Origin of the sequence: Micrococcus sp. M4NT (genome assembly GCF_033790745.1) — a bacterium.
In the GTDB taxonomy this organism is placed as follows: Bacteria; Actinomycetota; Actinomycetes; order Actinomycetales; family Micrococcaceae; genus Micrococcus.
Window position 1 is genome coordinate 1 of the sequence record NZ_JAMYEH010000001.1, and the last position, 54,784, is coordinate 54,784.

The following is a 54,784-nucleotide window of genomic DNA, read 5'->3' on the forward strand; positions in this document are numbered from 1 at the left end:
GTGCGGGAGGCCGCGGACGACGTCGACTCGTCGGCCGGGGGGGGGGGGCGGTCAGGCGACCTGCACGAACACCGGGTTGGCGTAGAACCAGGTGTCGATCCAGGGGTTGCCGTCGCCGACCTCGTCGCCATGGCGGATCGGGCCGTGCGGGTCGACGTCGGCGCCGAAGTAGCCCGCACCATTGCGCTTGCCGTCCGAGCCGCGGAAGCGCACGTAGAACGACTCCTGCACGTCCCGGAACGTGTGCGTCAGCGTGAACGTGCCGCGGCGGCCGGTGGTGTCGAAGGCCTTCAGCACGCGGGTGCCCGGTGCGCGGCAGGAGTCGCGGTCGGCCACGGGGCCGGTGATCGGCCCGCCGATGATGTCCACATGCGCCGGCTGGGGCAGGATGCCCGCCGAGTTCGGCGTGTCCGTCGTCGTGACCGTGACGGTGACGGTGACGTCCTGGCCGCGCTGGGCCGTGAGGGTCCCGCCGAGGGTGACCGCCTGGCCGGAGGCGTTGCCCCAGCCGTGGCCGTGACCGCGCCCGCGGCCCAGGCCACGGCCCGGCTGGGACGCCGAGACGTGCACGTCCAGGCCGGCGAGCAGGTGACCGTGGTCCACCCACATCCGGCCGGCGCGCATGGCCTCCATGACGGCGCCGTAGCTGCGTTCCGTGACGCCCGTGTGGATCCGGGAGAACTGGCCCGGCCAGTAGTCGGAGCCGCCCTGGGGCACACCGGTGTCCACCGGGTCCGGGCGCTTTCCCTCCACCGACCAGCGGTCGAACTCCTGCGGCAGGGACGTGTACGGCTCGCGGTTCGGGTAGTCGCCGATCCGCCAGGTGTCCCACGCCGTGAGGTGGTTGTCCGAGTTGGCGGTGATGAAGAAGGGGAGGCCCTCGGCCAGCATGGAGTCCCACAGGCCGCCGACGGAGGCGGTCATCCAGTCGAAGCCGCCGTAGGGGCGGTACATGTCCAGCGTGTATCCGGGCCAGGAGTCCGGCCGGGGCTTGTTCACGTACTCGCCGCGCTGGTCACCCGGGCCCACGTTCTTGCCAGCCGGGTAGCCCTGGGCGCCGGGGGAGCCCTCCATGCCGATCATGATGGTCCGGTCGGCGTCACGCCACCGTCGCATCTCGGCGGGGGAGTCGATGCCCAGGCGCATCGGGTGGTTGGCGAGGACGAGGGCGTCGGCCACCGTGCCCTGACGGACCTGATCGCCGAGCCAGGCGATTGCGGCGGCGGCCTTCTGCTGCTGCTCGGCCTCGGCCGCGCTGCCGACGGCGGGCTTCTCCCAGCCGTTGAGCTTGCCGTCCCACGCCAGCTCGAAGGCGCGCAGGAGGCGGGCCTCGTTCTCACCGGGATGGACGAAGACCGTGCCGTGCTCCGCAGCCGGGATGTACCACTCGATGCCCTGGAAGATCAGCAGGTCACGGCGGCGGCGCTCGCGGCGGATCTCCTCGAGGTGCGCGAAGACGCCGCGGTCCGCGTGGGCGACGTTGGAGTGCTCGGTGAAGGCGAGCCAGTCGACGCCGAACCGCTCGGCCGCGTCCAGCTGCATGGGGATCGTGTACTTCGCATCGTGCGAGTACTGAGTGTGGACGTGGTGGTCGCCCACCAGCCACGTCAGCTTCTGGGGGGCGCCGCCGCGGGCCTTGGCGGGGGCGGCATGGGCGTCCGCGGCGCCGAGGGCGCTCAGGCCGGCGGCGGCCGCCAGGGCGGCGCCGGCGGAGAGGATCTGCCGGCGGTCGTAGCCGAGACGGGCGAGCTCCTGGTCGCCGCGCTCGCGGACGTCGGCGAGCTGGCCGGGGGTGAGGGACGGGGAGGAGGTGTTGCACGAGGTGCACACGGCGGTGGCCTTTCGTGGGGACGGGTGGGGACAGTCGAGGCTGGCGCGGGGGAGGGAACCGGCCCGTAACAACGGCCGGACCACGGGTTGACCTCGGGTGACGCCCACATGAACAGCGTCCGGACGACGGTGGGGCGGGAGCGCGCCGCCCGCGGAGGGCTGAACGGGGCGCGGGCGGGGGCGTGGCCTCCCGCCCGGGCCCCCGCGGGTGAGTGCCCGACGTCGGGGTGGTGTTGTACCCTTGACTGCACGAACCATTTATTGACCAGTGAGAACCCGGCCGGCCTCTGAGCGCCGTCAGACCCGGGCACGAGAGATGCGAAGGGGGTCACGCTCATGGGGCGCGGCCGTCAGAAGGCGAAAGCCACCAAGCAGGCACGTGAGATGAAGTACTACACGCCTGGCACAGACCTCTCGGCACTGGAGCGGGAGCTCGCGGGCGGACGTACGCACGTCACTCCCGTCGCGCAGCCCGAGCCGGAGACGGAGGGCGACGACCTCTACGAGGATCCCTACGCCGACCTCTACGCCGACGAGGACGAGGACGACGCATCGCGCGTGCGATGACGTCACGATGACACCGGTGAGGCATCCCGCGCTCGACGGGCATCAGGCCGCGCTGCGGTCGATCGCCCGCGCCGTGGAGGACACCGCGCCACCGCAGGACCCCGAGACCGCGTCTCGGGGTCTTCTGCGCCTGCTGCAGACCACGACCCCGCTCGTCATCACGGGCGCGGGCGTCTCCACGGACTCGGGGATCCCCGACTACCGCGGGCCGAACGGCTCGCTCCACCGGCACCGCCCGATGACCTTCCAGGAGTTCCGGGACGACCCCGCCGCGCGCCACCGCTACTGGGCGCGCTCCTTCGTGGGCTGGCGCCGGATGGATCAGGCGCAGCCCAACGAGGCCCACCGGATCCTGGCGCGCTGGGCGCAGCAGGGGCGGATCGCGGGCATCCTCACGCAGAACGTGGACGGGCTGCATGCCGCCGCCGGCCGCGAGGCGGGCGTATCGGGGGAGCGGCTGATCGAGCTGCACGGCGACCTCGCGCGGGTGGCGTGCCTGACCTGCGGCGCCACCGAGTCCCGCCGCGCGCTGGATGTGCGGCTCGAGGCCGCGAATCCCGGCTACCTGGAGCGGGTGGCGATCGACCCGGCCGCGGTGAACCCGGACGGCGACGTGACGCTGGACGCCCGGTGGGTGGACGAGTTCGTGATGGTCGGCTGCCGGGCGTGCGGCTCCGTGGAGCTCAAGCCGGACGTCGTCTACTTCGGGGAGAACGTGCCCGTGGCCCGCAGGCGAGCGGCCGAGGAGATGGCCGACGCCGGCGGCGCGGTGCTCGCCGTCGGGACGTCCCTGGCGGTGATGAGCGGGTTCCGGTTCGTGCTGCGCGCCGAGCGTGCGGGGCACGAGGTGGGGCTGATCAACCGCGGGCCGACCCGCGCGGACGCCAAGGCGCAGTGGCGCTGGCGTGAGGGCGTGGCCGAGGCGCTGGCCTGGCTCGACGCCCGCCTCTGACCCGTCCGCCGGAGACGACACCCCTGAGACGAGCCCTGCGAGTAGCCTGACGGGCATGGACACCCGCGCCGCCGCCCCCCGCACCTCCCGGACCCTCTCGCCATCCGTGGGCGGGCCCGTCTGGGCACGGGCGCTGATCTTCGCGATCCCGGCGATCTGGCTCGGATTGCTCACCGGCATCTCGCTGATCGAGGCGCCGTTGAAGTTCACCGCCCCGGGCATCACCATCCCGCTGGGCCTCGGCATCGGGCGCCGCGTGTTCTTCGCGATGAACATGGTGGAGATCGCGCTCGCGGCCGTGCTCGTGCTCTCCCTCGTCAAGGCCCTCGGGCGGCCGCGCGGCATCACGGCCGGGCCGGGCCGGCTGTGGCTCGCTGGCCTCGCGGCCACGGCGCTGCTCGCGATCAAGGTGATCGCCATCCGCCCGTTCCTCAACCGCCGCACGGACATGGTCCTCGCCGGCATCGACGACGGCGGATCGCTCTGGCACTATGCCTACGTCGCCGTGGACGGGATGCTCATCCTCACCGTCATCGCGATGATCGTGCTGGCGGCGCGCCACCTCCTGGCCCGGACGGACTGAGCCCCACACACGGACGAGCCCTGCGTGGTCGCTGCTGTCTCACCGGGACAGCGGCACCGACGCAGGGCTCGTTGCGTGGGGCTGGGGGAATCAGCCCGCGTAGGCGCCGCGCATCAGGACCGCGCCGCCGTCGACGCCCTTGGCGCCCTGCACGTAGTCCTCGCCGGCGGCCTGCGCCTCGTCCGTGATGCGGCCGATCCGGCCCATCTCCCACGCGTCGATCCCGGCGTCCAGCAGGGCGGAGATCGCCTTGCCGGCCACCTCCTCGTCCACCACGGCCACCATGCCCACACCGAGGTTGAGCGTGCGCTCGAGGTCCGCCTGGGGCACCCGGCCCAGCTCGCCCACGAGGCGGAACACGGGGGGCAGCGCCCACGTGTCGCGCTCCACGGTGGCCATGAGGCCCTGGGGGAGCACCCGCGCGAGGTTGGCCGCGAGGCCGCCGCCGGTCACGTGGCTGAAGGCGCGCACGGGGAGGTCGGCGCCGCCGTCGTGCCCGTTGAGGCGGGTCACGAGGTCCAGGCACGCCCGGGTGTAGATGCGGGTGGGCTCGAGGAGCTCCTCGCCGAGGGTGCGGCCGAGCTCGGAGACCTCGCGGTCCAGCTGCCAGCCGGCCGCGTTCACCACGCGCCGCACCAGGGAGTAGCCGTTGGAGTGGATGCCGGAGGAGGCCATGGCGATCACCACGTCCCCGGACTGCACGCGCTCGGGGCCGAGCACCATGTCGGCCTCGACCACGCCGGTGGCCGCGCCGGCCACGTCGTACTCGTCCACGCCCAGCAGGCCGGGGTGCTCGGCGGTCTCGCCGCCCACGAGGGCGGTGCCGGCCAGGCGGCAGCCCTCGGCGATGCCGCGCACGATGGCGGCGATGCGCTCCGGGACGACCTTGCCACACGCGATGTAGTCGGTCATGAACAGGGGGGTCGCGCCGACCACCACGATGTCGTCCACCACCATGCCCACGAGGTCCTGGCCGATGGTGTCGTGCTTGTCCAGCGCCTGCGCGATGGCCACCTTGGTGCCCACGCCGTCGGTGGAGGTCGCCAGCAGCGGCCTCCGGTACGAGGTGAGCGCGGAGGCGTCCCACATGCCCGCGAAGCCGCCTACCCCGCCGAGCACCTCGCGGGTGTGGGTCGCCTTCACGGCGTCCTTCATGAGCTCGACGGCGCGGTCGCCCGCCTCCACGTCGACGCCGGCGGCGGCGTAGGTGAGGGGGGCGTCGTCCTGTGCGGGGGTGGCGGGGTTCTGGGCGTCGGTCACAGCGGGGTCCTGTCCGTCTCGGTGAGGAGGGCTTCGTCGTCGGAGTCGGGGCCGGGCTCGCACCCGGTGGAGGCCACGGTGGTGGTGCCGGAGCCGTCCGCGTCCACCACCTCGGTGGCCTCGGCGGTGATCGGGCTGGACTCGAGCACGGCCTTGCCGCGCTCCTTCTCGTCCGCCAGGTCGATGGGGTAGACGCCGGTGAAGCACGCCGTGCACAGGCGCTCCCGCGGCTGTTCGGTGGCGGCGATCATGCCGTCCTCGCTGATGTAGGAGAGCGAGTCCGCGCCGATCGACGAGGCGATCTCCGCGACGCCGGCGCCGTTGGCGATCAGCTCCGCGCGCGTCGCGAAGTCGATGCCGTAGAAGCAGGGCCACTTCACGGGCGGCGAGGAGATCTTCACGTGCACCTCGGCGGCGCCGGCCTCCTTGAGCATCCGGACGACGGCGCGCTGCGTGTTGCCGCGCACGATCGAGTCGTCCACCACCACCACCCGCTTGCCGGCCACCACGGAGGGCTGCACGTTGAGCTTGAGCCGGATGCCGAGCTGGCGCAGGGTCTGCGAGGGCTGGATGAACGTGCGGCCCACGTAGGCGTTCTTCACGAAGCCCTGGCGGAACGGGATGCCGGAGGCCTCCGCGTAGCCCACGGCGGCGGGGGTGCCGGACTCGGGCACGGGGATCACGACGTCGGCCTCCACCGGGTGCTCCTGGGCGAGGCAGCGGCCCATCTCCACGCGGGACTCGTACACCGAGCGGCCGGCGATCACGGCGTCCGGGCGGGCGAGGTACACGTACTCGAACACGCAGCCGGCCGGGGTGGGCTCGGCGAAGCGGGTGGAGCGGATGCCCTCGTCGTCGATGGCGATCATCTCGCCCGGCTCCACCTCGCGGATGAAGGAGGCGCCGACGGTGGCCAGGGCGGACTGCTCGGAGGCCACCACCCAGCCGCGCTCGAGGCGGCCCAGCACGAGGGGGCGCACGCCGTGCGGGTCGCGGGCGGCGTAGAGGGTGTGCTCGTCCATGAACACGAAGCAGTAGGCGCCGCGCACCTGGGGCAGCAGGTCCAGGGCGGTCTGCTCGAGGCCGCGGCCGTTCTCGCCGTGCAGGAGGGCGGTCACGAGGGCGGTGTCCGTCGTGTTGCCCTGCTTCATCTCCCCGTGGGTGTGCCCGCCCTCGGTGGCCTGCACCCGGCGCAGCAGCTCGGCGGAGTTCACGAGGTTGCCGTTGTGCGCGAGGGCGACCGTGCCGCCGTCGTCCGTGGCGCCGAGCGTGGGCTGGGCGTTGGCCCACTTGTTCACGCCGGTGGTGGAGTAGCGGCAGTGGCCCACCGCGATGTGGCCCGTGAGGGTGTTCAGCGTGGACTCGTCGAACACCTGGGAGACCAGGCCGATGTCCTTGTAGACGCCGATGCGGGCGCCGTCGGAGACGGCGATGCCGGCCGACTCCTGGCCACGGTGCTGGAGGGCGTAGAGGCCGTAGTAGGTCAGCTTCGCGACCTCCTCGCCGGGCGCCCAGACGCCGAAGACGCCGCATTCGTCCTGCGGCCCCTGATCCTGGGGGTCGAGGGCGGCGGTCAGGCGGCCGTCGCCGCGTCGGGTGCGGGCGGAGATCACTGCTGGTGGGTCCTTTCGGAGGGGGCGTCCGCGGGGGCGGTGCCCGCGGCGGTGCCGGACGCGCGGCGCCGCAGGGCGTCCGCCTCGCTCCGGTCCAGGGTGACGTCCGCGCTCGCGGGGTCCTCGGTGGGCTCGAGGACCACCGTGCGCTCCGTGGCGCGCGAGCGCCGGTCCAGCAGGAGCCACACCAGCAGGCCGAGCATCCCGGCGGCCAGGAGGCACGCGAGCGCCATGACGCCGAAGGTGCTCCCGAAGGTGACGGGCGCCCCCGAGTAGGGGTCCACCACGGGCTCGGGGCCCGCGTGCGTGGCGATGCTTATCGCGAGGGCGGTGAGCAGCCCGAGCACGGCGGCCAGCGTGAGCACGGGGGCCAGGCGCGGGGCGCGGCGCATCGTGAACTCGTGGCGGTCGCGCGGCGGGAGGGGGGATGGCTCGGAGCCGGAGGTCATGCGCGCCAGTCTATCGAGTGGGGCGGACGTCGGAGGCCGGGTCTCGCCCGCCCTCACGGCCGAGCCCCGCCCGCCCTCATGGCAGAGCGAGAGCGGCCGGGGCGGGGGCGTCCGCCACTCACCCGCGCAGGGCGTCCGCGGGGCGCTGGCGGCTCGCCACCCACGCCGGGTAGAGCGCGCTCACGACGCCCGCCGCGAGCCCCAGCGCGAGGGAGAGCGGGACGGCGGCCGACGGCAGCACGGCGGCCCAGCCGCGCGACTGGGCGACCGCGAGGATCACCGCCGAGCCGAGCGCCGCCCCCACGGCCCCGCCCGCGAGGCCGATCAGGGCCCCCTCGAGCAGGAAGAGCCGGGCGATGAGCGCCCGGCCGGAGCCGATGGCCCGCCGCAGGGCGATCTCCGCGGTCCGGGACTGGACGGAGAGGTACATGGCGGTGGACGCGCTGATCACCGCGAGGGCGAGCAGCACCGCCGAGAGCACGCCTACGAACGCGCCGAGGTCGTCCGAGACGCCGGCGCGCAGGTTCCGCAGGTCGGCCACCGTGCGGGTGGTGACACTTCCGGGGTTCTCCGGGGCGATCACCAGCGGCGCGGCCTGCGCCACGGGGTAGGGGAAGCCGGTCTCGGTGCGGACGGTGAGGGTGAGCTCGGGCCGCCGCATCCCGGCCATCAGGGGGCGGGTGACGAAGACGGCCGCGCCCAGCTGCGGGGTCCGGTCGGACACCTGCACCAGCCCCACCACGGGCACGGACTGCCCCGCCACCCAGATCCGGTAGCCGGGGGAGAGGATCCCGGACTCCGGCACGGGCAGCTGGAGGGCCCGGGCGGCGTCGGGCGTCACCCAGGCGAGGCGCTCGGTGGAGGAGTCGAGGAGGGCCTCGGCCCCGGCGGGGAAGCGCAGGTCGGTGGCGGCCGCCGCGGAGGAGGACGCGGAGGCCAGCGTCAGCGCCGCCGAGGGCTCCGGCTCGTCCGGGGTCGAGCGGGTGATCCGAACGTCGGCCGGGCTGATCTGGGCGAGGTGGCCGGCCGCCCGCACGTGGGGGAGCGCGGCCAGGCCGGCGCCCCACCGGGTGAGGCGGTCGTCGTCGGGGTCCAGGAGGCCGTCGTCGGCGGGGAGGTTGACCACCACCTCGTCCAGGGCGGCCGCGGTGAGGCGGGCGCTGACCTGCGCCGTGGCCGTCTGGGTGAGCCCGACCGCGGCGACCAGCCCGCCGATGCCGACGGCGAAGGCCGCCATGAGCAGGACCGTCCGCAGGAAGCGGGAGGAGAGGGACGAGAGCGCATCCACCGTGTCGTCCAGCAGGGGGGAGGCGCGGCGTCCGGAGGGGGAGGCCGACGACGCGGCCGTCGCCCCGGGCACGACCGTCGCCCCGGTGGCGTCCGCGGCGAGCGCTCGGGGAGCCGAGGGACGGGGCTCGGTGAGCATGCCGTCGTCGATGACCACCTGCCGGTCGGCCTGCGCGGCGATCTCGGGGTCGTGGGTGATGAGCAGGACGGTGGTGCCGCGCGCGTGGAGCTCGCGGAGGTGGTCGATCACGATCCGGCTGTTGGCCGAGTCCAGGTTGCCCGTGGGCTCGTCCGCCAGGATGACGCGCGGGCGGGTCGCCACGGCACGGGCGATGGCGAGGCGCTGCCGCTCGCCGCCGGAGAGCAGCTTGGCGCGCGTGTCCAGGCGGTGGCCCAGGCCCAGGAGGTCGAGGGCCTCGCCGGCGCGCTCGTCGCGCTCGTCCCACGGGACGTGCTGGATGCGCAGGCCCAGGGCGGCGTTCGTCCCGACGGCCTCGTCCCCGAGCACGTGGCTGGACTGGAAGACGAACCCGAACATGCGGGAGCGCAGCCGGTCCCGCTCTCCCTCGCCCATGGCCGTGGTGTCCTTCCCGTCCACGAGGTAGGAGCCCGTGTCCGGACGGTCCAGGAGGCCGAGGACGTTGAGGAGGGTGGACTTGCCGGAGCCGGAGGGCCCGACGATGGCGATGAAGTCACCCTCCCGCACCGTGAGGTCCGCCCCGTCCAGGGCGGGCCGGTCGGCCCCGGCGAAGTGCTTGCCCACGCCGCGCAGCTCCAGCAGGGCGGCGGTGGGCGTCGGTGCCGGCTCCGGGTCTCGATCCGTCGCGGCCACGGGCCCGGAGGCGGCGGTCACGAGACCTTCACCTTGTCTCCGGCCTGGAGCTCACCGGTGACGGCGGCGTAGCCGCCGCCGGTGATGCCCACGGTCACCGGGACGCGGCGCTCCCCGGGCTGCGTGGCGGCGCTGCCCCCGGCGTCCTTCCCGGTGCTCGCCCCGTCCTGGACGATCACGTGGGAGTCGGCCCCGGAACCGCGGACCGCGGTGAGGGGCACGGCGAGGCCGGCCTCCGCGCCGGTGTCCGCGGCGGTGCTGACGGAGACCGACCGGCCCACGGGCGGCAGCTCGGCGCCCGTGCCGAGGGCGACCGTCACGGTGTGACCCGCGCGGCCCTCGCCCTGCGCCGCCTGGAAGTCTCCGATCTTCGCGACCGTGCCCTCCAGAACTGTGGTCTCGGAGGCGACCTGGACCTTCTGCCCCTTGCCGAGGGCGGCGGCCTGGGTGACGTCGGCGATGAACTGCACGCTCGGGGGACTGGTCTGCAGGCGCAGCAGCGGCTTCTCCTCCGAGAGGGTGGAGCCGTAGCCGGCCACGGTCGTGACCTGCGCGCCGTCCTTGCCCAGCGGGATGAACTGGCGCCAGCCCACGGAGACCGGGGTGTCCTTTGGCAGCGGGTCCCCGGCCTCGGCGAAGAGCCCGCGCAGGGCCTTGGCGGTGCCGGCGTCGAAGACGCCGTCCGTGTCGGTCGCGTGGCCCGCCTTCTGGAGCGCGCGCTGGAGGGATGCGACGTCCTCGCCCTCGTCGCCCTCGGTGAGGTCGCGGTAGAGCGCGAGGGGCTCGGCCAGGAACACGTACGTGATTCCGGAAACCTCACCGGCGACGTCCCCGGGGCGCACGGTCTGGCCCGGCTCGGCGGTCTGGCGCAGCACGACAGCGGGCCCGTCGGAGGCGACGACCACGTCCCGGGTCCTGCCGGCGGCGACCGTGCCGGCGAACGAGGCGCTGGTGTCCACGGTGCGCTTCTCCACGGCGGCCCACACGTCGATCGGTCGGGCCACCGCGGCGGGGTCCGCCGTGGTGGGCGGCTGGAAGAAGCGTCCGGCGACGAAGGAGGCCGCCAGGAGCGCGAGGACGAGGACGCCGATCGCGGCGAGACGGCCGGGGTGGGCGATGCGGCGCCCGGCCCGCTGGGGTGCGGCCGTGCTCACTGGTGGCTCGCGAGATAGGCGCGGGCCGCGTCGAGGTGTGCGGCATGCGTCTTGCTCTCCTCGGTCAGGGCTGCCTCGTTCTGCCGGATGAGGGTCGCCTGGTACCCGGCCTCGATATCGCCGAGCTTCTGCGTGAGCTGTGTCTGCTCGTTGCAGGTGGCCTCGATGACAGCGATTCGGACGCCCTCCTGAGCCGTGTTGGCCGACTCGCTGGTCTCAAGGAGGGCCCGCGCTTCTTCACTGCTCCAGCCATCGTTCTGTTCGGGCGGCGTCAACCCATTGGCCCGGAGACACTGTTGCCATTCGTGGTGCGCTGCCTTCCAGGGCTCTGCCTCGGAGGCCAGCGAACGCGCCTGCATCCGGATGGTCGTACTGGCGCTTCCCTGACCGGATGTTGTCGGCGAAGAGACTTGGAGCATCTGCTCCTTGACCTCGGCCGCACAAATGTCATATGCCTGGTTGAACGCGGGATCCAACTCGTCGCTCCACCCGCCTGGCGGCGGTGTCCGGTCATCGGTCCGTGACGGGGGTTGCATGTCAAAGCCGTGAGTCTTGGCCCGGTCGACCAGCCATAGGCCGTATGGACGGTCCTCCGCGACGTCCTGGGCGGACTGCTCCGGCGGCTCGACGCCGTTGAAGCCCTTCGGCTGCAGGCAGCTCCGCAGGATGGCGAGGCGCGCGTGCGTCATCACGACCTCGTCCTCCGGCGCCGGGGCGTACTCGTCGATCGGCAGCACCACCTGGCCACTGTCGCGATCGAGGCGGGCCGTCGCCGTGTGGTCCGGGGAGATGTCATCTTGCGCGCAGCCCGTCGCCGATATCACCAACAAGCAGGCGGCGCTAGCGGAACGGAGCGCGGTCAGCCTCACCGGGTGTACCAGCTGCTGATTTTGTCGTTCCAGGTGAGGGTGGGTGCCATGGGGAAGCGGTAATCTCGAAGGTTGGAGTGATCAACCGAGGTACTAAGGCCCATGCCGCTACCGTAGGCGTGCTCGAAGAAGTTGACGGTACGGCCGTAGGTTTTAAGCGAGGAAGCACGATCATTCATCGCCCCCAATTTGCCGACGTTGTCGACCCCGTGCGTGGCTCCGCCGTACCCACTATGCTCGAAAGCGACGGCAGCACCTGCCGGTGCGGCCAGGGAGGCCGCCAGAGCGACCCCGACCAGGGTGGCAGAAGTAATCCTCAGAACAGTGCGCATGGGGCACTCCTACGTGCGTCGCCCACAAGGGCGAAACGAGTGGGGGTACGAATGCTCTCAGGCCCCCCCCGCCTGAACTGCGAGACAGCTGTGCTCAATCTAGCCGAGAGTGCTGTAGAGCACAAAAAAACCTCCGGCACGAACCATCTGGCGTGGAACCGCCAAATTCGCATGCCCCAAGTGCCGCCCACCCGCCCTCACGGCCGGATCAGCGGCAGGTGCGCGTCGAGGTCGGCGCGCACCCCCGACGCCCGGACCTGACCGGCCGCGACGGCGTCGGCCCACGTGGTCAGGCCCGCGGCCAGCGCGAGCCACGTGGCGGCGTCCATCTCCACCACGTTGGGCGGCGTGCCGCGCGTGTGGCGCGGGCCGGGGATGCACTGCGCGACGCCGAAGGGCGGCACCCGCACCTCCACCGAGTTGCCCGGGGCGCGGGTGGCCAGCTCCTCGAGGGCGAAGCGCACCGCCGTCGCCCGGGTGGTGCGGGGCAGCGCGGCGGCGGCGGCCGGGTCCTCGCGGTGCGTGCGCGCCCAGGCGGTCAGGGCCGCGTGGCCCTCCGGCACGGGCACGCGGCGGCGCGGGACGGAGCCGGTGGTCATCAGTCGAGCAGCTCGAGCACGGGCCGGGCCAGGCGCAGCGAGCCGACGGGGCGCCCGCCGCCCTCGATCACGGGCACCACGCGACGCAGGACCTCGGGGAGGCGCTCACGGTCGACGTGGTCGGGGGCGAACTCGGCCATCAGCGTGAGCGCCACGAGGTTGCCCGCGCGGGAGCCGCCGTCGAGCGCCTTGACCGCCACGGCCGTGCCGTCCGGGGCGCCCATCACCATCACGCCGTCCGCGCCGAGCTTGGCGATCAGGCCGAGCTCGCGCAGCACCACGGAGTTGGAGCTGGACTCGCCGTGCACGGCCCACGGGTGCTCGAGCATCGCGTTGGCCACGGAGGAGGCGTGCATCTCGGCGTCGCGGCGCCCGGGCGCGGAGGACACCCGGCCGATGCCGCGCGCAAGCCCCGCGAGGGAGACGACGGCGGCCGGGGCACCGCAGCCGTCGATGCCCGTGTGGGCCACGGGCTCGGCGCAGTACTCCGCGATGACCTTCTCCACCTCGACCTGGAGGGGGTGCTCCGGGTCCAGGTAGGTGCCGACGTCGTGCCCCGCGGCGACGCACGCCGAGAGGAAGCCGGCGTGCTTGCCGGAGCAGTTGTAGGCGAGCGGGGTCTGCTCGGCGCTGTGCGCGAGGTCGGCGACGTAGCGGGCCACCTCGTCGGCGTCGCCGGGCCAGGCCGGCGGGCACTGCAGCGCGTCCACGCCGAGTCCGGCGGCGTGGAGCACGCCCTCCGCGACCGCGCGATGGCGGGCTGTGCCGCGGTGGGATCCGCAGGCTAGGGAGAGCTGCTCCCCCTCGATCGTGGCGCCGTGCCGCAGGGAGGCGATGGCCTGGAAGGGCTTGAGCGTGGACCGCGGGTAGATCAGCGCGTCCACGGGGCCGAGCGAGGCCAGCACGTCGCCGTCCGGGCCGGTGACGACGGCGGCTCCGCCCGTGCGCGACTCGACGAAGCCGTTGCGGACCAGGTGGACGAGCTCGACGGCGTCGGCGAGGGCGAACGTGGCGGAGGGGGAGGGGCTCATGGAAGGCCATCCTAGGAGAGGGTCGCCCCGCAGCGACTTGCCTCCCACCCCGACTGTCGTTCGAGTTGTAGCCGCTACACCTCGAACGAAGGTCCGGGAAACGGCCCGGACTCGAACGAAAGTGCGGGGGTGCCGGGTCAGGCGTCGACGAGCCGGCCGTCCACCATCGTGAGGGTCCGGTCGGTGGCGCCGAGGAACTCGTGGTCGTGGGTGACCATGAGGGTGGCGGCGCCCTCGTCGCGGGTCAGCTCGCCGAGGAGTCCGATGACGGCGGCCGAGCGCTCGCGGTCCAGCGCGGAGGTGGGCTCGTCCACGAGGAGCAGCGCGGGGGAGGCCATGAGCGCGCGCACGATGTTCACGCGCTGCCGCTGACCGCCCGAGAGCTGGTGGGGGCGCTTGTCGGCATGGGCGGCGAGGTCCACACGCTCCAGCAGCTCCAGGGCGCGGTCCCGCGCTGCCGTCTTGTCGGCGCGGGTGGCGCTGCGGTCCAGGTGCACGGTGAGCTCGAGCTGCTCCCGCGCCGTCAGCGATGCCAGCAGGTTGGGCTGCTGGAACACGACGCCGATCTCGCGGCCGCGCAGCGCCGTCCGCTCGCCGCGGGAGAGCGCGGTGACCTCCCGGCCGGCCACGCGCACGCTGCCGGAGGTCGGCTCGATCAGGCCCGCGGCCACGGCCAGCAGGGAGGACTTGCCCGAGCCGGACGGGCCGACGAGGGCCGTGAACGTGCCGCGCAGCAGGTCCATGCTCACCCCGTCGAGCGCGCGCAGGACGCCGCGTTCGCCGTCGGGGTACTCGAGGACGGCGTCCCGCACCGACAGGGCGGGGGTGGTCTCGGCCGACGCGCCGCTCGGCTCGGCGCCGGGGACGGTGGTCCGCGCCTCCGACGAGGGGATGCGGGTGCCGGAGCCGGCGTCGAGGGTGCGCCCCGCGGCCCGGTGGGCGGCCGCCGCGGCGGGGGTGCGCAGGGCGTCGAGGGGGCTGGAGACGAGGCTGGTGGTGCTCACGGGGAGGGTCCTTCCGGGACGTGCGGGGGCGGGATGGAACGAAGACGGGGGTGGGGGCGGGCCGGGATGCAGGCGCAGGCACCGGCGGAGAGTGCCCGCCGTCGTCGGGGCTCAGCTGCCGCCGAGGGCGACGAGCGGGTCCACGCGGGTGACGCGGGCGACCGCCAGCCCCGCGCCGAGCATGCCGAGGGCGAGGACGCCGAGGGCGGGGAGCACGGTGGTGCCCGCGCTGCTCAGGAACGGGACGGCGGCGGCGGCGAGCCGCCCCAGGCCGAACGCGGCCAGCGTGCCCACGGCGACGCCGAGGGCGAGCACGATCCCGGCCTGGACGAGCGCGTCGCGCAGCACCCAGCCGGTGGAGCCGCCGAGCGCCTTGAGGACGGCGATCTCGCGGGTGCGCTGCACGGTCCAGATGGAGAGGAAGGCGATCACCACGAGCGCGCTGATCCCGTAGAGGAAGCCCTGCATCATCACCAGCGAGCCGTGCTCGGAGGAGTAGGCCGGCAGGGCGGCGTACGCGCCGGACACGGTGGTCGAGACGGTCCCGGCGGCGGAGTCCGCGGCGGAGGCGGTCGCGTCGGCGTCCGCGCCGTCGTCGAAGGAGGCCAGGCCCACGGTGCCGAGCACGTCGGCGGAGTCGGCGTGGGCCAGGGCGGCCCAGTCGTCGGTGCCCACCCACGCCACGGGGGTGTGGGAGTAGAAGGAGTCGGGCACGACGGCGGCCACGCTCAGCTGCACGCCCGAGGAGGCGACCGTGCCGCCGACGCCCTGGCCCAGCTCCTCGGAGAGGGACGCGGAGAGCACGATCTGGCCGGCGTCCAGGGCGGCGGGCAGGTGGGCGGAGCCCTCCTGAAGGCCGAGCAGCGCCGCGGCGGCCACGCCGGTGGTGGGCACGCCGTCGGTGTTGACGCGGGCGGGACCGGCGGGGGCGTCCGCGGGCAGGGCGACGGCGTGCTCCAGGCCGACGAGGCGGCCCTGGCTGACGCCGAGGGGCTCGACGGCGGACACGCCGTCGGCTGCGGCCCACGCGTCCCGCTGGGCGAGGGTGAACTCGGACTGCGTGAAGCCGGCCTCCGCCGCCTGGCCGGCGGCGCCGCCGAACACGATGCGCTGCGTGCCCTGCTCGCCGAGGTCGTCGAGCGCGGCGGTGCTCTGCGCGCCGAGCCCGCCGGTGAGGCCCGAGAGCATCACGAGCAGGAGGGTGATCAGGGCGACGACGGAGCCCATGAGGGCGAAGCGTCCGGTGGCGAAGCGCAGGTCTCGCAGGGCGAGGAACATGATGCGCGTCCTTTCTCAGGTGGGCGGGGCGGTGCTGTGCTGGTGATGCGGTGCTGTGCTGGTGATGCGGTGCTGTGCGGGGTCCGGCCGGGCGGGGTGGACGGTCGGTCCGGGTGGGGTGGACGGTGTGCCGGGCTGGAACGTCTGTTCCAGCCTCCCGCGGTTGGCCGGCGCGCACATCGGACGCGGAGGTGGATCCTGGATCAACCGTTCAGTTGATGTCCGAGCGCGGGCGGACGGCGTCGGCTCGTCGGCCGTGGGCGGACCGTAGGGTGGGCCACATGGACCGTCCCGCTGCCGCCCCGCCGACCGCGGCGACGTCGGCCTCCGTCCCGCCGTCCGTGCCCAGCTCCGCCACGCCGTCGGCGCCCGAACCCGCGTCCGTCTCCGGTCCCGGCGCCGCCCCGGAGCCCGGTTCCGCCCGGGTCCTCGCGGGGCTGCGCGTGGCCCTGCATGTCTCGTTCGCCGGGCTGCTCGCCGTCGGGCTGGCCCGGGCGCTCGGGGGGATGCGCGCCGCGGCCGGCGAGGGTGCCGCCCCGGGCCCGTTCACCGCGGCGGTGCTGGTCGGCCTCACCGGTGCCCTGGCCGCGGTCTACCTGGCCGGAACGGTGGCCGAGCGGCGGCGCTGGGTGCGGGGTGACGGCGTCGGCCTGGGCGCCGCGACCGGCTGGCTGGCCCTCGTGCTCGCCCTGTGGGGACTGCTCGTGGCCCACCACGGCGACTTCGCGTGGGTCGCGTTCCCCCTGTTCTTCGTGGTCCTGCACGTCGTGGCCCTGGTCGCGGGCCCGCGCGCCCTGCTGCGCCGCGTCGCCGGCCCGGTGCTCGTCGCGGCGATCGCCGGCGTCGTGGTCCTGGGCATGGCCGGCTCCGGCGACGGCGTGCGGCCCGCCGCCGTGATCGGGCCGCTCGTGGGGGCGGGTGTCGCCGTCGTGCTCTCGGGCGCCTATCGCGCGCTCCACGAGGAGTCGGAGCGTCAGCGCGCCGTCGCCGCCGAGCTGCGCGCCGCCCGCGCCACGCTTGCCGCCACCCAGCACCGCGCCGGCGCGCTCGCGGAGCGCGAGCGCCTCGCCCGCGACATCCACGACACCCTCACCCAGGGCCTCGCCTCGATCGTGCTGGTCTCCCGCGCCGCGCAGGACGCGCTGCGCGCCGGCGACGCCGACCTCGCCGCGAGCCGGCTCGAGACCGTGCGCGCCACCGCCGCGGAGAGCCTCGCCGACTCCCGCGCCTTCGTCCGTGAGCTGCGCAGCGGCAGCACCGGGGCCGGCCTCGCGGAGTCCCTGGAGGCGGTGGTGCGCGCCTTCGCCGCCCAGCAGTCCGCAGTCGGCTCCCCGGTCGCCGTCGACCTGGATGTCGCCGGGACCCCCGTGCCCGTTCCCGCCGCCGTGGAGACGGCGCTCGTGCGCGCCACCCGCGCGTCGCTGGCCAACGTGGGCCAGCACGCGCGCGCCTCTCGCGCCCGCGTCTCCCTCGCGTTCCTGCCAGGGGAGCTCACGCTGGACGTCGCGGACGACGGCGTCGGGCTCACGCCGAGGGGCGGGGGCGGGGGTGCTGCGGTCGGTGCGGCCGGCCGGTCGACCGGTGTCGGCCTGCTGAGCGTCCGCGAGCGCCTCGCCCTGCTCGGCGGGGAGGCCACGGTGGAGTCCGCGCCGGGGGAGGGCACGGTGGTCGCGCTGCGCGTGCCGCTCGCCGCTGACGCGTCCGGGACGACGACGATGACGACGACGCAGGAGGACGCATGATCCGCGTGATGCTGGTGGACGACCACCCCGTGGTCCGGGCGGGGGTGCGGGCCGTGCTCGAGGCGCACCCGGACATCGACGTCGTCGCCGAGGCGGGCGACGGTGAGACCGCCCTGCGGGTCCTGGAGGTCGGGGCGGCGACCGGGGCGGAGGCCGGGCCCGGCGTCGACGTCGTGCTGATGGACCTGCAGATGGGCGACGGGATGGACGGCGTGGCGGCCACGCGGGCGGTGCGGGCGATGGTTCCGGGTCTGCCCGTGCTGATCCTGACGACGTTCGACGCCGACGCCGACGTGCTCTCCGCCCTGGCCGCGGGGGCGTCCGGCTACCTGCTCAAGGACGCGACCAGCGAGGAGATCGCCGCCGCGGTGCGGACGGCGGCCGCGGGGGGACGGGCGGTCACGCCGGAGATCGCGGCGCGGCTGGTGGGCCGGGTGGCCGGGGATCCCGAGGCGCTGAGTCCCCGTGAGATCGAGCTGCTCACCCTCATCGGCGAGGGGGCGAGCAACCGCACCGCCGCGAAGGCGCTGTTCATCTCCGAGGCGACGGTGAAGACCCACCTCGTGCACGTGTTCCAGAAGCTCGGCGTGGACAACCGCACGGCGGCGGTGGCCGAGGCTCGACGGCGGCGGGTCATCCGCGGCTGACCCCCACCGCCACGGCGACTTTCGTTCGAGTTGTAGCCGCTACACCTCGAACGAAAGTCCTCATTCCGGCGCGACCTCGAACGAAAGTGCAGGGGGCAGGTCAGCGCCGCCGGACCGCCCGCGTGATCAGCGCCGCGGCCGCCGCGGCCGCCGCCAGGATTCCGAGGACCACGGGGAGGCCGACCTCGCCACGGCCGTAGCCGAACAGCCGCAGGGTCCAGAACCCGATCAGCGCGCACGTGAAGAGCACGCCCATGAAGGTCCACGCGGTGCGCAGGCGCGGACCGGGTCCGCCCGGACCGCTGAGCCCGCGGCCGAATCCGCCGAGCCCGCCGCGGCCGGGGGTGCCGTCGTCGTCGGGGCGGCCATGGTGGAGGGGAGGCATCGTCATGGGCTCCACGGTAGGCCGCGTGCCCCCGGCCCGGCCAGGCCCCAGGCCGTAGGCTGAGCGCGTGAAGATCCTCGTGCTCGGCAACGGCGGCCGCGAACACGCGCTGCTGCGCGCCCTCTCCCGTGACCCCCAGGCCACCGCGCTCCACGTCGCCCCCGGCAACGCCGGCATGGCGGACTCCGCCACGCTCCACGCCGTGGATCCCGCCGACGTCGACGCCGTCGTCGCCCTCGCCCGCTCGCTCGAGGCCGACCTCGTGGTCGTGGGCCCCGAGGCGCCGCTCGCCGCGGGCGCCGCGGACGCCCTGCGCGCGGCCGACGTCGCCGTGTTCGGCCCGTCCCGGGCCGCGGCGCAGCTCGAGGCGTCCAAGGCGTTCGCCAAGGAGGTCATGGCCGCGGCGGGCGTGCCCACCGCCGGCGCGCGGGTGTGCACCACCGACGCCGAGGCGGAGGCGGCACTGGAGGAGTTCGGCGCCCCGCACGTCGTGAAGGACGACGGCCTCGCCGCGGGCAAGGGCGTGGTGGTGACCGACGACCGCGCCGAGGCGCTGGCCCATGCGCGGGCGTGCTTCGCGGCGGGCGGGACCGTGGTGATCGAGGAGTTCCTCGACGGCCCGGAGGTCTCGCTCTTCGTGCTCTGCGACGGCACCGACGCCGTCCCCTTGAGCCCCGCGCAGGACTTCAAGCGCATCTTCAACGCCGACGCCGGCCCCAACACCGGCGGCATGGGCGCCTACACGCCGCTGCCCTGGCTGCCGGAGGGCTTCGCCGACGAGGTCATGGACCGCGTCGCCCGCCCGGTGCTGGCCGAGATGGCCCGTCGCGGCACCCCGTTCACCGGCGTGCTGTTCATCGGCCTCGCGGTCACCTCCCGCGGCCCTGAGGTCATCGAGTTCAACGTCCGCTTCGGCGACCCCGAGACGCAGGCCGTGCTCGCCCGCCTCGAGACGCCACTGGCCGGGCTCCTCGCCGACGCCGCCGCGGGCCGCCTCGGCGCGGACCGCGAGCTGGAGTGGAGCGAGGACGTCGTGGTCGACGTCGTCGTGGCCTCGGCCGGGTACCCCGCGACCTCCTCGAAGGGCGACGTGATCCTCGGGCTGGCGGACGCGCTCGCCCTCGAGGGCGTGGACGTGCTGCACGCCGGGACCGCCGGCGACGCCGAGGGCCGCACGGTGACGAACGGCGGGCGGGTGCTCGCCGTCGTCGGGCGTGGGACGGATCTCGAGCAGGCGCGCGAGCGGGCGTACGCGGGCGTGGAGCGCATCCGGTTCGCGGGGGCGCAGTGGCGCACGGACATCGCCGAGAAGGCCGAGCGCGGCGAGATCGCGGTGCCGGGTGCCGGCGCGGATCGCACGGCGGCGGGTGACGAGCGCGCGGCGGTGGGCGACGACGTCGTGGGCGCGGGGGAGCGCCGCGGCTTCGACGGCGCCGAGGCCCTCGAGCTGGAGGGCTGGCGCCACGTGTACTCCGGCAAGGTGCGTGACCTCTACGAGCCGGCCGACGCCGAGCCGGGACGCAGTGAGACGCTCCTGGTGGTGGCCTCGGACCGCATCAGCGCGTACGACCACGTGCTGGCGCCGCCGATCCCCGACAAGGGCGCGATCCTCACGCAGCTGACGCTGTGGTGGTTCGAGAGGCTCGCGGAGGGCTGCAACGGCGCGGCGGCGTCGCCGTTCGAGCACCACGTGGTCAGCACGGACGTCCCCGAGGCCGTGGCCGGCCGGGCGATGGTGGTCAAGCGGCTGGACATGTTCCCCGTGGAGTGCATCGCGCGCGGCTACCTCACCGGCTCGGGCCTGGCCGAGTACCGCGAGTCCGGGGCCGTGACGGGACTGCCGCTGCCGTCCGGGCTCGTGGACGGCTCGCGGCTGGACCCCGCGATCTTCACGCCCTCCGCGAAGGCCGAGGTGGGCGAGCACGACGAGAACATCACGTTCGAGCAGATGGCGGAGCGGGTGGGCGACGAGGCCGCGGCGCGGCTGCGCCACCTCACGCTCGACCTCTACACGCGGGCCGAGGCGATCGCGCGGGAGGCCGGGATCATCCTCGCGGACACGAAGGTGGAGTTCGGCGTGGACCCGACGACCGGGCAGATCGTGCTGGGCGACGAGGTGCTGACCCCGGACTCCTCCCGCTTCTGGGACGCCGACGACGTCGAGCCCGGGCGCGCGCCGACCAGCTTCGACAAGCAGTTCGTGCGCGACTGGCTGACGAGCGAGGCATCCGGGTGGGACCGTGCCTCGGGCGAGGAGCCGCCGGCGCTGCCGGCCGACGTCGTGGCCAAGACCCGCGCGCGCTACGTGGAGGCGTACGAGAAGCTGACGGGCCGGACCTTCACCCCCTGACCCGTCCCACCCCCCGGCACTTTCGCCAGGGACATCGTCGTCTCCGTCCCAACTTCGTGGGATGGAGACGACGATGTCCCTAGCGAAAACAAGGAAGGGGCGCTGACGGCCGCGGCCCGCCGCTCCTGCACAGGGGCGGTCGTCGGGCGCGTCGTCCACGGATCGCGGCGCCGGCGCGCGGGGGAGACGTGGGCGCGGCCAGCATGCGGGGCATGGCACCCGTCGAGCCCGCGCCCTTCCCCGCTCCGCTTGCGCATTCCACGTTCCGGCTCACGGACCTGACCGCCGCGGGGTTCAGCGCCGAGCGAGCACGCCGCGCGGACCTCCGGTCGGTGACGCACGGTGTGCACCGCGCCACGGGCGCCGCCGTCGAGGACTGGCGGGCGCTCGGGCACGATGAGGACCCCGTGCCGTGGCCTCCGGAGGAGGCGGCCGACGACGTCGTGGAGATCCACGGCATCCGCACCACCTCGGTGGAGCGGGCATGGCTCGACCTGGCCGCACTGAGGCCGCGCGGGCCCCGGGACCCCCTCGTGATCGCCGGAGACGCGCGGGTGAACCGGCCGTGGGCGGACGGCCAGCGCAGTGACCCCGTCACGACTCCCGAGCGACTCCGAGAGGCCCTCCGCCGGACGGGCCGGTTCAAGGGAGTGCGCCTGGCGCGGGAGGCTCTGCACCTGGTTCGGGTCGGGGCCGACCCTCCACCGGAAACCGAGCTCCGCCTCGCACTGATCGAGGCTGGGCTGCCGGAGCCGGAGCTTCAGGTGCCCGGTGATCCGCAGGATCGGTTCGCCCGCATCGTCGACCTCGGCTATCGGGCGTGGCGGCTGGCACTCCAGTACGACGGCGAGCACCATCGGTCTCGCGAGCAGCAGGCACGCGACGCGCGGCGCGACGGATGGCTCCAGGACCACGGGTGGCGCTCGCTGCGCCTCACCGCCGACGACCGGCTGACCGGCTTCGCACGGGCGATCGAAAGTGTCCGCCTCCGGAGGGGAGAGGATCGGTCAGGTGAGCGAGTCCTCCCACGCCCCGTGGAGTGCCGCGAACCGGCCGCCCTGCGCCACGAGCTCCGCCGGGCTGCCGTCCTCGACGACGCGGCCGTCGTGCACCACGAGCACGCGGTCGGCGATCTCCACGGTGCTCAGCCGATGCGCGATGATCAGCGCCGTGCGGTTGCCCAGCAGCCGCTCGAGGCCGTCCTGCACGAGGCGCTCGCTCGGCAGGTCCAGCGAGGACGTCGCCTCGTCGAGGATCAGCACGGCCGGGTCCGCGAGGAACGCCCGCGCGAAGGACACCAGCTGCCGCTGCCCTGCGCTCAGTCGACCCCCGCGCTTGGACACGTCGGTGTCGTACCCCTCGGGCAGCGCGAGGATGAACTCGTGCGCGCCCACGGCTCGCGCCGCCGCCTGGATCTCCGCCTCGGACGCCCCCGGCCGGCCCAGCGCGATGTTCTCCGCCACGGACCCGGAGAACAGGAACGCCTCCTGCGTCACCATCACCACGTTGCGCCGCAGGTCCCGGCTCGCCAGGTCCTTCAGCTCCACGCCGTCCAGGGTGAGCGAGCCGGACGTCAGGTCGTAGAACCGCGCGATCAGCTTCACCAGGGTGGACTTGCCCGCGCCGGTCTGCCCCACCACGGCCACGGTCTGCCCGGCCGGGATCGTCAGGTCGAACTCGGGAAGGATCACCTTCTCCGGCCCGTAGCCGAACACGGCGTCGCGGAACTCGATGCGCCCGGAGGCCACGCCCTCGCCGGGGCGCGTCGCCCCCGGCAGCAGCGCCGGCTGGGCGGCCTCGACGACGGCGGGCTCCTCCTCGAGCAGGCCCGAGACCTTCTCCAGCGCGGCGCCCGCGGACTGGAACGAGGAGTAGAACATGGCCACCATCTCCATGGGCTGGAACACGCGGCGCCCGGCGAGCAGCAGCGCCACGAGCACGCCCACCTCGAGGTCGCCGGCCAGCACGCGGAGGCCGCCGAACACCAGCAGCGCCACCACCGTGAGGTTGCCGGTCACCACGAGCACGGGCTGCAGCACGCCGAAGAGGTTCAGCGTCTCCACCATGTCGTCCCGGTAGGCGGTGGCCAGTCGGGTGTACTTCGCGTCGTTGGCCCGCTCGCGGCGGAACGCCTGCACAGCCCGGATGCCCGTCATGGTCTCCACGAAGTGCACGATGGACCGCGCGGAGGACACGCGGGAGCGGCGATAGGCCTCCTCGGAGCGCACCTGGTACCAGCGCACCGCGATCGCCACGGGCACGAACGCGATCAGCAGGACCAGGAACGACGGCGCGTCCAGCAGCACGATCGACGCGGACGTGAACACCATGAACAGCACGCCCGAGACGAGCGAGGACACGCCCTGGTCCAGCAGCTCCCGGAGCGCCTCGAGGTCCGAGGTCTGCCGCGAGATCACACGGCCGGAGGTGTAGGTCTCGTGGAAGCCGAGCGAGAGACGCTGCGTGTGCTGGAACACCCGCACGCGCAGCGCCAGCAGCATGCGTTGGCTCGCCTTGGCCGTGAGCCACTGGTAGACGCCCAGCAGGACGCCCGCGGTCAGGCCCGTCAGGGCGTACACCCCGCCCACCAGGACGACGACGGGCCACGGGTCCGCGCCCGTGCGCACGGCCTCGACCACCTGGGGCAGGCCCCGGTCGATGGCCCACGCGATGATCAGCGGCACGGCCGCCCGCGCCGCGTTGGAGACGAGCACGAGCAGGGCGGTGAGCAGGAGCGTGCCCCGCACGGGCGCCGCGAGCTGGCGCAGCAGCGCCCACGAGCGGCGGCGGACGTGCCGACGCTCCTCGGGCGTGTACTCGAGGGACTCCTCCCCGCCCACGCCGACGACGCGCAGGGAGGCCGCCTGCGCCGGGTCCACCACGGTGAGCGTTGAGGTGTCGGGGCCCGTCACGCCGCGGTCGGCCGGGCGATCCGGTGCCGTGCCGGGCGCCTGCGCTCGGGGATCCTGCGGGTTCATCGGGCGTCCTCCGTGGTCGGGGCGGCGTGGGAACCGGCGGCGTCGGCATGGGAAGCGGCGTCGCCGGCGTCGGCGAGCCGCTCGAGGGTGCGGTCGGCCTGCGCGCCCGTGGTGATGATGTCGCGGTACGCGGCGGAGCGGGCGAGCAGCTCGGCGTGCGTGCCGACGTCGATGATCACCCCGTCCTCCAGCACCGCCACGCGGTCGGCGAGGGCGACCGTGGAGGGCCGGTGCGCCACGATCAGGGTCGTGGTCCCGGCGAGCACCTGCCGCAGCCGGGCGGTGACCGCCTCCTCGGTGCGCACGTCGAGCGCGGAGAGCGGGTCGTCGAGCACGAGGATGGCCGGCCGGGCTGCGATCGCGCGGGCCAGCGCGATGCGCTGGCGCTGGCCGCCCGAGAGGCTGAGCCCCTCCTCGCCGATCTCTGAGTCCACGCCCTCGGGCAGGTCCTTCGCGAACCCGGCCTGCGCGGTGTCCAGCGCGGTCTCCAGCAGCGCCTCGGCGGCGGGGGAGTCCAGGCCGTCGGCGATCGCCTCCGCGGGCGCGCCGAGCAGCACGTTCGCCCGGATCGTGTCGGAGAAGAGGGTGGCGTCCTCGAACGCGATGGACACGCGGCGCCGCAGCTCCTCGAGGGGATACTCCCGCACGTCGAGCCCGTCCACCTCGACGGCGCCACCCGTGACGTCCTGCAGGCGCGGCACGAGCTGCACGAGGGTGGACTTGCCGGAGCCGGTCACGCCCACGAGCGCCATCGTCTCCCCGGGCACGAGCTCGAGGTCGACGTCGGCCAGCAGGGGCGCGGCGTCCGCGGGCGTGTCCGGGTAGGAGAAGCGCGCGTGCCGGAACGCGAGACGGCCCGACGACGGCGGCAGCCCGTCCAGCACCACGGCCGAGGTGGCCTCCGAGGAGGCGACGGCGCGCGAGGTGGCCTGCTCCTCGGCGGCGTCGGTGCCGGTCGGCGAGGCGATGGCGACGGGGGTGCGCATGACCTCGAGGTGCCGGTCGATGCCCGTCTTGGCGGCCAGGGTCATGCCCATGAGCTGGCCGATGCCCTCGACGGGCCGGGAGAGCACGGCCGTGGTGGCGAAGTACGCGGCCAGGGCGCCGACCGTGAGGTCGCCGACGGCCACGAGGTAGACGCCCAGGGCCAGCGCGACGCCGAGCACCACCTCGGGGAGGGCGACCACGAGGCCCGTGAACTGGGCGAGCACCGCGGCCTTGTGCACCTCGGTGCCCTGCAGGGTCTCCGCCTCCCCGCGGAAGCCCTCGAGCGCGTCGGGTCCGCGGCCGAACGCCTTGAGCACGCGGATGCCGTGCACGGACTCCTCCACCGTGGTGGCGAGGTCGCCCGCCTGGTCCTGGGAGAGGCGGGAGGCGGCGCGGAAGTCGTTGCGGAAGCGGAACGAGCGGATCATGATCGGCACGGCGGCCACGAGGTAGAGCAGGGCCAGCTGCCAGGACATGGTGAAGAGCAGCACGAGGCCCACCACGATGGTCACGCTCTCCACCACGAGCATCACGGACCCGAACGCGATCCAGCGGCGCAGCAGGGAGAGGTCCGCCTGGGCGCGCGAGAGCAGCTGGCCGGAGGGCCACGCGTCGTGGAAGCTCGCGGGCAGGCGCTGCAGCCGCCGGTAGATGCTGATCCGCGCCCGGTTCTCCACGTCCGCGGCGGGCGGCAGGATGAAGAAGCGGCGCAGCCAGATGAAGAACGCCTCGGCCAGGCCCAGGGCGGCCAGGGCGAGCGCCGCCCACCACACCCCGGCGGCGGGGTCCGCCGGACCCGGGACGCCGGGGGCCGAGTGCGCGAACACGGTGTTCACGAGCACGCGGATCACCTGGGGGATGGCCAGCGCCACGAGCCCCGCGGCGAGGGCGGCGAGGAGCCCGCCCACCCAGCGGCCGCGCACGCCCTCCAGGTACGGGGCGACCCCGTGCAGGGCGTCGCGCAGGGGGAGGGGCTCGGAGGAGGTGCGGGTCACACGCGCACTCTACCGGCGGCGGCGGACCTCACAGGGCGGGATCGCCCCAGGCAGGTGCGGTTCGGAGGGTCCCGTTCAGACCCGGGGCACGAGGTCCAGCACGACCGCCTCGGGCCGGCACGCGAACCGCACGGGTGCCGACGGCGCCGAGCCGAGCCCGGCGGACACCTCGAGGGGCACGGTGCGCCCCGCCGCGGTCCACGTGGACACGCCCGAGGCCTGGGAGCGGGGCAGGTCGCAGTTGGTCACGATCGCCCCGAAGCACGGGAGGCACACCTGCCCGCCGTGCGTGTGGCCGGCCAGCAGCAGGTCGGCACCGTCCGCCGTCATGGCGTCCAGCACCCGCCGGTACGGGGCGTGGGTGACGCCGAGGCGGAGGACGCCGTCGTCGGGACGGGCCGCCGCACCTGCCGGCGCCGCGGCCTCCTCCGGGAAGCCCGGCCACGCGTCGAGGCCGAGGTGCGGGTCGTCCGTGCCGGCGGCCGCGATGCGCGTCGGCACGCCACCCTCGGAGCCCATCTCGAGCACGGCCCCCCGGTTGGTCAGGTCCGCCCACCCGGCGGCACGGAAGGCGCCGAACAGCTCGCCGTGCGGCAGCTCGGCCCGCCCGGCCTCCATCCGGGAGGGCCCCCGGAGGTAGCGCAGCGGATTGGCCGGCTTGGGCGAGTAGTAGTCGTTGGACCCGGGGACGAACACGCCGGGCATGTCCAGCAGCGGGGCCAGCCCGTCGAGGACGAGCGGCACGGAGGCCGCCGCGGAGATGTTGTCCCCCGTGTTCACCACGAGGTCCGGCTCCAGGTCCGCGAGCCCGCGCAGCCACGCGAGCTTCGCGCGGTGCCGGGGGAGCAGGTGGATGTCGGAGAGGTGCAGCACGCGCATCGGCCGCGCCCCCGCGGGCAGGACCGCGAGCGTGTGCGTCCGCACCACCCGGGCCTCGGCCTCGGCGAGGCCCCAGGCCAGGCCGAGGGCCGCCGTCGTGCCCGCGCCGACGGCGACCCGCGCGCCGGTGCGCACGAGCCGCCGTCCGCGGCCCCGGGTGAGGTCCACGGTGCTCATTCCGGGACGTTCTCGGGGTCGGCGCCGCCACGCTGGATGTCCTCCACGAAGAAGTCCGTGCCGTCCGGGTGCGGGCCTTCCTCGCCGGGGTCCTCGGACTGCGGTCCGGAGTACTCGGGGAGCTCTCCCGGGGGGTAGATCTCCTTCGCGCGCTGGTTGAACTCGAGCCAGGACGGGCCGTTGAAGGTGGTGCCATAGAAGACGTCGCGCTTCTGGCCGCGGACGGTCTCGCCGATCATCGACTTCAGGTTGGTGTACCGGCCGGACCACACGGCCGTCGCCAGCTCGGTGGTGTAGCCCACGAACCACGTGGAGGAGTTGTTGTTGTTGGTGCCGGACTTGCCGGCGAACTCGTAGCCCGCGCCGTCCGGGGCCAGGTTGTAGCCGGCGTGGTGGCGCAGAACGGGGGTCAGCTCGGCCACGTGCTCGGGGGCGACGACCTGGGTGCAGGTCGGCTCGCCCACGTCGTACTGGTTGCCGGTGGTGTCCGTGACCTCGAGGATCGCGCGCGGCTCGCAGTACAGGCCGTTCGCGGCGAGGGCCGCGTAGGCCCCGGCGAGGGAGAGCGGCGCCACGGAGTCCGAGCCCAGCAGGAAGGTGGGCTCGTCCGGCTGCAGCGGGGAGCCGTCGATCGCCCGGCGGATGCCCAGCTGGGTCGTGAGGTTCGTGATGTCGCAGAGGTCCATCTGGTAGGCCGTGGCCACGGTCGGCGTGTTGACGGACCAGAAGATGCCCTCGTCGATGCGGTCCCGCTTCACGAGGCCGTCCACCACGTTGTTGATGTTCCAGTCGGTGCCGATGCTGACGTACCCGCCGGGCCGGCACGAGGCCTGGAAGCGGGTGCCCGCGGGGTAGAGGTTCCGCGAGGCGTCCACGGTGTCCACCAGGTGGTTGCCGTTGCGCAGCCACGCGAGCGCCACGAAGGGCTTCAGGGTGGAGCCGGCCTGGAAGCCGGCGCCGCCGCCCCACTCGCGCTCCGCGTTGAGGTTGAGAGTGGTCCGGCCCAGCTCGTCCATGATGGCGTACTCGGTGTTCTGCGCCATCGTGCGGATGTTTCCCGTGCCCGGCTCGAGGGACACGAGGGCCTGGCCGGCGCCGTAGGCCTCGTCGTTCGGGATGGCGCGGCGCGTGATGTCCTCGGCGGACTTCTGCAGCTCGGTGTTCAGGGTGGTGCGGATGGTCAGGCCACCGCGGTCCAGGAGGGCGCGGCGGGAGAGCACGTCGGGTCCGAAGGTGGGATCGGCCAGGACCTGGCGCTCCACGTAGTCGCAGAAGTAGGCGCCGAACTCGGCGTTGAGGCAGCCGGAGGGCACGCCCTTCATCACGACCTCGAGGGGCTGGGCGAGGGCGTGCTGCAGCTCCTCCTCGCTCAGGTAGCCGTTGTTGCGCATGGCGCGCAGCACGGTGTCCCGGCGGTTCGTGGTGCCCTCGGGGTTGCGGGAAGGGTTGTAGCCGGTGGGGGACTGGACCATGCCGGCCAGGGTGGCGGCCTCCCAGCTCTCCAGCTCGGCGGCGGGCTTGCCGAAGACGTACTGGGACGCGGCCTCCACGCCGTAGGCGCGGCCCTGGAAGAGCGTGATGTTGAGGTAGCCCTCGAGGATCTGCTCCTTGGACATCTGCTTCTCCGCGGCCACCGCGAGCTTGATCTCCTTGACCTTGTCCGACACGTTCTTGTTGCCGGAGATGGTCAGGCGGGAGTCGCCGCGGATCTGCTGGGAGTTGATCAGCAGCTGGTTGACGTACTGCTGGGTCAGCGTCGAGGCTCCCTGGGTGGAGTCCGAGGTGGCGTTGTGCACGGCCGCGCGGACCAGGCCGCGCGCGTCCACGCCCTCGTGCTGGAAGAAGCGGGCGTCCTCGATGGCCACGATCGCGTGCTCCATGTGGTCCGAGACCTGGTCCAGGGTGACCGGCGTGCGGTTCTCCGCATAGAACGTGGCCAGCACCTGGCCGTCCTCCGAGACGATCGTGGAAGGGACCGAGACGGGCTCCGTGGGCAGCTCGTCCGGCATCCGGTCCAGCATGTCCTGCCCCACGCCCACGCCCGCGCCCGCGAGGCTCACGGCCGGCAGCATCAGCCCCGCCACGAGCAGCCCCGCCAGGGCGGAGAGCCCCAGGTACGCCAGCATCCGTCCGAGGACGCTGGAGCGAGCGGGGAGGGGGGACTTGCGGGACGCCATGGCGGGAAGTGTATCCCGCGTGGCTGGGCCGCCCTGCGGGCGGGACGCGTGCTCGCTACGCTGGTCCCATGACCCAGCACACGCGGTGGGAGTACTCCACCATCCCCCTCCTCATCCACGCGACCAAGCAGATCCTCGACCAGTGGGGTGAGGACGGCTGGGAGCTCGTGGCCGTGATCCCCGGCCCCGAGGGCGCCAACCCCGTGGCCTATCTCAAGCGCCCCAAGGCCGCGTGAGCCCGATGACCGAGCCCGACCGCCCCTCCTGGGGCTCCGGGACCGCGGCGGACCGGCTCGCCGCGCTGGGCCTCGCCCGGCCGGCCGTCGCCGCCCCCGTGGGCTCCTACGTCCCCGCCGTGCGGGACGGGGACCTCGTCCTCACCTCCGGCCAGCTGCCCTTCGTGGACGGCGCCCTGCCGGCCACCGGCAAGGTCGGCGCGGAGGTGGACCCGCAGCGGGCCGCCGAGCTGGCCCGCGTCGCCGCGGTGAACGCCGTGGCGGCCGTGCATGAGGTGGTCGGCGACCTCGAGCGCGTCGTCCAGGTGGTCAAGGTGGTCGGCTTCGTGGCCTCCGCCCCCGACTTCACCGGTCAGCCCGGCGTGATCAACGGCGCCTCGGACGTGCTCGCCGAGATCTTCGGCGACGCGGGCCGCCATGCCCGCTCCGCCGTCGGCGTGGCCGTGCTGCCCCTGGACGCGCCCGTGGAGGTCGAGATCACTGTCCGCGTCCGCTGACGCCGCCGCGCGGCGGGTCCCCGTCCCGGATCAGGACGTGGACCTCACCCGCCAGTGGCTCGCCCAGCGATTCCGGCAGGTGCGCCCCGCCCGTCCGGCGTCCGCCGTCGTGATGGTGCGCGAGGGGACGGACGGGCCCGAGGTGCTGCTGCGCCACCGGACGGGGAACACTCCCCTCGGGCGGGTGGGCCTTCCCGGGGGCTCGCTCTCCACCTCGGACGCGGAGACGTGCCGGTGGTTCGGGCCCGAGCCCGCGCGCTGGTCCGCGTGCCTCGGCATCCCGGATCGGCGCCGCGCCCGCCAGCACGTGGTGGCCGCGGTCCGCGAGCTCTTCGAGGAGACCGGCGTCCTGTTGGCGGGGCGCTCGGACGGGGACATCGTGCTCCAGCCCCGTGGCCGCTCCTGGGGCGGGACACGGGCCTCCCTCGAGCAGGGGGAGGCGGGACTGCCCTCGCTCCTGGACTCCCGCGGTCTGGGACTGCGCGCCGACCTGCTGCGCCCGCTCGAGCGCTGGCAGTCCGCCCTCCACAGCCACCGGCGCTTCGACACGGTGGTGTTCGCCGCGGCCCTGCCGCCGCAGCAGACCGCGTCGGAGGCGGCCGCCGGCGCGAGCGAGCGGGGCTGGTGCTCCGCGCGACGGATCCTCGAGGGGCCCGTGGCCCTGCCCGGTCCGGAGGGCTGGCTCGGCGAGGCGGGCACGGTGCGCCTCGACCAGGTCTCCACGCCCATGACCCAGGCGCTGCTGCGGCGTGTGGCCGCCCACCGCACGGCCGCCGCCTTCCTGCTCTCCCTCACGGAAGGGGTGGGGCGGGGCGCCATCCCGCAGCGCACCGTGGTCACCGAGCCCGACGACGGCAGCGGCCGCCTGTGGATGCACGCCGAGGAGACCGGGCGGCACTGAGCACACACGAGGGGGCCCGCCTTTCGGCGGGCCCCCTCGTGTGTGCGGTGCGGGTCAGCGCGAACGCTGGCGTAGGCGCTGCAGGTCCAGGATCACGACGGCGCGGTTCTCGAGGCGGATCCAGCCGCGCTGCACGAACTCGGCGAGCGCCTTGTTCACGGTCTCGCGAGAGGCGCCCACCAGCTGGGCCAGCTCCTCCTGCGTGAGGTCGTGGGCCACGAGGAGCCCGTCCGCCGCGGGGCGGCCGAAGCGGTCCGCCAGGTCCAGGAGCGCCTTCGCGACGCGGCCCGGAACGTCGGAGAAGACCAGGTCCGCGAGGGACTCGTTGGTCTTGGACAGGCGCTGGGCGAGGGCCTGGAGCAGCTGGAGGGAGACCTCGGGGGAGGACGCGATCGCGCGGCGCAGGTTCTCGTGGCGCAGGCCCGCGAGGCGGGCGGCCGAGACCGCGGTGGCGGTGGCGCTGCGCGGCGCGGGGTTGAACAGGGCCATCTCGCCGAAGATCTCACCGGGGCCGAGCACGGCCACGAGGTTCTCGCGCCCGTCTGGAGCCGTCCGGCCGAGCTTCACCTTGCCGGACATGATCACGTACAGCTGGTCGCCCTGATCGCCCTCATGGAACGCGGACGAGCCGCGCGAGAGCTCCACCTCGGTCAGCTCGGAGGTCAGGATGGCGAACACCTCGTCGTCCAGGTGAGTGAACAGCGGGGCCTTCCGCAGAACCTCGAGATCCATGTGCGTCCTTCCTCTGCCTGTCTCACCCCGACGGCGTGCCGCCGAAGTCTGTCCGGTCCATTGTGCCCCATGCCCCTCGAGGCTGCCGATACCCTGGAGTCCCCCACGGCGCCTGCCGACGCGGACGCTCCGCGCGGGGAGAGGATGAGGAGTGGACACGGGATGATCTTCGGCCTGACCTGGTTGGACGCGGTGCTGCTCGTGCTCCTGGTCATGTTCTTCGTGCAGGGCCATCGCCGTGGCCTCGGCGTCGTGCTGGGCAACCTGGCGGGGTTCATCGCGGGCGCGCTCATCGCCTTCCTCGCCGTGCCCGTCGTCTCCCAGTGGGCCACCGGCACGGGCTGGCGGTGGGTGCTCACCCTGGTCACGGTGGTGGCCCTCGTCGCCTCGGGCCAGTACGTCGGCGCGGCGATCGGCGCGCAGCTGCGCCTGCGCATCGGTCCGCCCGTGCTGCGCCGCGTGGACCGGCTCCTCGGCGCGCTGGCGTCGGTGCTCGTGGCCGCGCTCGTGATGGGCCTCCTCTCCTTCTCCCTCGGTGCCCTGGGCAACACCGCGGTCACCCGTGAGGTCGCCCGGTCCCGCGTGCTCACCACGGTGGACGCCGCCATGCCCGACGCTGTTCTCTCGTGGGCGGCCCGCGCCCGCGCCGCGGTCGCCGGCCTCGACGGCCTCCCCGAGGTGGAGCTGCCCGCACCCGCCGAGGACGCCGACGCGCCCGACCTGCCGCCCGTGACCGCGGCGCTCGGCTCCGGCGCCACGGGGTCCGGCCGCCCCGACGCCGCTGCCGTTCCCGGCTCCTCGGCCGCGGCCCCCGGTGGTGAGCCGTCCGGCGGCGCGGCCCCTGCGGACACCCCGGGCGCGGCCCGGCCCGGCGAGGCCGGCACCCCCGGCGACGCGGGCACCCCGGGCGAGCCGGGGTCGGCCACGTCGCCGACGTCTGCCGACGACTCGGCGGGAGCGGGGCCTGCACCGCTCCCCAGCACCCCCGCGCAGGGGGAGCCCGGCGCGCCCGAGCCGGACGCCGCACCGTCGCGCTCCCAGCCGGACGCGCCCGCAGACCCGGCCTCCTCCGCGCCCGCACCGGCCGCCGCGGCGTCGAGCCCGACGACGGCGGCTGCCCGTCCGTCCGGACCGGCCGCCGCACCGCAGCCGGCGCCGGCCGCGGACGTGTCCCGCTCCGTGGTCCGCCTGACCGGCACCGCCACGGCCTGCGCGCAGGTCCAGAGCGGCTCCGGAGTGGCGATCGCCCCGGACCGCGTGCTCACCAACGCCCACGTGGTGGCCGGCGTCCCCGCGCCCACCGTGCTCGACCGCGACCGCGGCGTGTACTCGGCACGCGTCGTCCTCCTGGACACGGCCCGGGACCTCGCGGTGCTCGCCGTCGACGGGGCGCAGCTGCCCGTGGCGCGTCTGGGTGCGGAGCTGGGCGTGGGCGACACGGCCACGGCCATGGGCTACCCGGACAGCGGCCCGTTCGCCACCACCGCCGCCCGCGTGCAGGCCGTGGGCGAGGTCCCGCTCGAGGCCGTCGGCGGCGGCGCCGTCTCCGCGGTGGACGTCTACACCCTCGAGGCGGACATCCGCCACGGATACTCCGGCGGGCCCGTGGTGGCGGAGGACGGCACGCTCGCCGGCCTCGTGTTCGCCCGCGCGCCGGGGTCGGGTCAGATCGGCTACGCCCTCACGGCGGACGCGATCGCCCGGACGGTGGCCGTCGCGCCCAGCCTGAGCTCCACCGTCTCCGCGGGGCAGTGCGTCGTGGGGGGCTGACCCGTACCCCCGCCGCGTCTGCATCCTGGACGCGGGTTCCCACGCATCGGACGATGTCGTATTGTGTGGTCGATCACATCTGCACCCCGTCCTTCCCCGGAGGTCCCCCATGTCCACATCCGTCTCCGCCACGGACGCCGCACCGCGGCAGTCCCGTGAGGAGTTCACCGGCCGCTGGGCCTTCATCCTCGCGGCAATCGGCTCGGCGGTCGGCCTCGGCAACATCTGGCGCTTCCCCTACGTGGCGTACGAGAACGGCGGCGGCGCCTTCGTCGTCCCCTACCTCATCGCGCTCCTCACCGCTGGCATCCCGCTGCTGTTCTTCGACTACGCGATCGGCCACCGCTTCCGGGGCTCGGCGCCCCTGGCCTTCCGCCGGCTGAACCGCTGGGCCGAGGCCATCGGCTGGTGGCAGGTGCTCATCTGTGTGGTCATCGGCATCTACTACGCGGCCATCATCGCGTGGTCCATCCGCTACACGGGCTTCTCCCTCACCCAGGCGTGGGGCGACGACCCCGAGGGCTTCTTCAACGGGACCTACCTCCAGGTGGCCGACGCCCCGCAGCCCTCGTTCGACATCGTGCCCGGCGTGTTCTGGCCGATGCTCGCGGTGTGGGTCATCCTCATCCTCGTGATGGGCTTCGGCATCCGCCGCGGCGTCGCGCTGGCCTCCATGATCGGCATTCCGCTGCTCATCGTCATGTTCCTCGTGCTGGTCGTCATCGCCCTCACCCTGCCGGGCGCCACGCAGGGCCTCGACGCCCTCTTCACCCCGAACTGGGCGGCCCTGGCCGAGCCGGGCGTGTGGATCGCGGCCTACGGTCAGATCTTCTTCTCCCTCTCCGTGGGCTTCGGCATCATGATCACCTACGCGTCCTACCTGAAGAAGCGCACGAACCTGACGGGCTCCGGCCTCGTGGTCGGCCTGTCCAACTCGGGCTTCGAGATCCTCGCCGGCATCGGCGTGTTCTCGGCTCTGGGCTTCATGGCGCAGGCCTCCGGCGTGCGCGTGGACGAGGTGGTGGCCAGCGGAATCGGCCTGGCCTTCGTCGCGTTCCCGACGCTGATCTCCCAGGCCCCCATGGGCGCCGTCGTGGGCATCCTCTTCTTCGGCTCCCTCGTGATCGCGGGGTTCACCTCGCTCATCTCCATCCTCGAGGTCGTGGTCTCGGCGGTGAAGGACAAGCTGGGCTGGGGCCGCTGGACCACCGTGCTGGTGGTGGTCGGCCTCTCGGCCGTCGTGTCCCTCGCACTGTTCTCCACCACCACGGGCCTCTACATGCTGGACACCATGGACGCCTTCGCCAACAACTTCGGCATCGTGGGCGCCGCCCTCATGTCGGTGCTCGTGGTGACGGCCGTCCTCGGCTCGGCGCGCCGGATCGTGGCCCACCTCAACGCGGTCTCCTCGTTCCGTGTGGGCGGGATCTTCACGCTGCTGATCGGCGTGGTCATGCCCCTGGTGCTCTCCTACATCTGGCTCTCCTGGATCATGGAGACCATCCGGGACGGCTACGGCGACTACCCGGGCGACTTCCTCGGCCAGTACGGCTGGGGCCTGGCCCTCGGCTCGGTGGCCTTCGCGGTGCTGCTGTCCCTGATCCCGTGGTCCAAGAAGTCGAACCTCTATGAAGAGCCCGTGGAGAACGAGATCCACGGCGACCTCATCCCGACCCACGCGGTCCCGGCCGGCACCACGCCCACCGGCGCCATCCCCGTGGTCCGCACGGACACGACGGACCCATCCGTCGACGCGGCGGCCCGGGCCGTCCGGAAGGAGCACTGAGCCATGAGCACCGCCGCCATCATGATGATGACCCTCGCGATCGTCCTGGTCTGGGGAGGTCTGGTCGTCGCGATGATCCACCTCGTGCGGCACCCGGACGAGACCTCCGGCCACCTTCCGGACGAGGCCTGGGACGCAGCCGACGAGGAGGCGTTCGGAGCCCCGGTGGACGACGACGCCCCCGCTCACCGCGTCTGATGCACGCCGGATGACCTCGCGCACCCCTGCGCACCGCGAGGGCGGGGAGGCTGCCACGGCGGCCTCCCCGCCCTCGCGTGTCGCCGCGCCGTCCCTGCCGTGTCTGTCGGTCGACCGCTCGGCCCCGCATCCCGCCTCGGCGCAGCTCGTGGACGCCGTCGTGGACGCCGTGGCCCGCGGTCTCCTCGCCCGCGGCGACCGCCTCCCGCCCGTGCGCACGCTGGCCGGGGAGCTCGGGCTCGCCCCGGGCACCGTGGCCAAGGCCTACAAGGAGCTCGAGGCTCGCGGGGCCGTGGAGACCCGCGGTCGCGGGGGCACGTTCGTCGCGGCGTCCGAGGAGGGGTGCAGGGAGGAGGCCCGACAGGCAGCACGCCGCTTCGTGGACGAGGTCGTCGGTCGCCTCGGCTTCACGCCCGCCGACGCCGTGGAGCAGGTCCGCCTGGCCGCCGCCGCCCGGGGCTGAGGCGCCGCGGCGTCGCAACCCTGACCACGCACCAGACCTGAGCGCCACGACGAACGAGCCCTGCGACGTGGTGCCCATCCGCTCCGGATGGGCACCACGTCGCAGGGCTCGTCTGTGCTCCGCAGGTCAGGCGCGGTCGCCCAGGGTCTCCACGATGCGGTCCATGACGGTCGGATCCGCCAGGGTGGTGGCGTCGCCGGGGGTGCGGCCCTCAGCGACGTCCTTGAGGAGGCGGCGCATGATCTTCCCCGAGCGGGTCTTGGGCAGCTCCGGCACCACGAGGATGCGCTTCGGCTTGGCGATCGGGCCGATGTCGTGCCCCACGTGGGCGCGCAGCGCCTGCTCGACCTCGGCAGGGTCCAGGCCCCGGGCGGAGGCCTCCTCGGTGAGGAGGACGAAGGCGACGACGGACTGACCCGTCGTCTCGTCCGCGGCGCCGACCACGGCGGACTCCGCCACGAGCTCGTGCGCCACGAGGGAGGACTCGATCTCCTGGGTGGACAGGCGGTGGCCGGAGACGTTCATGACGTCGTCCACGCGGCCGAGCAGCCAGATGTCGCCGTCCTCGTCGTAGCGGGCGCCGTCGCCGGCGAAGTACATGCCGGGGAAACGGGACCAGTAGGTCTCCTTGAAGCGCTCCGGATCGCCCCAGATGCCCCGCAGCATGGACGGCCACGGCTCGCGCGCCACGAGGAAGCCCGCGGCGGTGCCCTCGAGGGGCTCGCCCGCCTCGTCCACCACGGTCAGCACGACGCCGGGCACGGGCTGCTGCGCCGAGCCGGGCTTGAGCGTGGTGACGCCGGGCAGGGGGGTGAGCATGTGCGCGCCGGTCTCGGTCTGCCACCAGGTGTCCACGATCGGGCAGCGCGAGCCGCCGATGACCTCGTGGAACCAGCGCCACGCCTCGGGGTTGATGGCCTCGCCCACGGTGCCCAGCAGGCGCAGGGAGGAGAGGTCGTGGCCGTCCGGGATCTGGCGGCCCCACTTCATGAAGGTGCGCACCGCGGTCGGCGCGGTGTAGAGGATGGTGACGCCGTACTTCTCGACGATCTCCCACCACCGGCCCTGGTGCGGGGAGTCCGGGGTGCCCTCGTAGATCACCTGGGTGGCGCCGTTCACGAGGGGCGCGTAGGCGACGTAGGAGTGGCCGGTGACCCAGCCGACGTCGGCGGTGCACCAGTACACGTCCGTCTCCGGCTTGAGGTCGAAGGTGTCGTGCATCGTCACGGCGCCCTGGACGAGGTAGCCGCCCGTGGTGTGGAGGATCCCCTTGGGCTTCCCGGTGGTGCCGGAGGTGTAGAGGATGAAGAGCGGGTGCTCGGCGTCGTGCCACACGAGCTCGTGCTCGTCGGAGGCGGTGGGGACCACGTCGTGCCACCAGTGGTCGCGGCCCTCGGCCATGGGCACCTCGGCCTCGTTGCGGCGCACGACGACGACGTTCTCCACGGTGTGGCCGGGGGCTGAGAGCGCCTCGTCCACGGCGGGCTTGAGCATGGAGGGCTTGCCGCGGCGGAAGGAGCCGTCCGCGGTGACGACGAGCTTCGCCTCGGCGTCGTCCACGCGGGAGCGCAGGGCGTCGGCGGAGAAGCCGCCGAACACCACGGAGTGCACGGCGCCGATGCGCGCGCACGCGAGCATCGTGATGACGGCCTCGGGGATCATGGGCAGGTAGACGGCCACGCGGTCGCCCTTGGCGACGCCCAGCGACTCGAACGCGTTGGCGGCCCGCCGCACCTCGGCGGCCAGCTCGGCGTACGTGTAGGTGCGGGTGTCGCCCGGCTCGCCCTCGAAGTGGATGGCCACACGCTCGCCGCGGCCGGCCTCCACGTGGCGGTCCAGTGCGTTGTAGGCGGCGTTGGTGGTGCCGTCGGCGAACCACTTCGCGAACGGGGCGTCGGAGAAGTCCAGGACCTCGGTGAAGTCCTCCTCCCAGTGCAGGGCCTCGCGGGCGCGGCGGGCCCAGTAGGCGAGCCGGTCCTCGGAGGCCTCGGCGTACAGGTCCGCCGTGGCGACGGCCTGGGCGGCGAACTCCGGTGGTGGGGGGAACGTGGGGATCTGCTCATCCATCGGGGGTGTCCTTTCGGGGCGGGGCGCGCCGGGATCTGGGGGTGGCCGGCAGGGCCGGTCGCCGGTGTGACGCGTGGCACAGGTCTGTCGGGATCAGCATGACGCGCGGGGCCGGAGGCGGCAAATCACCGCCGTTCGTGTTGCTCCCCACGGCGAGCGGCCGCCGGATGCGTTCGCGCCCGCCACCGCGGCACGGGAGAATCGGTCCATGACTCGGGAGCAGTGGGACGTGGTGGTGGCCGGCGGCGGAGCCGTGGGACGAGCTGCCCGACGCCGAGGAGGCGGAGCAGGGGGGCCGCGGCCTCACGACGCCCTGCTGCGCGACGCGGGCGCCGAGTGGGCGGACTCCCCGCAGGGCTCCTTCACGGCCGTGGCGGGGCGGCGGTCGGCGTGAGCGCGCACGGGACGACGACGCCGACGGGGGAGAGCCCGCTGGCCCTGACGCGCCGGGCGCGGCGGATCGACCGCGCGCTCGCGGAGGCGTACCCGTACGCGGTGGCCGAGCTGGACTTCGAGAACCCCTTCGAGCTGCTCGTGGCCACCGTGCTCTCGGCCCAGACGACGGACGTGCGGGTGAACTCCGTGACCCCCGCGCTGTTCGCGCGCTTCCCCGACGCGGCGGCCATGGCCGCGGCCACGGAGGTGGAGCTGCAGGAGCTCGTGCGCCCCACGGGCTTCTACAAGAACAAGGCGTCGGCGATCCTGCGGCTCTCCGTCGAGCTCGTGGAGCGCTTCGACGGGGACGTCCCCGGCCGCCTCGAGGATCTCGTGACCCTCCCGGGGGTGGGTCGCAAGACGGCGTTCGTGGTGCTGGGCAACGCGTTCGGCCGCCCCGGGATCACCGTGGACACGCACTTCGGGCGCCTGGCGCGCCGGCTCGGCTTCACGGAGGAGACCGACCCGGTGAAGGTGGAGCACGCCGTCGCCGCCCTGTTCCCGCCGCGGGACTGGACCATGCTCTCCCACCACCTCATCTTCCACGGCCGCCGCGTGTGCCACGCGCGGAAGCCGGCGTGCGGGGCCTGCCCGATCGCCCGGTGGTGCCCCAGCTACGGTGCGGGCGAGACCGACCCCGAGAGGGCGCGCTCCCTGCTGGCCTACGAGCTCAAGCCCGGCCGGGAGGAGCTGCTCGCACTCATGCGCGCGGGGCGGACGCGCCGCGAGCTCCGGGCCCTGGGGCATTCCCTCGGGGCATGAGCGGTCCGGACCAGGTCCTGACCGGGTCCTGATCGGGGCGGGGCCGGCACGCAGCGCGGCACCCGGCCGACGGACGGGGCCGGTGCCTCGGATGCGGCGCCTCACGGGGGTTCCAGCCCCCGGTGGGCGGCGGCACGGACGGCCGCGGTCAGTCGCAGCAGGCGCGGTGAGGGCAGGGTGGCGGCCTGCCAGTGCAGGGGCAGGAGGACGTCGTCGACTCCCGGCAGGCGGACGAGGCCGCCGTCGCGCAGGCCCTCGCGAGCCTGATGGTCCACGAGCATGCCCCATCCCAGGCCGGCCTCCACGCAGCGCTGGAAGGCGTCGAAGGACGGGGCGGTGTGGGTCGGCGGGGCCGTGGCGACTCCGGCGGAGCGCAGCACGATGCCCTGGAGGTCGTCCTTCACGTTGAACCGCATCATCGGCATGGCCGCGAGGTCGACGGCGCCGGCCCGCCGGTGCCGCTCGAGCAGGGCGGGCGCGGCCACGGGGACGTACCGCATGTGGCCGAGTGGCTCCGCCTCGCAGCCCGGCACGGGGACCGGCTCGGTGGTGACGGCGGCCAGCACCTCGCCCCGCCGCAGCAGCTGCGCACTGTGGTCCTGGTCCTCCACGTGCAGGTCCAGCACGGTGTCATGCCAGGCGGCGGCGTCCCGCACCACGGGCTGGAACCACGTGCCCAGGGCGTCCGCGGGCACGGCGAGCGCGGTGACGCTGCGACCGGACGCCTGCCGGCCGAGACGTGCCCAGGCCTCCTCCTCGAGGACCTGCACGTGCCGGGCCATGCGCACGAGGGCCGTGCCGGCATCGGTCGGCACGCAGGGGCTGCCTCGCCGGACCACCACCTGGCCGACGGTGTGCTCGAGCGCGCGAATCCGCTGGCTCACGGCGGACGCGCTGACGCCCAGCGTGTGGGCCGCCCCTTCGAACGAGCCCTCGTCGACGATGGCCAGCAGGGCGCGCAGCTGCTCGTGATTCATGAAGCAGAGCTTAGGAAATCGCAGGATGATGCGTTTGTCTCAGATTCGAGACCGCCCTAGCGTCAGGCTCATGTGGAACCTCGCCGTGACGGGCCTGCTCACCGGACTCGCCCTCATCGTGGCGATCGGCGCCCAGAACGCCTTCGTCCTGCGCCAGGGCGTGCGCCGTGAGCACGTGGGCCCCGTCGTCGCGGTGTGCGCGGCATCGGACGCCGTGCTGATCGTGGGAGGCACGGCCGGCGCCGCGGACGGCCGGCTCGGTGCTGGGGACCACGCTCGCCCTGACGTGGCTGAATCCGCACGTGTACCTGGACACCGTGGTGCTGCTCGGCAGCCTCGCCAACCAGCACGGCCCGGACGGACGCTGGGTGTTCGCCGCCGGCGCCGTGCTCGCCTCCCTGCTGTGGTTCTCCGGGCTGGGGTTCGGGGCGCGGCTCCTGGCCCGCCCGCTCGCCTCGCCGAGCGCGTGGCGCGTCCTGGACGTGCTCATCGCCGCGGTCATGGCGGTGCTCGCCGTGCGGCTGATGCTCAGCTGAGCCGGCGGCTCAGCCCTCGGCCAGTCGGGCGGCGACGTCCTCCACGGTGTTCCGCGCCCACACGCCGACGCCCACGAGCGTGGCCGAGGCCGGCCCGCACCAGTCGCCGTAGCCGAGCAGGTACAGGCCGGGGACGTCGGTGCTCGCGGTCGGCAGGTCGCTCCGGGTGCGGGGCACGCCGGCGCCGGTCGTGCTCAGGTCCAGCTGCCGCAGGTGGCGCAGCTCCGCGTGGAAGCCGGTGCTCCACACCATCGCGTCGAACGTGCGATCCGTGCCCCGCACCTCCGCGGCGGCCGCCGAGTCCGCCGCCCAGCCGTGCTCCAGGCCGGCGTCGTCGTCCCAGGCCGCGCCGCGCCGGGTGAGCCGGGAGACCATGGGGACCGCATGCAGCCCGCGCTCGTCGCGGGCCCGGCGCACGGGCGGGACGGCCACGATGTCCCCGAGCTCGCCGACCGACGGGCCGTCCCGGCCCAGCACCCGCGCCGAGGCGGCCTGGAACAGCACGCGGCCGTCGACGTCGTCCGGCATGAAGCGCGGCGGGCGCCGACACGCCCACGTGACCTCCGCGGCGTGGTCGAGCAGGTCCGCGGCCACCTGGGGGCCGGAGTTGCCCCCGCCCACCACGAGCACCCGCTGGTCGGTGAAGTCCTCCGGACGGCGGTAGGCCGCGGAGTGCAGCCGGCGTCCCGCGAACTCCGCGGCCCCGGGGACCGCGGGCAGGTACGGGCGGGTGAACGTGCCGGTCGCGGAGACCACGACCCCGGCGGTGAGGCGGGAGCCGTCCTCGAGGAGGAGGGTGAACGGCGGCTCCTCCGCCGCCGAGGCGTCCCGGGTGACGGTGCTGACGCGCGCGGTGCGGCGGACGGGCAGGGAGTAGCGCTGCTCGTAGTCGGCGAGGTAGTCGACGACGTGGAGCGCGTCGGGGTTGCCGGACTCCGTGGCCGAGGCGTCCGGCAGGGCCGGCATGCGGTGGCCGGGCAGGGAGGAGTGCTCCGCGGGGGAGAAGAGCTCGAGCGAGTCCCAGAAGTGGCGCCACGCGCCGCCGGGCTCCCCTGCCGCGTCCAGGATCACGAACGAGGGCGCGGGCCCCGCAGCGCGGCCGCGCTCGACGTCCCGCGCGAGCCGCTGGAGGTGGAATCCGGCGGCGAGGCCGGCCTGGCCGCCGCCGATCACAGCGACGTCGACGGCGGTCGGGGCCGCCGTCGTGGGTGCGGGGTGCGAGGCGCTCATGGCTCCGAGGCTACCGAGCCCCGCCCGCGGCCGGCGTCTCACGCACCGGGCCGTGGGTAGCGTGGGGGACATGACCGAGCCCGCCGCGCACCCTGCGTCCGCCCCCGCCCTCCCCGGCTCGATCGCGGGGGCACGCGACCAGCTGACCGCCCTCACGGCCCGGTGGGGCGTGGCCGAGGTCCCCGGCCGCCACGACGCCGCCGCGCTCACCGCGGTCCCGGACGGCGCCGCCTCTGCGTGGGGCCTGGACTGGCCCCGCCCGGTGCAGGCGCGCCCCTCGGCCGTGCTCATCCTCGTCGGCGCACTCGACGACGTCCCGGCGGTCCACGACGCCGGCCGCGTCCACCCCGCCGTGGACGTCCTGCTCACGCAGCGCGCGTCCACCCTGCGCCAGCACGCGGGGCAGATCGCCTTCCCCGGCGGACGCGTGGACCCCGAGGACGCGGACGTGGTGGCCACGGCCCTGCGCGAGGCCCGTGAGGAGACGGGGCTGGATCCGGACGGCGTCGAGGTGCTGGGCGTCCTGCCCCCGGTGCCCCTGATCGTGTCCGGCCACGTGGTGCACCCCGTGATCGGGTGGTGGTGCCGCCCGGGTCGCGTGGCCGTGGTGGACGAGGCCGAGGCCGCCGCCGTGTTCCGCCTGCCCGTGGCCGACCTCGTGGCCCCGCAGAACCGGTGCCGGGTGGCGCGGCCCGGCGGCCGCCGCGGCGAGACTCCCGGCTTCCTCGTGGGGGAGCGGCTCGTGTGGGGGTTCACGGCGGCACTGCTGGACCGGCTGCTGGACCTGCTCGACTGGTCCGTGCCCTGGGACCGGAGCCGCGTGATCGACGCCGAGACGTGGGAGCCGGTCAGCGACTGACGGGGCAGGGGCGCTGACGCGATCCCACGGCTGAAGGGGGCCGGGCGGTGGCGGCACGGTGCCGCCGGAGACCTCTGAGGCCCGGCGGCTCCTGCACAGGCGGCGCCCGGGGCTCGCATGTCCCCGCAATCGGGCACCGACGGGCCTGGCCCCGTGCGCGGCGGCTGGACTGGGCGGAGGCCGGAGGCCGGCGGCCGTCGACGTCGGCGCCGGACCCGCCGTCCCGCTGGAGGTCCGCCATGCGTCCCTGGGTGCCCGATGCCCCACCCCGTCCCCGCCGTGCCCGCCCGTCCGTCCGGTCCGGCCTTCACCCACCGCGGCCAGGGCATCCGCCGCCGGCCGCCGCCCCGCTGGCCGCGGCCTCCCCGCCGCCGGCCGCGGCGTCCCCGGGGCCGGACGACGCCGCCGCGCTGCGCCGCAGGATCGCCGAGCAGTGCGCCGAGGGGGATCCCGCGACCGAGGCGGACCTGCGTCCGCTGATCGAGCGGGTGCTCGCGGACGCCGAGGCGCAGCGGCGCGCGGATGCCATGCGTCCCGCACCGTGGTGGCGGCGGATCGGCCGCGGCGCCCCCGATCCGGATCGGCCGTGGACCCCGCCGGCCCCCGCCGTGCGGGAGGCTCAGGCCCGCGCCCTCGAGGAGGAGCTCGCCGGCTTCGGCCCGCTCGCCCCCTGGGTGGGCGTCGAGGGCGTCACGGACGTCCTCGTGGACGGCGGCGGTGCCGTGTGGACCGACGGGGCGGGCGGGCTGATCCGGCGCCCGGCGCGCCTGGACCCGGAGGCGTCCCACGCGCTCGCGGTCCGGCTGCTGGGGCAGGCGGGCCGGCGCCTCGACGGGGCCGTCCCGATGGCCGACGCCCGGGTGGGCGGGGTCCGCGTGCACGCCGTGCTGCCGCCCGTCAGCGGTGGCGGCACGGTGCTGAGCCTGCGCGTGCCCGCACGGCGTGCCCGCTCGCTCGCGGAGCTCGCCGAGTCCTGGCCCGACGGCGGCCTCTGGGCCGAGGCGGTGCAGTGGCTGGTGCTGCACCGGGCCACCGTGCTCATCAGCGGCGCGACCGGCACGGGCAAGACCACGCTGCTCTCGGCGGCCCTCTCCGAGGTGTCCGCGCACGAGCGCATCATCACCGTGGAGGACACCCTCGAGGCCGCGCCGGAGCACCCGCACGTGGTGGCGCTGCAGTGCCGCGCCGCGAACGAGGAGGGGGCGGGGGAGGTGGCCCTCCCCGAGCTCATCCGCCACGCGCTGCGCATGCGCCCGGACCGGCTCGTGGTGGGGGAGTGCCGCGGCGCCGAGGTGACCGACGTCCTCACTGCGCTGAACACGGGCCACCAGGGTGCCTGGGGGACCTTGCACGCCAACGCCGCGGCGGACGTGCCCGCCCGCCTCACCGCGATGGCCTCCCTCGCCGGGTGGAGCCCGGCCGCCGTCGACGCCCAGGCCCGGGCCGGGGTGGACGCCGTGCTCCACGTGGTCCGGGACGTGCACGGCCGGCACCCCGTGGAGCTCGCCGTCCCCGCGGACGCCCCGGGGCCGCTCGCCCTGGTCCCCGCGCTCACCTGGGAGGACGGCATCGCTGACGACGGCGGCGGCGCCGCGGGACGCACGGTCGAGGGCCCGGGGCTCGAGCTGCTGCGCGCCCGCCTCGAGGGCCGGCACACGTGCTGAGGATCCCCGGACCGCTGTGCCGGCCTCGGGCTGATCCGGAGAAGGAGACCGAGGAGCTCGTGGCCGTCCTGCGCCGCTGGTCCGCGCTGCTGCGGGCCGGACTCCCGGCGGACCGCGCCTGGGCGGAGGTCGCCCGGACCGTGCCCGCCTGCGCGCGGCCCCGCCCGGGCTGCTGCCTCCACCACCGCGTCCGCCGGCGGGCCGCGCGCGAGCGGCTCGGACTGGACGCTGAGGGCCCCTGCTCCGACGTGGGCGGCAGCGCCGGCCGTGCGGGGCGACGTCCGTGGCGGCGGCTACCCGGGCGCGCGGCGCCGCCGGACCCGGGCTGGGAGCTGGTGGACACCGCCCTCACGGCCGGGCGGCGTGCGGGGGCCGCGCCCGCCGCGATCGCCGCGCGCCTGGCGGACACCCTGGAGGCCGCCGTCGACGCGGCCCGCGCCCGCCGCAGCGCCGCGGCGGGGCCCCGCGCGACCGCCCGGCTGCTGCAGTGGCTGCCCATGGGCGGCCTCGGGATGGCGTGGCTGCTGGGCACGTCGCCGGCAGATCTGCTGACCTCGCCCTTCGGGTGGATCATCGGCGTGCTGGGGCTGCTGTTCACGCTTGCCGGCCAGGCGTGGACGCGTCTGCTCGTCGCCCGGGCGACCCGGCCGACCGGGTCGATCGAGCCCGCCGTCGTCCTGGACCTCGTGGCCCCGCTCCTCGCGGCGGGCCGCTCGCTCACCGCGGCCCTCGACGACCTCGCCCGTGCGCTGCCGGACGCGCACGCCCTGCGCGCCGTGACGGCCCTGCTGCGCTGGGGCCGCCCGTGGGAGGAGGCGTGGGAGCCCGTGGCGCAGGATCCGCTGTGGACGGAGGTGGCGGCCTGGCTGCGTCCCCTGCACCGCAGCGGCATGGCTGGAGCCCGTGCGCTGACGGAGACGGCCGCCGCGGTGCGCCAGCAGTCGCGGCGCGCGGACGAGCGGGCCGCGGAGGAGCTCGCCGTGCGGCTCGTGGTGCCGCTGAGCCTGTGCCTGCTGCCGGCGTTCGTGTGCTGGGGCGTGATCCCCATGGTGATCGCCCTGCTCACGGCGGGCCCGTGACGCGCGGGCGCCTGATCGCTCCTGCACAGGCCGCCCGGCGCGGGGCGGTCGTCCCCGGCCGGCGGGCGCGGCGAGCGCGGCGGACGCCGTCCCGCGCAGTCTGGGATCAGCGGCCCGCACCGGACCGTCCCACCGCCCTCGCACCGAGGGCCGCCCTTCCAGGAGGAACCCCATGACCCAGCTCTCCACCGCCCTGCACCTGGCCCTGACCGATCTCGTCGGCCGCGAGCGCCTCGAGGACGAGACCGGCGCCCAGACCGCCGAGTATGGGGAGGATGTGTCACAGCACCCCGTGAATGGGTGCGGACATGAAAGGGCCCCGCCGGTGCTGGAAACACCGCGGGGCCTCGGCCACCACGGTTAGGACGTGATGACGTGCCCCAGTCTACCCTTGCCCCCGACACGCTAGCCCAGCGTGTTCAGCCCATCGCCCGCGCCGCCTTCTGGACGGTGACGACGGCGGTGGGCTTCGTCGTGCTCAACCTGCCCTCGCTCTGGACCGGCCCCTGCTGACCAGTCGGCCCCCACACGCGGGGGCCGCGTCCTGCCTGCCGTCGTGGTGACGGTGGGCGGAACGAGGTCACAGCGTGATCGTCCAGGCGGGAAAGCCGGCCTACCTGCTCCCAAGGCTCCGGCGCAGTCGAAACTATCCACCCCGAACGGCCCTGAACTGCCAGGGCTGGGAACGTCCAGTGCACGGACGGACCAGGGCGCACCGTGAGACACCCTGCCACCGGCGGGGGGTCTACTCGGCGTGCGAATGTCGCAGATGTGGGCGGGGGCGGCGGGTCAGTGACGGCGTGAGGGACCAAGCAAAGGCGGCCCCCGGGCCCTCCGCTCTTGCTTGGGAGGTGAGGGCACCCGCCCCGCTTACAAGGTCCGCCCTCAGCACTAGAACAGCACCAGCACCGCCAACCGGCCAGCCCGGCCACCGATGAACGGAGACACCATGACCACGAACACCCCCCAGCAGCCCGGCGCCGGCCAGCCCTCTGACAAGGCCGGGCCCACACAGCCGACGCCTCGCACGATGATGGACACGCAGCCTGTGCGCCTGGACACCGATCGGACGATCCGCCTGGGGACCGTTGTGCTCGAGTCCCCGGGGACTTCCACCCTGACCGTTCGCGGGGAGGTCCGCACGACGCAGGCACCGGGGTTCCCCTGTGTTGCCTGGGCGGATGTGAGGATCGAGGACGCGGACTTCGAGCCGGATGGGTCGATCCAGCCCGATGCCCGGCAGGCGCGGATGATCGCGGCGTACTTCCTGAACCTGGCGGACCTGATGGACTCGGAGACGGCCGCCTGAGCTCACCTAGCACGAGAGGGCCCCAGGATGATCCTGGGGCCCTCTGTCGTGTGCCTTGTGGAGAACTCTGGGCTGCCGGGACTGGGGACGCTACTGTGGGCGCTGGCGCCGGGGGGGCAATCCCCCTCCGCTCCCCGGGCGCTGCCGGCGCGCTGATCCCCCCGCTATGCGGTGGCGCGCCCCAGGGCCGCCCTGCCATCCCCCCGTTTCGGCAGGGCGGCCCTTCTTCACGTGGCCCGCAGGTCCACGGGGGTGGCGCCGCCCAGTTTGGTCCAGTGATCCACGAGCTCCTGTCGCAAGGGAGCACGGTAGAGCTCGGCCGCTTCTTCCTCGGCTTCGGCGATAGACCGCGCAGAGGACTCGTCAATGCGTGCGTCCAACTCACGCCCGTAGGCGGCATAGTCCTCGCCCATCACGGCATTCACCTGGGCTTCGGCCGCCTGGTAGGCCGCGCTCGCCCGGTGCTCCCGGATCTGCCGGTAGAGGTCGCGGAGCATTGCCGGCCGGGCTACCTGCCCTGGATAGCGCATGCCGACGGCCAGGCCGGTGGACGTGGGCACACCGTACCGGAGAGCCATGTCGAGGACGATCTGGGCCGGCTGGTCGGCGGTCTGCCATTCAAGACGGTCGAGGTCCATCTCTTCGGCCAGCACAAGGTCGACAAGAGACTGGGGCGTATCCGTCCAGGTGACGGCGCCATAGGGCTGAACACGGTAGAGCACGAGCGATCCTCTCGGTGGGGTGATTCACAGGCTACGGGACCACTCGTTCAGGCTAACCGTGTCGCGGCACGAGGGGCAGGGGATACGGAGGGCCGCCCGGATCCCTCGAGGTGAGGGGCGGGCGTCCCTGGTCGTGCGGACAGGTCAGGCGGCGGGGGCGTCGTCCATCTTGAGCAGCCGGTACATGGTGGAGACGGACACGCCGGCGGCGTCGGCCACCTCGCGGGGTGTCATGTCTCCGGTGGCGTGGAGGCGCTTCACGAGGGCGATCTTCTTCCCGTCGTACTTCCGGGGGCGTCCGCCCTTCCGGCCCTTCTCAGCGGCGGACTGACGGCCCTTCTCCGTGCGCTCGAGGATCGTCGCGTGCTCGAACTCGGCCAGGGCGGCGAACACGTGGAACACCATGCGGCCCGCGGGGCCGGACGTGTCGATCCCCTCACGGAGGGAGCGGAAGTTGATCCCGCGGTCCTGAAGCTCGTTCACGAGGGCCACGAGGTCCGCCATGGTGCGGCCCATGCGGTCGAGGGAGGTGACGAGCACGGTGTCACCCTCGCGCAGGTAGTCCAGCATGGTGTCGAGCTCGGGGCGGCTGGCCTTCTTGCCGGAGACAGCCTCAGCGAACACGCGGGACGCGCCGGCGGCGGTCAGGGCCTCGCGCTGGGAGTCGAGGGACGTGCCGTCCTTTGCCTGTGCGGTGGTGCTGACACGTGCGTACCCGATGATGTTGCCCATGTCCCCGGTTCCCATCTACTCAACTTGTGCGGGTGGTTATGGGAACAGGTTACGGGATGGGTTTTGGGAATGCAACACCCCCGAGATGACGACGCCCCCGCACGAGGCAGGGGCGTTGTCAGCAGACCATGGGATTTGGGAACCGGCTCATGCGTCCCCGTCGTGGGACTCGGCCAGGGCTTCCAGGGCGCGGGCCGCTCCCCGCAGCTCGGCGCGGATGAACCCATCCCGCTGGCCCTTCTCGTCGGTGTCCGCCTCTGCCACGGCGCGCAGGATGCGGGCGGCCTCGCGCATGTCGTCCGGGGTGGGGGTCTCAGCGGTCACAAGGGGTCTCCTTCTCGTTGGTGCCCCCATGATCCCGCAGGGCGGCCAGCACGGCGGCGATCCCGGCGGCCGGGTCCTCGCCGCGGGCCTCGCATGCGGCGGCCACTTCGAGGGCGCCGGCCTCCACCAGGTCCGCGGCCAGGCTGAACGCGCCCCGGGTCACTTCTCCCACGCCCTGAACATTCGTTCCGCGGCGGCCAGCTGCGCCCGCTCAAGGGCCGGCATTCCCGCCCGCACCGCGGCCGACTCCGCTTCCCACTCGCGGGCGAACGCCCAGTCCTCGGCGCTCAGCTCTTCTTTCACCTTGTCCAGGCCGGCAACCGATGCGAGCCACTGCGGTTCGTACCGGTCATCGGCGAGCACGGCGAGCACGCGCCCCGGGGGAACCTCGGTCCGGTACAGGACCGCGCCAGGTCGGGCCGCGAACGTGACGGCTATGGCACGCTCCGGGGTCCACGAGAGGTTGTCGCTGTAGCCCGGGCGCGTGCCCCGCCACAGTGTCCGCGGCTCGGTCGGCAGCGTCGCAGGCTCACCGTTGAACGTGAAGCCGATCCGCCTGAACAGGTCGATCCAGGATCCGCGGTCCAGGGTGTATTCGGGGCGGTAGGAGGCGGCGTGCGCGTATGCGACGTGGGGGCGAACGAGGTCCAGGGGGAACCCGGGCGTGTTCGCCAGCGCGTTCAGGGTGCGGGGAGCGCCCAGGGCGCCGAACAGGTCAAGCAGCTCGGCCAGTCCCTCGGCCGTCCACAGCTCGGGGCGCCCCCGGTAGAGCGTCAACGCCGTCGCGTACTCGGCCTCGGTGATCCAGCGCGGGCCGGTCACGGGGCGGCCTCCTTGTCGGCGAGCTTGTCGGCGGCCTTGTCGAGGGACGCGGCGGCCTCGAGCAGGTACTTCCGCACGTGCCGGCCGGTGTCTGTGTCGATGCGGGGCTTGTGGTGGTCGAGGATCACGCGGATGAACGCGGCCACCTCGCCGGGGGTCGGGGTCTTAGCGGTCATGGTCACGCCTCCGGGGTGTGGTCGAGGATGTCGCCGGCCAGGTACGCGGCCAGCAGCGGGGGGATGAAGAACTCGCGGGCCTGCACGATGGGGCGGCCGGCCATGGGGTCGCTCTCCTTGATGACGTCCAGGGCGGTGGACTGGGCGGGCAGCTCGTTGTGGGCGAGGAAGTAGCGGATCATGGACGCCCGCACGCGGTAGCCGTCCACGTGCTCGGTGATCTGTTCGCCCCGGGTGGTCGGGTAGTAGGTGCGCCCGTCCACGGCGCCGGCAAGGGGCACGGCGGCCACGCCGTAGGAGACGCCGTCGAGGTCCTCGAGCTGGGCGAGCAGCTCGTCCACGCGCCTCTGGTGGGCCGCGGCGTCCTTCACGGCCTTCTCGGCGGCCTTGTCCAGGCGCTCGGCCTCCAGGGCCAGGGCGTCGCGGGCGAGCTTGTCGGCGCGGGCGTGTTCGGCTCCGGCCTTGGCGGTGTACGCGTTCGCCAGGCGCTCCTGCGTGGACACCTCCCGGGTGATCCGGTCGGCCTGGGCGGGGTCGCTCACGATCAGATCCACGGCGTCGGCGTCGATCCGGGCGGCCTCGCCGCGGGCGTCAGCGGCCTTGGACTCGTAGGCGTCGGCGCTGGCCTGGGCCTCGCGGGCGTCGGCCAGGGCGTCGGCGGGGGTGCGGGTCTTGGTGGGCATGGTGTCTCCGTTCAGCGGGCGGCGGGGTAGCCGGGGTGGAAGTCGGGGTACTTGGTGATGGTCCCGATCTCGCGGATCCGCACGATCTTCCGGCGAGGGGTGCTCTCGGCGGCCTGCGTGCGGGCCGTGGTGGCCGCGGTGCGCGCCGGGGCGGGGGTCGGCCGGTTGAGGGCCTGTGCCGCGGTGCGGAAGCTCTCGGCCACGCGGGCCAGCACCTCGTCCGTGTAGCCGGAGCTGAACTGGTGTTCGCGGATCAGCTCGGAGCGCTTGTTGCGGGCCGCCCAGGTCAGGGCTTCCTCGTCGGCGTACTTGACCGGCTGGGCCTGGCGCAGGGCTGCGGCGTAGACGTTCTCCGCTTCGATCACCTCGGCATGGGCGGCCAGGTGCTCGGGCACCTCCCCTCCCAGGGCGGCCGCCATGCGGGCCTCGCGGGCCTCGTCGAACAGGCGGGTGTGCTCGGTCATGTCGAGGGGCTGCGGGATCGGGGTAGTACCGGGGCTGAACACGTCCGCGATGCGGCGCTGCTGCCGTTCCTCGGCGGCCTCGCGGCGCTGCATGGCGCGGCTGATGCTGTTGTAATCGGTCACGGTGTCTCCGTTCGTCAGGGCGGTTGAGGTGGCGGGGGCGCCACGCCCGTAGGCGTAACCCGGGCGCCCCCGCCGTGCGGGCTCAGAGGATCGAGACACCAGCCCGCGGGTGGCAGGGCCCCACCGTTCATCACCCGGCTTCCCTGCCACCTTCAACACTTCCGGATCACGCCGCGGCCAGGTTCCCCGCTTCCGCGTCGGGGAAGTCGCGGCCCTCGGCACGACGCGCGATGTGCTCGGCCAGGCTCCCCGGCTCCACCAGCAACCGGCCGTGCTCGTCCCGGCTCACGACGACACCGGCACGGCACCACGTCCGCACGGCCCGGGCAGTCACGCCCGCGACCTTCCCCGCCTCCGTAGTGTCCAGCCATGCGGCCGTCGCCCCGGCAGGCAGTGCAGGCGGTTCGAGATCCTGCCGGACGTGGTGCTGGTACATGGACGCCGTGTTCAGCAGCTGCGCCCACCCGGCACGGGCCGCTGAACGGGCAGGGGCGGGCGCGTGCGCCAGCTTCACCGCCACCGCCTCCCAGGGCACCAACTCCACGAGAACGGCCGCCAGGGGGCCAGGGACGGCCGCGTGCACAGCGGCGAACGATGCGCGACGCTCGTACCCGCTCACAACTGCCTCCCCTCGGCCTCGGCCGCGGCCACATCACGGAAGATCACGCCCAGGTGCGCCCGGGCCGCCGCGTCCCGCTCCGCCGGCAAGTCCAGGAATGCCAGCAGCCGGCCGATCACGTGGGTGATCACAGCGGCCTGGGCCTCGTTCAGCCTCACCCGCCGCTCGTCCAAGTTGAACTGGCCCAACGCCGTCAGCATCCGCGCCAGCCGGTCCTGGTACTGCCCCAACAGGGTCAGCTCGGCCCGCGTCTGCTCGGTGCCCAGCGGCGAGACGTAGCGGGGATCCTGGAGCGCGTTCACCCGCTGCCCCAGCGCCCGTACAGTCGCCCGCACCTCCGCCGCCAGCTCGGCCAGGGCAAGCACGGGATCGGCCACCGGCTCCACGGCCTCGAACGCGAGCACCGCCCGGGCGTCGGCCTCGAGGGCCTGCGCGGTCTGCCGACGCTCGGCCGCGGCCTTCACCTGGGGCGCCCGCCCCCCGTGCGAGGGGCAGACCGTCCCGCCCCGGATCGGGGCCCGCCGGCAGGGGTTCCCGCTACTCGTGCGTGCGACGCACCGTCGGGGCTTCATGGGTTCACTCATGGCGGGCCCCTTCATGGGTCGTCCGGGCGGCGGCGCGTGCGGCCTGGTGCATCTCGGGGATGGTGCGGCCGGTAATGGTGTCGGGGTGGAGGCCGTAGCGGCGGGCGAGGGCACAGCGGGCGCGGTCACGCTTCTGGGCGTCCATGGACTCGAGGGGTTCAGGGTGGGGGTCGTGGTCGGTCATGCGTCCTCCAGTGTCGTGGTGGGGAGGCGGCCGGCGGGGGTGCCGTCGGCGTCGGTGAGCGGGGGGAGGTCCCTGGGGATGGGTCCGGGGCTGCTGATGGTGCGGACGCCGGCGGCGTGGAGGGCTTTGCCAGCGGGGTGGCGGTCCATGGCCGCGGCGCGCTCGGCGGTCAGGTCGTGGGCCCGGGCGAGCGCCATGAACGCGGCGAGCTGGGGGCGGGTGTAGCGGGTGCGGGGCGTCATGCGTGATCCTCCGTGGGGTCGTCGGGGCTCCAGGTCTGGGCCCATACGCGCAGCGCTTCTGCGTCGCGGTTGCGGCGGTCCTCGAAATCGTGTGGGGCGTCCTCATCAGCAGCCTTGCCGGTCCCGCGCACGCGTGTACTTGAGCTGGGCTGGGAGGTGAGTGCGGTTGCTGTCTGGTCCTCTGGCGGCTTCTTCTTGTGGTGAGGATGGGTACCTCTTGGACCCCCAGTCACTAGGGGGGTCTGTCCCCACTCACTGGGGGGGTCATCCCCCGTGTCACTGGGGGGAGTACCCCCCCACTCACTAGGGGGGTCATCCCCCCAGTCACTAGGGGGGTCGGGATGGGGGCGGGGATCAGCACGTGGCGCCGGCTCCCACGCGGACAGGCGCACGAGGTACGTCCCTCCATCGGCGCGGGTGAACTTCACGTCTTGAACACCGCAGGGCCGATAGGTGGTGCGCGGGTCCAGGGTGAGTGCGTAGTCCCTCCGCTGGCCCGCCTTCCCTTCCATGCCGGCCACGATCGCGCCGGCGGCCTCGAGCTCACGGAGGATCACCCGCACGCGCTCGAGGGCCTTTGGGTTGTCGGGGTCCTTCCCCAGGGCAAGGGCTAGCGCACGGTGCCCGCCGAAATAGGGCGGCGGCTCATGGTCGCTGTGCGCTGCGTGCGCCATGACGATGAGGGCCCGGAATGGCTGATCGTTGAGGTGGGCCCAGCGGGTGATGACGGTCGTGACTGCCTGGTGACTCATGCCGTTAGCCCTCCTCTCTCGGGGGCGCGGTCACCGGGGTCACAGAGCCGCTTCCCTCCCGGCCGTGAACGTGTGCAGGGGGGCCAGGCGGCACAGGGTGACGGCGGCGTGGTGTCCGCGGTCCGTGGCCCGGTCGGCGGCGCGCTGGGCGGCGGGGAGGTTGAAGAACACGCGGCGCCGGGTGCGGAGCTCTCCGGTCACGTGGTGGGCAACGAGGACGACGTAGACGCCTTCCAGGGTGTGGGCCGGGTCGGGCAGGGCGTCGGGAGGGCGGGGGGTGCTGGGGGTGACGGTCACTCACGCTCACCGCCGCCCATGAGCAGCTGGGCGAGGCGTCGCGCCTGGGCGGGGGTGATGGGCGGGGCCGCGGCGCCAGCACGGCGGGCGTGCTCCCGGGCCTCCGGGGTGAGGGGGTCACGAGGCGAGGTCACTGGGCGGCACCGCCCGCCGTGATCACGGCATCCAGTGCGGCGCGGTCGATGCGTACGGAACGGCCGACGCGGTGCGCGGGGACACGGCCGGATTTGATCCATCGGTCGATTGTGCGGAGGCTGGCGCGGGCGTGTTGGGCAGCCTCGGCGCGGGTGAGCCACACATAGGTGGTGGGGCTAGGGGACGGCTGCACTGGTCCTCCAGGGTGCAACTCGTAGTCCCACCGTGGTCCGGTTCCTGTTGGGGAACCGGGGCGGAACGAGTCACTACCCGGGGCGTCTGCCGTCGGGGCCAGGGTCTAGCAGCTCTGGCGCTGTGGAAATGGTATCAGGTGGCAGGACGTGTCAGCACTGGTGTAGTCATCCCGCCGTCCCGTTCATCTTCACGAGCAGGTCCAACGGCACCTCTCCCACTCCCGTTGCCGCCACCGTATCCAGCAGTTCCCACAGCCGCTCTCGTCGCACGTACAGCGGGGCGGACTTGCCCGCGTTCACGCATCGGTCGCAGTCCAGCAGGTGGCGCAGGTCCACCTCTGCCAGGTTGTCCGCGGTCACCTCGCCCTCCTCCGGAGGTCGGTCGTTCAGCAGATGCACGAACGTCGTGGGCTTGCTTCCGCCGGCGAACGTGGGTGGGGTGTTCGCCAGGAACGCGGCGGCCTCCGCCTGGGCGGGGTCCCTCACGACGGGGAGAGTGCCGTCCTCGGCTCGGCGGCGCACGAGGCCGGCCACCTGGCCGTGAGTTGCTGGGCGCTCCACCCATGGCACGGGTCCGTCTGGGGCGTGAATGAACTGGGCGACGGTCCACGTTCTCGGCTTGCCCCTGGGGCCGTAGTGCCGGTTGCAGATGACCCGCACGGTGTCTGTCATGGTCCTGTCCTCTCGTGTCAAAAATGTTGAGTTGATGGGAACGCCGGTCAGGTGTCCCCGCTCCGCGTCGCGGCGGGGTCGTCCGTTCCCGTATCCCGTGTCATTTTCTGAACTCGAGCGCGGTCGGGTTCATGGAAATCTGGGGCCCCGCGCCAGTGCAGACGCACGGCGTCCGTGTCGAATCGGCCGGCCACGGCACGGGAGGGCAGCACCTCCACCCACAGCAGGGCCCGCAGCACCTCCCGCTGTGTCACGACGGGGGCGGCCAGGAAGGCGCCCGCCGGGTCGTCCTCCACCACGAGGGCCGCCAGCGCGCTAGACCGGGAGCGGCGCTGCACGTCGGCGCGGATCCGCTCCACCTGAGCATTGAGCTCCGCGGTCCCCTCCACTAGCTGCGCCTCCGTGATCGTGCCCTGTGCGAACAGGCGCGTGAGCGCGTTTTTCCGGCCCGTGAGCTCCACGAGGGTTGCGGCCTCCGTGGCGTCCGGTGTCCCGCCAGCGGGTGCGGCCTGGGCGCGCAGGGCTTCCACCGTCCCCGGGTCTGCCAGGGCCGCAGACACGGCCTCCACCACGTAAGCGTCCAGCGCGTCCATGCCGCGCG

At 74.0% G+C, this 54,784-nt stretch carries 58 protein-coding genes and 2 pseudogenes (1 of these 60 cut by a window edge); 22 read left to right on the forward strand and 38 right to left on the reverse strand.

Going from position 1 to position 54,784, the window contains the following annotated elements; genetic code table 11:
- Positions 1-51: 51 nt before the first annotated feature.
- Positions 52-1,830 carry a PHP domain-containing protein gene (locus tag NJC10_RS00005; protein ID WP_298712555.1) on the reverse strand — a complete coding sequence of 593 codons (1,779 nt, stop codon included), beginning with the start codon at positions 1,828-1,830 and terminating at the stop codon, positions 52-54.
- Positions 1,831-2,166: 336 nt separating this feature from the next.
- Here NJC10_RS00005 and NJC10_RS00010 point away from each other — a divergent pair, with 336 nt between their 5' ends.
- Genes NJC10_RS00010 through NJC10_RS00020 form a run of 3 tightly spaced genes read left to right on the forward strand, consistent with a single transcriptional unit; the run spans position 2,167 to position 3,932 of the window.
- Positions 2,167-2,397: a DUF3073 domain-containing protein gene (locus NJC10_RS00010; RefSeq protein WP_248116357.1), complete on the forward strand. Its 231-nt coding sequence runs from the start codon at positions 2,167-2,169 to the stop codon at positions 2,395-2,397.
- A gap of 7 nt (positions 2,398-2,404) precedes the next feature.
- The gene (locus NJC10_RS00015) at positions 2,405-3,349 is read left to right on the forward strand and encodes a Sir2 family NAD-dependent protein deacetylase (RefSeq protein WP_319073796.1); all 945 of its coding nucleotides are present in this window, start codon (positions 2,405-2,407) and stop codon (positions 3,347-3,349) included.
- Between the two features lie 55 nt (positions 3,350-3,404).
- The gene (locus NJC10_RS00020) at positions 3,405-3,932 is read left to right on the forward strand and encodes a hypothetical protein (RefSeq protein WP_319073798.1); all 528 of its coding nucleotides are present in this window, start codon (positions 3,405-3,407) and stop codon (positions 3,930-3,932) included.
- Positions 3,933-4,022: 90 nt separating this feature from the next.
- Here the strand turns inward: NJC10_RS00020 and purM are convergent, their stop codons facing one another.
- The 11 genes from purM to NJC10_RS00075 form a co-directional block, all read right to left on the reverse strand.
- Positions 4,023-5,192, reverse strand: a complete 1,170-nt coding sequence (gene purM, locus NJC10_RS00025; RefSeq protein ID WP_319073800.1) for a phosphoribosylformylglycinamidine cyclo-ligase — start codon at positions 5,190-5,192, stop codon at positions 4,023-4,025.
- The gene (gene purF / locus NJC10_RS00030; RefSeq protein ID WP_319073802.1) at positions 5,189-6,805 is read right to left on the reverse strand and encodes an amidophosphoribosyltransferase; all 1,617 of its coding nucleotides are present in this window, start codon (positions 6,803-6,805) and stop codon (positions 5,189-5,191) included. The genes purM and purF overlap by 4 nt, the downstream gene beginning before the upstream one ends.
- Positions 6,802-7,254 (reverse strand): hypothetical protein, encoded by a 453-nt coding sequence (locus NJC10_RS00035; protein WP_319073804.1) that lies wholly within the window; start codon positions 7,252-7,254, stop codon positions 6,802-6,804. The genes purF and NJC10_RS00035 overlap by 4 nt, the downstream gene beginning before the upstream one ends.
- A 118-nt stretch (positions 7,255-7,372) precedes the next feature.
- Positions 7,373-9,394: an ABC transporter ATP-binding protein/permease gene (locus tag NJC10_RS00040; protein ID WP_319073806.1), complete on the reverse strand. Its 2,022-nt coding sequence runs from the start codon at positions 9,392-9,394 to the stop codon at positions 7,373-7,375.
- Positions 9,391-10,527: a peptidoglycan-binding domain-containing protein gene (locus NJC10_RS00045; RefSeq protein ID WP_319073808.1), complete on the reverse strand. Its 1,137-nt coding sequence runs from the start codon at positions 10,525-10,527 to the stop codon at positions 9,391-9,393. Before NJC10_RS00045 ends, NJC10_RS00040 begins: the two co-directional genes overlap by 4 nt.
- Complete coding sequence (locus tag NJC10_RS00050; RefSeq protein WP_319073810.1) at positions 10,524-11,267, reverse strand: hypothetical protein; 744 nt, start codon at positions 11,265-11,267, stop codon at positions 10,524-10,526. Before NJC10_RS00050 ends, NJC10_RS00045 begins: the two co-directional genes overlap by 4 nt.
- 125 nt (positions 11,268-11,392) lie before the next feature.
- Positions 11,393-11,728: a hypothetical protein gene (locus tag NJC10_RS00055; protein WP_319073812.1), complete on the reverse strand. Its 336-nt coding sequence runs from the start codon at positions 11,726-11,728 to the stop codon at positions 11,393-11,395.
- 197 nt (positions 11,729-11,925) lie between these two features.
- Positions 11,926-12,327 carry a sterol carrier family protein gene (locus NJC10_RS00060; protein ID WP_319073814.1) on the reverse strand — a complete coding sequence of 134 codons (402 nt, stop codon included), beginning with the start codon at positions 12,325-12,327 and terminating at the stop codon, positions 11,926-11,928.
- Positions 12,327-13,358: an asparaginase gene (locus NJC10_RS00065; RefSeq protein ID WP_319073816.1), complete on the reverse strand. Its 1,032-nt coding sequence runs from the start codon at positions 13,356-13,358 to the stop codon at positions 12,327-12,329. Before NJC10_RS00065 ends, NJC10_RS00060 begins: the two co-directional genes overlap by 1 nt.
- Positions 13,359-13,495: 137 nt before the next feature.
- Entirely contained in the window at positions 13,496-14,362 is an 867-nt protein-coding gene (locus NJC10_RS00070; protein WP_319073819.1) for an ABC transporter ATP-binding protein, read from the reverse strand.
- A gap of 111 nt (positions 14,363-14,473) precedes the next feature.
- A complete protein-coding gene (locus tag NJC10_RS00075; RefSeq protein ID WP_319073820.1) occupies positions 14,474-15,640 on the reverse strand; it encodes an ABC transporter permease in 1,167 nt (388 codons plus the stop codon).
- A 281-nt stretch (positions 15,641-15,921) separates the two neighbouring features.
- Here NJC10_RS00075 and NJC10_RS00080 point away from each other — a divergent pair, with 281 nt between their 5' ends.
- Positions 15,922-17,382, forward strand: a complete 1,461-nt coding sequence (locus tag NJC10_RS00080; RefSeq protein WP_319073821.1) for a sensor histidine kinase — start codon at positions 15,922-15,924, stop codon at positions 17,380-17,382.
- A complete protein-coding gene (locus NJC10_RS00085; protein ID WP_319073823.1) occupies positions 17,379-18,029 on the forward strand; it encodes a response regulator transcription factor in 651 nt (216 codons plus the stop codon). Before NJC10_RS00080 ends, NJC10_RS00085 begins: the two co-directional genes overlap by 4 nt.
- Positions 18,030-18,129: 100 nt before the next feature.
- On the opposite strand, the gene NJC10_RS00090 is transcribed toward NJC10_RS00085, so the two are convergent.
- Positions 18,130-18,420: a hypothetical protein gene (locus NJC10_RS00090; RefSeq protein WP_319073825.1), complete on the reverse strand. Its 291-nt coding sequence runs from the start codon at positions 18,418-18,420 to the stop codon at positions 18,130-18,132.
- Between the two features lie 61 nt (positions 18,421-18,481).
- Between NJC10_RS00090 and purD the strand changes: the two genes are divergently transcribed.
- Together purD and NJC10_RS00100 are read left to right on the forward strand one after the other, a co-directional pair.
- Positions 18,482-20,764, forward strand: coding sequence for a phosphoribosylamine--glycine ligase (gene purD, locus NJC10_RS00095; RefSeq protein ID WP_319073827.1), 2,283 nt, complete (start codon positions 18,482-18,484; stop codon positions 20,762-20,764).
- A 212-nt stretch (positions 20,765-20,976) separates the two neighbouring features.
- Positions 20,977-21,705 (forward strand): annotated as a pseudogene (locus NJC10_RS00100) (endonuclease domain-containing protein); the annotation flags it as partial.
- Between the two features lie 66 nt (positions 21,706-21,771).
- Here the strand turns inward: NJC10_RS00100 and NJC10_RS00105 are convergent.
- The 4 genes from NJC10_RS00105 to NJC10_RS00120 all read right to left on the reverse strand — a co-directional run bounded on the left by NJC10_RS00105 (position 21,772) and on the right by NJC10_RS00120 (position 28,957).
- Entirely contained in the window at positions 21,772-23,742 is a 1,971-nt protein-coding gene (locus NJC10_RS00105) for an ABC transporter ATP-binding protein (RefSeq protein ID WP_319073829.1), read from the reverse strand.
- The gene (locus tag NJC10_RS00110) at positions 23,739-25,724 is read right to left on the reverse strand and encodes an ABC transporter ATP-binding protein (protein ID WP_319073832.1); all 1,986 of its coding nucleotides are present in this window, start codon (positions 25,722-25,724) and stop codon (positions 23,739-23,741) included. The genes NJC10_RS00105 and NJC10_RS00110 overlap by 4 nt, the downstream gene beginning before the upstream one ends.
- Before the next feature lie 75 nt (positions 25,725-25,799).
- Positions 25,800-26,780, reverse strand: coding sequence for a metallophosphoesterase (locus tag NJC10_RS00115; protein WP_319073833.1), 981 nt, complete (start codon positions 26,778-26,780; stop codon positions 25,800-25,802).
- Positions 26,777-28,957, reverse strand: a complete 2,181-nt coding sequence (locus NJC10_RS00120; RefSeq protein ID WP_319073835.1) for a transglycosylase domain-containing protein — start codon at positions 28,955-28,957, stop codon at positions 26,777-26,779. Before NJC10_RS00120 ends, NJC10_RS00115 begins: the two co-directional genes overlap by 4 nt.
- A 68-nt stretch (positions 28,958-29,025) precedes the next feature.
- Here NJC10_RS00120 and NJC10_RS00125 point away from each other — a divergent pair, with 68 nt between their 5' ends.
- The 3 genes from NJC10_RS00125 to NJC10_RS00135 are packed head-to-tail and all read left to right on the forward strand — an operon-like array spanning position 29,026 to position 30,591.
- A complete protein-coding gene (locus tag NJC10_RS00125) occupies positions 29,026-29,193 on the forward strand; it encodes a DUF4177 domain-containing protein (RefSeq protein WP_248117929.1) in 168 nt (55 codons plus the stop codon).
- Between the two features lie 5 nt (positions 29,194-29,198).
- Positions 29,199-29,690 carry a RidA family protein gene (locus NJC10_RS00130; RefSeq protein ID WP_248117932.1) on the forward strand — a complete coding sequence of 164 codons (492 nt, stop codon included), beginning with the start codon at positions 29,199-29,201 and terminating at the stop codon, positions 29,688-29,690.
- Positions 29,691-29,727: 37 nt separating this feature from the next.
- The gene (locus NJC10_RS00135; RefSeq protein WP_298712600.1) at positions 29,728-30,591 is read left to right on the forward strand and encodes an NUDIX hydrolase; all 864 of its coding nucleotides are present in this window, start codon (positions 29,728-29,730) and stop codon (positions 30,589-30,591) included.
- A 54-nt stretch (positions 30,592-30,645) separates the two neighbouring features.
- On the opposite strand, the gene NJC10_RS00140 is transcribed toward NJC10_RS00135, so the two are convergent.
- Positions 30,646-31,323 carry a Crp/Fnr family transcriptional regulator gene (locus NJC10_RS00140; protein ID WP_248117936.1) on the reverse strand — a complete coding sequence of 226 codons (678 nt, stop codon included), beginning with the start codon at positions 31,321-31,323 and terminating at the stop codon, positions 30,646-30,648.
- Between the two features lie 162 nt (positions 31,324-31,485).
- Between NJC10_RS00140 and NJC10_RS00145 the strand changes: the two genes are divergently transcribed.
- The 4 genes from NJC10_RS00145 to NJC10_RS00160 all read left to right on the forward strand — a co-directional run bounded on the left by NJC10_RS00145 (position 31,486) and on the right by NJC10_RS00160 (position 35,540).
- Positions 31,486-33,093 carry a CvpA family protein gene (locus NJC10_RS00145; protein ID WP_319073840.1) on the forward strand — a complete coding sequence of 536 codons (1,608 nt, stop codon included), beginning with the start codon at positions 31,486-31,488 and terminating at the stop codon, positions 33,091-33,093.
- A gap of 109 nt (positions 33,094-33,202) precedes the next feature.
- On the forward strand, positions 33,203-34,879 hold the full coding sequence (locus NJC10_RS00150; RefSeq protein ID WP_319073842.1) for a sodium-dependent transporter: 1,677 nt from the start codon (positions 33,203-33,205) through the stop codon (positions 34,877-34,879).
- Positions 34,880-34,882: 3 nt separating this feature from the next.
- Positions 34,883-35,077, forward strand: coding sequence for a methionine/alanine import family NSS transporter small subunit (locus tag NJC10_RS00155; RefSeq protein ID WP_248117941.1), 195 nt, complete (start codon positions 34,883-34,885; stop codon positions 35,075-35,077).
- A 10-nt stretch (positions 35,078-35,087) separates the two neighbouring features.
- Positions 35,088-35,540, forward strand: a complete 453-nt coding sequence (locus tag NJC10_RS00160) for a GntR family transcriptional regulator (protein WP_319073844.1) — start codon at positions 35,088-35,090, stop codon at positions 35,538-35,540.
- A 126-nt stretch (positions 35,541-35,666) separates the two neighbouring features.
- On the opposite strand, the gene acs is transcribed toward NJC10_RS00160, so the two are convergent.
- Positions 35,667-37,607 (reverse strand): acetate--CoA ligase, encoded by a 1,941-nt coding sequence (acs, locus tag NJC10_RS00165; protein WP_298712613.1) that lies wholly within the window; start codon positions 37,605-37,607, stop codon positions 35,667-35,669.
- A 390-nt stretch (positions 37,608-37,997) separates the two neighbouring features.
- On the opposite strand from acs, the gene nth reads away from it, so the two are divergent.
- Complete coding sequence (gene nth, locus NJC10_RS00170) at positions 37,998-38,804, forward strand: endonuclease III (protein ID WP_298984992.1); 807 nt, start codon at positions 37,998-38,000, stop codon at positions 38,802-38,804.
- Between the two features lie 101 nt (positions 38,805-38,905).
- Here the strand turns inward: nth and NJC10_RS00175 are convergent, their stop codons facing one another.
- Positions 38,906-39,781, reverse strand: a complete 876-nt coding sequence (locus NJC10_RS00175; protein WP_319073847.1) for an ArgP/LysG family DNA-binding transcriptional regulator — start codon at positions 39,779-39,781, stop codon at positions 38,906-38,908.
- Between the two features lie 70 nt (positions 39,782-39,851).
- On the opposite strand from NJC10_RS00175, the pseudogene NJC10_RS00180 reads away from it, so the two are divergent.
- Positions 39,852-40,317: pseudogene (locus tag NJC10_RS00180) on the forward strand (LysE/ArgO family amino acid transporter).
- 9 nt (positions 40,318-40,326) lie between these two features.
- Here the strand turns inward: NJC10_RS00180 and NJC10_RS00185 are convergent.
- Positions 40,327-41,547, reverse strand: a complete 1,221-nt coding sequence (locus NJC10_RS00185) for an NAD(P)-binding domain-containing protein (RefSeq protein ID WP_298712622.1) — start codon at positions 41,545-41,547, stop codon at positions 40,327-40,329.
- Positions 41,548-41,617: 70 nt separating this feature from the next.
- Between NJC10_RS00185 and NJC10_RS00190 the strand changes: the two genes are divergently transcribed.
- From NJC10_RS00190 to NJC10_RS00215, 6 genes are all read left to right on the forward strand, one after another.
- A complete protein-coding gene (locus NJC10_RS00190) occupies positions 41,618-42,406 on the forward strand; it encodes an NUDIX hydrolase (RefSeq protein WP_248117962.1) in 789 nt (262 codons plus the stop codon).
- Positions 42,407-42,645: 239 nt separating this feature from the next.
- Positions 42,646-44,070 (forward strand): CpaF family protein, encoded by a 1,425-nt coding sequence (locus tag NJC10_RS00195; protein ID WP_319073848.1) that lies wholly within the window; start codon positions 42,646-42,648, stop codon positions 44,068-44,070.
- Positions 44,064-45,149 (forward strand): type II secretion system F family protein, encoded by a 1,086-nt coding sequence (locus NJC10_RS00200; protein WP_319073850.1) that lies wholly within the window; start codon positions 44,064-44,066, stop codon positions 45,147-45,149. The genes NJC10_RS00195 and NJC10_RS00200 overlap by 7 nt, the downstream gene beginning before the upstream one ends.
- A 172-nt stretch (positions 45,150-45,321) precedes the next feature.
- Complete coding sequence (locus NJC10_RS00205; RefSeq protein ID WP_319073852.1) at positions 45,322-45,513, forward strand: hypothetical protein; 192 nt, start codon at positions 45,322-45,324, stop codon at positions 45,511-45,513.
- An 11-nt stretch (positions 45,514-45,524) separates the two neighbouring features.
- Positions 45,525-45,662 carry a hypothetical protein gene (locus NJC10_RS00210; protein WP_319073854.1) on the forward strand — a complete coding sequence of 46 codons (138 nt, stop codon included), beginning with the start codon at positions 45,525-45,527 and terminating at the stop codon, positions 45,660-45,662.
- Between the two features lie 436 nt (positions 45,663-46,098).
- Positions 46,099-46,458: a hypothetical protein gene (locus NJC10_RS00215; protein WP_319073855.1), complete on the forward strand. Its 360-nt coding sequence runs from the start codon at positions 46,099-46,101 to the stop codon at positions 46,456-46,458.
- A gap of 227 nt (positions 46,459-46,685) precedes the next feature.
- On the opposite strand, the gene NJC10_RS00220 is transcribed toward NJC10_RS00215, so the two are convergent.
- The 17 genes from NJC10_RS00220 to NJC10_RS00295 form a co-directional block, all read right to left on the reverse strand.
- A complete protein-coding gene (locus NJC10_RS00220; RefSeq protein WP_319073856.1) occupies positions 46,686-47,180 on the reverse strand; it encodes a hypothetical protein in 495 nt (164 codons plus the stop codon).
- Between the two features lie 144 nt (positions 47,181-47,324).
- A complete protein-coding gene (locus tag NJC10_RS00225; protein WP_319073857.1) occupies positions 47,325-47,927 on the reverse strand; it encodes a recombinase family protein in 603 nt (200 codons plus the stop codon).
- Positions 47,928-48,059: 132 nt separating this feature from the next.
- Positions 48,060-48,236, reverse strand: a complete 177-nt coding sequence (locus NJC10_RS00230; RefSeq protein WP_319073858.1) for a hypothetical protein — start codon at positions 48,234-48,236, stop codon at positions 48,060-48,062.
- Positions 48,226-48,408, reverse strand: coding sequence for a hypothetical protein (locus NJC10_RS00235; protein WP_319073860.1), 183 nt, complete (start codon positions 48,406-48,408; stop codon positions 48,226-48,228). The genes NJC10_RS00230 and NJC10_RS00235 overlap by 11 nt, the downstream gene beginning before the upstream one ends.
- Positions 48,396-49,058: a hypothetical protein gene (locus tag NJC10_RS00240; RefSeq protein WP_319073862.1), complete on the reverse strand. Its 663-nt coding sequence runs from the start codon at positions 49,056-49,058 to the stop codon at positions 48,396-48,398. Before NJC10_RS00240 ends, NJC10_RS00235 begins: the two co-directional genes overlap by 13 nt.
- The gene (locus NJC10_RS00245; RefSeq protein WP_319073864.1) at positions 49,055-49,234 is read right to left on the reverse strand and encodes a hypothetical protein; all 180 of its coding nucleotides are present in this window, start codon (positions 49,232-49,234) and stop codon (positions 49,055-49,057) included. Before NJC10_RS00245 ends, NJC10_RS00240 begins: the two co-directional genes overlap by 4 nt.
- A 2-nt stretch (positions 49,235-49,236) precedes the next feature.
- Positions 49,237-49,917: a hypothetical protein gene (locus NJC10_RS00250; RefSeq protein WP_319073865.1), complete on the reverse strand. Its 681-nt coding sequence runs from the start codon at positions 49,915-49,917 to the stop codon at positions 49,237-49,239.
- A gap of 11 nt (positions 49,918-49,928) precedes the next feature.
- On the reverse strand, positions 49,929-50,504 hold the full coding sequence (locus NJC10_RS00255; protein WP_319073866.1) for a hypothetical protein: 576 nt from the start codon (positions 50,502-50,504) through the stop codon (positions 49,929-49,931).
- Positions 50,505-50,670: 166 nt separating this feature from the next.
- Complete coding sequence (locus tag NJC10_RS00260; protein WP_319073868.1) at positions 50,671-51,048, reverse strand: hypothetical protein; 378 nt, start codon at positions 51,046-51,048, stop codon at positions 50,671-50,673.
- Between the two features lie 71 nt (positions 51,049-51,119).
- Entirely contained in the window at positions 51,120-51,587 is a 468-nt protein-coding gene (locus NJC10_RS00265; protein ID WP_319073869.1) for a hypothetical protein, read from the reverse strand.
- A gap of 112 nt (positions 51,588-51,699) precedes the next feature.
- The gene (locus NJC10_RS00270) at positions 51,700-51,891 is read right to left on the reverse strand and encodes a hypothetical protein (protein WP_319073870.1); all 192 of its coding nucleotides are present in this window, start codon (positions 51,889-51,891) and stop codon (positions 51,700-51,702) included.
- Positions 51,888-52,133 carry a hypothetical protein gene (locus NJC10_RS00275; RefSeq protein WP_319073872.1) on the reverse strand — a complete coding sequence of 82 codons (246 nt, stop codon included), beginning with the start codon at positions 52,131-52,133 and terminating at the stop codon, positions 51,888-51,890. The genes NJC10_RS00270 and NJC10_RS00275 overlap by 4 nt, the downstream gene beginning before the upstream one ends.
- 791 nt (positions 52,134-52,924) lie before the next feature.
- Positions 52,925-53,182, reverse strand: coding sequence for a hypothetical protein (locus tag NJC10_RS00280; RefSeq protein WP_319073873.1), 258 nt, complete (start codon positions 53,180-53,182; stop codon positions 52,925-52,927).
- Entirely contained in the window at positions 53,179-53,316 is a 138-nt protein-coding gene (locus NJC10_RS00285) for a hypothetical protein (protein ID WP_319073874.1), read from the reverse strand. Before NJC10_RS00285 ends, NJC10_RS00280 begins: the two co-directional genes overlap by 4 nt.
- Entirely contained in the window at positions 53,313-53,510 is a 198-nt protein-coding gene (locus tag NJC10_RS11205) for an excisionase family DNA-binding protein (RefSeq protein WP_413466361.1), read from the reverse strand. Before NJC10_RS11205 ends, NJC10_RS00285 begins: the two co-directional genes overlap by 4 nt.
- A 166-nt stretch (positions 53,511-53,676) precedes the next feature.
- On the reverse strand, positions 53,677-54,183 hold the full coding sequence (locus NJC10_RS00290; protein ID WP_319073877.1) for a hypothetical protein: 507 nt from the start codon (positions 54,181-54,183) through the stop codon (positions 53,677-53,679).
- A gap of 47 nt (positions 54,184-54,230) precedes the next feature.
- Positions 54,231-54,784, reverse strand: the end of a protein-coding gene (locus NJC10_RS00295) for a recombinase family protein (protein ID WP_319073878.1). 982 nt of this gene lie beyond the right edge of the window; 554 of the gene's 1,536 nt are visible here — the last part of the coding sequence; its start codon lies beyond the right edge, outside the window; it ends in the stop codon at positions 54,231-54,233.

Excerpts from the sequence above, each read along its gene's own strand:
- NJC10_RS00130 (WP_248117932.1), top strand. The coding sequence starts at position 29,199 with ATGACCGAGCCCGACCGCCCCTCCTGGGGCTCCGGGACCGCGGCGGAC.
- NJC10_RS00090 (WP_319073825.1), bottom strand. The coding sequence starts at position 18,420 with ATGACGATGCCTCCCCTCCACCATGGCCGCCCCGACGACGACGGCACC.
- NJC10_RS00175 (WP_319073847.1), bottom strand. The coding sequence starts at position 39,781 with ATGAATCACGAGCAGCTGCGCGCCCTGCTGGCCATCGTCGACGAGGGC.
- NJC10_RS00120 (WP_319073835.1), bottom strand. The coding sequence starts at position 28,957 with ATGGCGTCCCGCAAGTCCCCCCTCCCCGCTCGCTCCAGCGTCCTCGGA.
- NJC10_RS00145 (WP_319073840.1), top strand. The coding sequence starts at position 31,486 with ATGATCTTCGGCCTGACCTGGTTGGACGCGGTGCTGCTCGTGCTCCTG.
- NJC10_RS00060 (WP_319073814.1), bottom strand. The coding sequence starts at position 12,327 with ATGACCACCGGCTCCGTCCCGCGCCGCCGCGTGCCCGTGCCGGAGGGC.
- NJC10_RS00225 (WP_319073857.1), bottom strand. The coding sequence starts at position 47,927 with ATGGGAACCGGGGACATGGGCAACATCATCGGGTACGCACGTGTCAGC.
- NJC10_RS00140 (WP_248117936.1), bottom strand. The coding sequence starts at position 31,323 with ATGGATCTCGAGGTTCTGCGGAAGGCCCCGCTGTTCACTCACCTGGAC.
- NJC10_RS00150 (WP_319073842.1), top strand. The coding sequence starts at position 33,203 with ATGTCCACATCCGTCTCCGCCACGGACGCCGCACCGCGGCAGTCCCGT.
- NJC10_RS00205 (WP_319073852.1), top strand. The coding sequence starts at position 45,322 with ATGACCCAGCTCTCCACCGCCCTGCACCTGGCCCTGACCGATCTCGTC.
- NJC10_RS00155 (WP_248117941.1), top strand. The coding sequence starts at position 34,883 with ATGAGCACCGCCGCCATCATGATGATGACCCTCGCGATCGTCCTGGTC.
- NJC10_RS00115 (WP_319073833.1), bottom strand. The coding sequence starts at position 26,780 with ATGAGCACCGTGGACCTCACCCGGGGCCGCGGACGGCGGCTCGTGCGC.
- acs (WP_298712613.1), bottom strand. The coding sequence starts at position 37,607 with ATGGATGAGCAGATCCCCACGTTCCCCCCACCACCGGAGTTCGCCGCC.
- NJC10_RS00270 (WP_319073870.1), bottom strand. The coding sequence starts at position 51,891 with ATGACCGACCACGACCCCCACCCTGAACCCCTCGAGTCCATGGACGCC.
- NJC10_RS00085 (WP_319073823.1), top strand. The coding sequence starts at position 17,379 with ATGATCCGCGTGATGCTGGTGGACGACCACCCCGTGGTCCGGGCGGGG.
- NJC10_RS00125 (WP_248117929.1), top strand. The coding sequence starts at position 29,026 with ATGACCCAGCACACGCGGTGGGAGTACTCCACCATCCCCCTCCTCATC.
- NJC10_RS00215 (WP_319073855.1), top strand. The coding sequence starts at position 46,099 with ATGACCACGAACACCCCCCAGCAGCCCGGCGCCGGCCAGCCCTCTGAC.
- NJC10_RS00290 (WP_319073877.1), bottom strand. The coding sequence starts at position 54,183 with ATGACAGACACCGTGCGGGTCATCTGCAACCGGCACTACGGCCCCAGG.
- NJC10_RS00020 (WP_319073798.1), top strand. The coding sequence starts at position 3,405 with ATGGACACCCGCGCCGCCGCCCCCCGCACCTCCCGGACCCTCTCGCCA.
- NJC10_RS00190 (WP_248117962.1), top strand. The coding sequence starts at position 41,618 with ATGACCGAGCCCGCCGCGCACCCTGCGTCCGCCCCCGCCCTCCCCGGC.
- NJC10_RS00065 (WP_319073816.1), bottom strand. The coding sequence starts at position 13,358 with ATGAGCCCCTCCCCCTCCGCCACGTTCGCCCTCGCCGACGCCGTCGAG.
- NJC10_RS00010 (WP_248116357.1), top strand. The coding sequence starts at position 2,167 with ATGGGGCGCGGCCGTCAGAAGGCGAAAGCCACCAAGCAGGCACGTGAG.
- NJC10_RS00055 (WP_319073812.1), bottom strand. The coding sequence starts at position 11,728 with ATGCGCACTGTTCTGAGGATTACTTCTGCCACCCTGGTCGGGGTCGCT.
- NJC10_RS00015 (WP_319073796.1), top strand. The coding sequence starts at position 2,405 with ATGACACCGGTGAGGCATCCCGCGCTCGACGGGCATCAGGCCGCGCTG.
- NJC10_RS00195 (WP_319073848.1), top strand. The coding sequence starts at position 42,646 with ATGCGTCCCTGGGTGCCCGATGCCCCACCCCGTCCCCGCCGTGCCCGC.
- NJC10_RS00185 (WP_298712622.1), bottom strand. The coding sequence starts at position 41,547 with ATGAGCGCCTCGCACCCCGCACCCACGACGGCGGCCCCGACCGCCGTC.
- NJC10_RS00160 (WP_319073844.1), top strand. The coding sequence starts at position 35,088 with ATGACCTCGCGCACCCCTGCGCACCGCGAGGGCGGGGAGGCTGCCACG.
- NJC10_RS00250 (WP_319073865.1), bottom strand. The coding sequence starts at position 49,917 with ATGCCCACCAAGACCCGCACCCCCGCCGACGCCCTGGCCGACGCCCGC.
- NJC10_RS00035 (WP_319073804.1), bottom strand. The coding sequence starts at position 7,254 with ATGACCTCCGGCTCCGAGCCATCCCCCCTCCCGCCGCGCGACCGCCAC.
- NJC10_RS00245 (WP_319073864.1), bottom strand. The coding sequence starts at position 49,234 with ATGACCGCTAAGACCCCGACCCCCGGCGAGGTGGCCGCGTTCATCCGC.
- NJC10_RS00075 (WP_319073820.1), bottom strand. The coding sequence starts at position 15,640 with ATGTTCCTCGCCCTGCGAGACCTGCGCTTCGCCACCGGACGCTTCGCC.
- NJC10_RS00105 (WP_319073829.1), bottom strand. The coding sequence starts at position 23,742 with ATGAACCCGCAGGATCCCCGAGCGCAGGCGCCCGGCACGGCACCGGAT.
- NJC10_RS00275 (WP_319073872.1), bottom strand. The coding sequence starts at position 52,133 with ATGACGCCCCGCACCCGCTACACCCGCCCCCAGCTCGCCGCGTTCATG.
- NJC10_RS00080 (WP_319073821.1), top strand. The coding sequence starts at position 15,922 with ATGGACCGTCCCGCTGCCGCCCCGCCGACCGCGGCGACGTCGGCCTCC.